This window comes from Kitasatospora phosalacinea (genome assembly GCF_000717185.1).
GTDB lineage: Bacteria > Actinomycetota > Actinomycetes > Streptomycetales > Streptomycetaceae > Kitasatospora > Kitasatospora phosalacinea_A.
The window spans coordinates 1-57,671 of sequence record NZ_JNYE01000045.1 but is presented as its reverse complement, the minus strand read 5'-3'; the positions used below and the strand labels follow the sequence as shown (position 1 = coordinate 57,671).

General features: G+C 73.7%; 44 protein-coding genes (1 of these 44 running past the window's edge). 10 read left to right on the top strand and 34 right to left on the bottom strand.

Features of this window, described 5'->3' with window-relative positions; all coding sequences use genetic code 11:
* Positions 1-42, top strand: the end of a protein-coding gene (locus OO57_RS19945; RefSeq protein WP_033253907.1) for a sucrase ferredoxin. The gene continues 864 nt to the left of window position 1, outside the view; the window shows 42 of its 906 coding nt (coding positions 865-906); its start codon lies off the left edge, out of view; it ends in the stop codon at positions 40-42.
* Between the two features lie 79 nt (positions 43-121).
* Here the strand turns inward: OO57_RS19945 and OO57_RS19940 are convergent, their stop codons facing one another.
* The 6 genes from OO57_RS19940 to OO57_RS19915 form a co-directional block, all read right to left on the bottom strand.
* Positions 122-1,726, bottom strand: a complete 1,605-nt coding sequence (locus OO57_RS19940) for a cation acetate symporter (RefSeq protein ID WP_033253906.1) — start codon at positions 1,724-1,726, stop codon at positions 122-124.
* Positions 1,723-2,139, bottom strand: a complete 417-nt coding sequence (locus OO57_RS19935) for a DUF485 domain-containing protein (protein WP_033253905.1) — start codon at positions 2,137-2,139, stop codon at positions 1,723-1,725. The genes OO57_RS19940 and OO57_RS19935 overlap by 4 nt, the downstream gene beginning before the upstream one ends.
* A 112-nt stretch (positions 2,140-2,251) precedes the next feature.
* A complete protein-coding gene (locus OO57_RS19930) occupies positions 2,252-2,890 on the bottom strand; it encodes a response regulator (protein WP_418909900.1) in 639 nt (212 codons plus the stop codon).
* 62 nt (positions 2,891-2,952) lie between these two features.
* Complete coding sequence (locus tag OO57_RS19925; RefSeq protein ID WP_106974047.1) at positions 2,953-4,113, bottom strand: sensor histidine kinase; 1,161 nt, start codon at positions 4,111-4,113, stop codon at positions 2,953-2,955.
* 104 nt (positions 4,114-4,217) lie between these two features.
* Complete coding sequence (locus OO57_RS19920; RefSeq protein WP_033253903.1) at positions 4,218-4,700, bottom strand: CcdC protein domain-containing protein; 483 nt, start codon at positions 4,698-4,700, stop codon at positions 4,218-4,220.
* A 147-nt stretch (positions 4,701-4,847) separates the two neighbouring features.
* On the bottom strand, positions 4,848-6,959 hold the full coding sequence (locus OO57_RS19915) for a DNA gyrase/topoisomerase IV subunit B (protein ID WP_033253902.1): 2,112 nt from the start codon (positions 6,957-6,959) through the stop codon (positions 4,848-4,850).
* 469 nt (positions 6,960-7,428) lie between these two features.
* On the opposite strand from OO57_RS19915, the gene OO57_RS19910 reads away from it, so the two are divergent.
* The gene (locus tag OO57_RS19910) at positions 7,429-7,659 is read left to right on the top strand and encodes a DUF7455 domain-containing protein (protein WP_033253901.1); all 231 of its coding nucleotides are present in this window, start codon (positions 7,429-7,431) and stop codon (positions 7,657-7,659) included.
* Between the two features lie 95 nt (positions 7,660-7,754).
* Here the strand turns inward: OO57_RS19910 and OO57_RS19905 are convergent, their stop codons facing one another.
* From OO57_RS19905 to OO57_RS38550, 7 genes are all read right to left on the bottom strand, one after another.
* On the bottom strand, positions 7,755-8,606 hold the full coding sequence (locus OO57_RS19905) for a S1 family peptidase (protein WP_081973815.1): 852 nt from the start codon (positions 8,604-8,606) through the stop codon (positions 7,755-7,757).
* A 251-nt stretch (positions 8,607-8,857) separates the two neighbouring features.
* A complete protein-coding gene (locus OO57_RS19900) occupies positions 8,858-10,480 on the bottom strand; it encodes an RNA polymerase sigma factor (RefSeq protein ID WP_033253900.1) in 1,623 nt (540 codons plus the stop codon).
* 505 nt (positions 10,481-10,985) lie between these two features.
* Positions 10,986-11,858 carry a FadR/GntR family transcriptional regulator gene (locus tag OO57_RS19895; protein WP_033253899.1) on the bottom strand — a complete coding sequence of 291 codons (873 nt, stop codon included), beginning with the start codon at positions 11,856-11,858 and terminating at the stop codon, positions 10,986-10,988.
* Positions 11,859-12,101: 243 nt separating this feature from the next.
* Positions 12,102-12,872, bottom strand: coding sequence for a hypothetical protein (locus OO57_RS19890; protein WP_033253898.1), 771 nt, complete (start codon positions 12,870-12,872; stop codon positions 12,102-12,104).
* A gap of 41 nt (positions 12,873-12,913) precedes the next feature.
* Positions 12,914-14,752: an ATP-binding cassette domain-containing protein gene (locus tag OO57_RS39605; protein WP_051777987.1), complete on the bottom strand. Its 1,839-nt coding sequence runs from the start codon at positions 14,750-14,752 to the stop codon at positions 12,914-12,916.
* Positions 14,753-15,100: 348 nt separating this feature from the next.
* Positions 15,101-15,859: an NUDIX hydrolase gene (locus OO57_RS19880; RefSeq protein WP_033253897.1), complete on the bottom strand. Its 759-nt coding sequence runs from the start codon at positions 15,857-15,859 to the stop codon at positions 15,101-15,103.
* A gap of 87 nt (positions 15,860-15,946) precedes the next feature.
* Positions 15,947-18,163, bottom strand: a complete 2,217-nt coding sequence (locus tag OO57_RS38550) for a glycogen debranching N-terminal domain-containing protein (protein WP_063737599.1) — start codon at positions 18,161-18,163, stop codon at positions 15,947-15,949.
* 1,124 nt (positions 18,164-19,287) lie between these two features.
* Here OO57_RS38550 and OO57_RS19870 point away from each other — a divergent pair.
* Complete coding sequence (locus OO57_RS19870) at positions 19,288-20,601, top strand: alpha/beta fold hydrolase (protein WP_033253896.1); 1,314 nt, start codon at positions 19,288-19,290, stop codon at positions 20,599-20,601.
* Here OO57_RS19870 and OO57_RS19865 read toward each other — a convergent pair.
* Entirely contained in the window at positions 20,598-22,205 is a 1,608-nt protein-coding gene (locus tag OO57_RS19865) for a DUF4192 domain-containing protein (protein ID WP_051777986.1), read from the bottom strand. The genes OO57_RS19870 and OO57_RS19865 overlap by 4 nt on opposite strands.
* 206 nt (positions 22,206-22,411) lie before the next feature.
* On the opposite strand from OO57_RS19865, the gene OO57_RS19860 reads away from it, so the two are divergent.
* Both OO57_RS19860 and OO57_RS19855 read left to right on the top strand, forming a co-directional pair.
* Entirely contained in the window at positions 22,412-24,607 is a 2,196-nt protein-coding gene (locus OO57_RS19860) for a RecQ family ATP-dependent DNA helicase (RefSeq protein ID WP_033253895.1), read from the top strand.
* A 417-nt stretch (positions 24,608-25,024) separates the two neighbouring features.
* Positions 25,025-25,714: a hypothetical protein gene (locus tag OO57_RS19855; protein ID WP_234337421.1), complete on the top strand. Its 690-nt coding sequence runs from the start codon at positions 25,025-25,027 to the stop codon at positions 25,712-25,714.
* 177 nt (positions 25,715-25,891) lie between these two features.
* Here OO57_RS19855 and OO57_RS19850 read toward each other — a convergent pair whose 3' ends face one another.
* From OO57_RS19850 to OO57_RS19840, 3 genes are all read right to left on the bottom strand, one after another.
* A complete protein-coding gene (locus OO57_RS19850) occupies positions 25,892-26,413 on the bottom strand; it encodes a hypothetical protein (protein ID WP_324606791.1) in 522 nt (173 codons plus the stop codon).
* A 283-nt stretch (positions 26,414-26,696) separates the two neighbouring features.
* On the bottom strand, positions 26,697-27,380 hold the full coding sequence (locus tag OO57_RS19845; protein WP_033253893.1) for a ribonuclease HII: 684 nt from the start codon (positions 27,378-27,380) through the stop codon (positions 26,697-26,699).
* A gap of 173 nt (positions 27,381-27,553) precedes the next feature.
* On the bottom strand, positions 27,554-28,186 hold the full coding sequence (locus OO57_RS19840) for a TetR/AcrR family transcriptional regulator (RefSeq protein ID WP_063737598.1): 633 nt from the start codon (positions 28,184-28,186) through the stop codon (positions 27,554-27,556).
* A gap of 135 nt (positions 28,187-28,321) precedes the next feature.
* Between OO57_RS19840 and OO57_RS19830 the strand changes: the two genes are divergently transcribed.
* Positions 28,322-29,875 (top strand): MFS transporter, encoded by a 1,554-nt coding sequence (locus OO57_RS19830; RefSeq protein ID WP_418909898.1) that lies wholly within the window; start codon positions 28,322-28,324, stop codon positions 29,873-29,875.
* 115 nt (positions 29,876-29,990) lie between these two features.
* Here OO57_RS19830 and OO57_RS39600 read toward each other — a convergent pair whose 3' ends face one another.
* The 10 genes from OO57_RS39600 to nrdR all read right to left on the bottom strand — a co-directional run bounded on the left by OO57_RS39600 (position 29,991) and on the right by nrdR (position 43,045).
* On the bottom strand, positions 29,991-33,104 hold the full coding sequence (locus tag OO57_RS39600) for an Ig-like domain-containing protein (protein ID WP_158715176.1): 3,114 nt from the start codon (positions 33,102-33,104) through the stop codon (positions 29,991-29,993).
* A gap of 186 nt (positions 33,105-33,290) precedes the next feature.
* Positions 33,291-34,319 (bottom strand): carbohydrate ABC transporter permease, encoded by a 1,029-nt coding sequence (locus tag OO57_RS19820; RefSeq protein ID WP_081973812.1) that lies wholly within the window; start codon positions 34,317-34,319, stop codon positions 33,291-33,293.
* On the bottom strand, positions 34,316-35,341 hold the full coding sequence (locus OO57_RS19815) for a carbohydrate ABC transporter permease (RefSeq protein ID WP_033253890.1): 1,026 nt from the start codon (positions 35,339-35,341) through the stop codon (positions 34,316-34,318). The genes OO57_RS19820 and OO57_RS19815 overlap by 4 nt, the downstream gene beginning before the upstream one ends.
* Positions 35,342-35,410: 69 nt before the next feature.
* Positions 35,411-36,787, bottom strand: coding sequence for an ABC transporter substrate-binding protein (locus OO57_RS19810; protein ID WP_033253889.1), 1,377 nt, complete (start codon positions 36,785-36,787; stop codon positions 35,411-35,413).
* 186 nt (positions 36,788-36,973) lie between these two features.
* Positions 36,974-37,537 carry a Clp protease N-terminal domain-containing protein gene (locus OO57_RS19805; RefSeq protein ID WP_033253888.1) on the bottom strand — a complete coding sequence of 188 codons (564 nt, stop codon included), beginning with the start codon at positions 37,535-37,537 and terminating at the stop codon, positions 36,974-36,976.
* 1 nt (position 37,538) lies between these two features.
* On the bottom strand, positions 37,539-37,769 hold the full coding sequence (locus tag OO57_RS19800) for a hypothetical protein (RefSeq protein WP_033253887.1): 231 nt from the start codon (positions 37,767-37,769) through the stop codon (positions 37,539-37,541).
* Positions 37,770-37,928: 159 nt separating this feature from the next.
* Positions 37,929-38,723, bottom strand: coding sequence for an SDR family oxidoreductase (locus tag OO57_RS19795; protein WP_033253886.1), 795 nt, complete (start codon positions 38,721-38,723; stop codon positions 37,929-37,931).
* An 89-nt stretch (positions 38,724-38,812) separates the two neighbouring features.
* A complete protein-coding gene (locus tag OO57_RS19790) occupies positions 38,813-39,238 on the bottom strand; it encodes a hypothetical protein (protein WP_033253885.1) in 426 nt (141 codons plus the stop codon).
* A 279-nt stretch (positions 39,239-39,517) separates the two neighbouring features.
* Positions 39,518-42,403 (bottom strand): vitamin B12-dependent ribonucleotide reductase, encoded by a 2,886-nt coding sequence (locus tag OO57_RS19785; protein ID WP_033253884.1) that lies wholly within the window; start codon positions 42,401-42,403, stop codon positions 39,518-39,520.
* A 165-nt stretch (positions 42,404-42,568) separates the two neighbouring features.
* Positions 42,569-43,045: a transcriptional regulator NrdR gene (gene nrdR, locus OO57_RS19780; protein ID WP_033253883.1), complete on the bottom strand. Its 477-nt coding sequence runs from the start codon at positions 43,043-43,045 to the stop codon at positions 42,569-42,571.
* A 439-nt stretch (positions 43,046-43,484) separates the two neighbouring features.
* Here nrdR and lexA point away from each other — a divergent pair, with 439 nt between their 5' ends.
* The gene (lexA, locus tag OO57_RS19775; RefSeq protein ID WP_081973819.1) at positions 43,485-44,210 is read left to right on the top strand and encodes a transcriptional repressor LexA; all 726 of its coding nucleotides are present in this window, start codon (positions 43,485-43,487) and stop codon (positions 44,208-44,210) included.
* 217 nt (positions 44,211-44,427) lie between these two features.
* On the top strand, positions 44,428-45,087 hold the full coding sequence (locus OO57_RS19770) for a hypothetical protein (RefSeq protein WP_158715175.1): 660 nt from the start codon (positions 44,428-44,430) through the stop codon (positions 45,085-45,087).
* Between the two features lie 125 nt (positions 45,088-45,212).
* On the opposite strand, the gene OO57_RS19765 is transcribed toward OO57_RS19770, so the two are convergent.
* The 5 genes from OO57_RS19765 to OO57_RS19745 are packed head-to-tail and all read right to left on the bottom strand — an operon-like array spanning position 45,213 to position 52,779.
* Positions 45,213-47,303 (bottom strand): ATP-dependent DNA helicase, encoded by a 2,091-nt coding sequence (locus OO57_RS19765; RefSeq protein WP_234337418.1) that lies wholly within the window; start codon positions 47,301-47,303, stop codon positions 45,213-45,215.
* 13 nt (positions 47,304-47,316) lie between these two features.
* Positions 47,317-49,095: an IucA/IucC family protein gene (locus tag OO57_RS19760; protein WP_033253882.1), complete on the bottom strand. Its 1,779-nt coding sequence runs from the start codon at positions 49,093-49,095 to the stop codon at positions 47,317-47,319.
* Positions 49,076-50,452, bottom strand: coding sequence for a lysine N(6)-hydroxylase/L-ornithine N(5)-oxygenase family protein (locus OO57_RS19755; RefSeq protein WP_051777982.1), 1,377 nt, complete (start codon positions 50,450-50,452; stop codon positions 49,076-49,078). Before OO57_RS19755 ends, OO57_RS19760 begins: the two co-directional genes overlap by 20 nt.
* Before the next feature lie 6 nt (positions 50,453-50,458).
* Entirely contained in the window at positions 50,459-51,121 is a 663-nt protein-coding gene (locus tag OO57_RS19750) for a GNAT family N-acetyltransferase (RefSeq protein WP_234337420.1), read from the bottom strand.
* Positions 51,013-52,779: an IucA/IucC family protein gene (locus tag OO57_RS19745; protein WP_033253880.1), complete on the bottom strand. Its 1,767-nt coding sequence runs from the start codon at positions 52,777-52,779 to the stop codon at positions 51,013-51,015. The genes OO57_RS19750 and OO57_RS19745 overlap by 109 nt, the downstream gene beginning before the upstream one ends.
* 276 nt (positions 52,780-53,055) lie before the next feature.
* Between OO57_RS19745 and OO57_RS19740 the strand changes: the two genes are divergently transcribed.
* Both OO57_RS19740 and OO57_RS19735 read left to right on the top strand, forming a co-directional pair.
* Positions 53,056-54,204: a trypsin-like serine peptidase gene (locus OO57_RS19740; protein WP_051777981.1), complete on the top strand. Its 1,149-nt coding sequence runs from the start codon at positions 53,056-53,058 to the stop codon at positions 54,202-54,204.
* An 87-nt stretch (positions 54,205-54,291) separates the two neighbouring features.
* Positions 54,292-55,437: a trypsin-like serine peptidase gene (locus tag OO57_RS19735; RefSeq protein WP_033253878.1), complete on the top strand. Its 1,146-nt coding sequence runs from the start codon at positions 54,292-54,294 to the stop codon at positions 55,435-55,437.
* A 104-nt stretch (positions 55,438-55,541) separates the two neighbouring features.
* Here OO57_RS19735 and hflX read toward each other — a convergent pair whose 3' ends face one another.
* A complete protein-coding gene (gene hflX / locus OO57_RS19730) occupies positions 55,542-57,041 on the bottom strand; it encodes a GTPase HflX (protein ID WP_033253877.1) in 1,500 nt (499 codons plus the stop codon).
* A gap of 1 nt (position 57,042) precedes the next feature.
* A partial coding sequence (locus tag OO57_RS19725; RefSeq protein WP_033253876.1) for an ACT domain-containing protein occupies positions 57,043-57,671 on the bottom strand: 629 nt, incomplete at its 5' end.

The window sequence follows — 57,671 nt, the reverse complement described above, 5'->3', positions numbered from 1 at the left end:
TCCCGGATGGACGTGGTGGAACTTTCACCGCTGACCCCCTGAGCCCCCGGACGCGCCGAGAGGCCGCGACGGTGGCGGTCCCCCGCCCGCCCGTCGCGGCCCCTCGGCGCGTCCGTCCCCGCTAGGCCGCGCCCGCGCCCGTCAGGGCCCGCACCTCCAGCTCGGCGAAGCCGTCCTCGTCCGCCTTCTCCCGGCTCAGGACGGTGCCCAGCCAGCCGGCCAGGAAGCCGAGCGGGATGGAGACCAGGCCCGGGTTCTCCAGCGGGAACCAGTGGAAGTCGACGCCGGGCAGCACCGAGGTCTTCGCGCCGGAGACGACCGGCGAGAACAGCACCAGCAGCACCGCCGGGACGAGGCCGCCGTACACCGACCAGACCGCGCCGCGGGTGGTGAACCGCTTCCAGAACAGCGAGTACAGCAGCGTCGGCAGGTTCGCCGAGGCGGCCACCGCGAAGGCCAGGCCGACCAGGAACGCGACGTTCAGCTTCTGCGCGAACAGGCTGAGCACGACCGCGAGTCCGCCGATCACGACGGCGGAGATCCGGGCCGCGATGACCTCCTCGCGCTCGGAGACCTGCCGTTCCCCGGTGCGCCGCCAGGCCCGCGCGTAGAGGTCGTGGGCGAAGGCCGCGGAGGAGGCCAGGGTCAGCCCGGCGACCACGGCGAGGATGGTGGCGAAGGCGATCGCCGAGATCACCGCGAACAGCAGCAGGCCCCAGGTGGAGTCCGCGCCGCCGCCGAGGTCCAGGGCGAGCAGCGGCACGGCGGTGTTCCCCGCCGGGTTGGCGGCCTTGACGGCCTTCGCGCCGACCACGGCGCCGGCCCCGAGGCCGAGCACGATCGCCATCAGGTAGAAGCAGCCGATCAGGCCGATCGCCCACATCGTGGAGCGCCGCGCGGCCCGCGCCGTGGGCACGGTGTAGAAGCGGCTGAGGATGTGCGGCAGGCCCGCGGTGCCGAGCACCAGCGCCAGGCCGAGGCTGACGAAGTCGAGCCGGCTGGTGGTGCTGGCCCCGTACTTCAGGCCGGGCTCCAGGTACTTGTCGCCGACGCCGCTGTGCTGCGCGGCGGCGTGCATCAGCGCGCCGAGGTCGCCGTGGAAGCGGGCCAGCACCAGCCCGGTGAGCAGCAACGAACCGGCCACCAGCAGGAAGGCCTTGACGATCTGGATCCAGGTGGTGGCGCGCATCCCGCCGACCGTCACGTAGACGATCATCAGGCCGCCGACGCCGACGATGGTCCAGCCCTTGGCGGTGCCGCTGTCGGTGCCGAGCAGCAGGGCGACCAGGCTGCCCGCGCCGACCATCTGCGCGATCAGGTACATCAGGGTGACGACCATGGACGCGAGACCGGCCGCGGCGCGCACCGGGCGCTGGCGCATCCGCAGCGCCAGCACGTCGGCCAGGGTGTAGCGGCCGGCGTTGCGGACGAGTTCGGAGACCAGCATCAGCACGACCAGCCAGGCGACCAGGAAGCCGATGCTGTAGAGCACGCCGTCGTAGCCGTAGAGCGCGATCAGGCCGGTGACGCCGAGGAAGGAGGCGGCCGACAGGTAGTCGCCGGAGAGGGCGAAGCCGTTCTGCAGCGGCGAGAAGTCGCGGCCGCCCGCGTAGAAGTCCTCCGCGGCGTGGCCGCGGCGGCCGACCCAGACGGTGATGGTCAGGGTGACGGCGACGACGACGGCGAACAGCGCGATCGCGAGGCCGTGGCTGGGGTGTGGAGTCATCGCAGTTGGTCCTGGGTGTCCCAGCGCAGCTCGAGGGCGGCTCGATCGCGCTTGGTGCGGGCGTTGCGGGCGTAGAGCCAGGTGAGCAGGAAGGTGGAGGCGAACTGGCCGAGGCCGAGCAGCCAGGCCAGGTTGAGCGGCCCGGCGACCTGCTGGCGCATCAGCTCCGGCGCGAACGCCTGGGCCGCGACGAACAGCAGGTACCAGGTCAGGAACCCGGCGCTGGCCGGGAACACGAACGAGCGGTAGCCGCTCCGGATCTCCTGGAAGGCGTCGCTCTCCTGGACGCTCCGGTAGACCTCCCGCCCGGCCCGTTCCTCCGGCGGCGCGGGCTCCGCGGTCCGCCGCTGCGCCACCACCCGGGGACGGGAGGCGGCCGCGGCCCACCAGTCGACTCTCTCCTGCTGTGCCACAGCCGACACCTCATCATTTCGGTCACTACGACCGAACCATGATGGAGCGTCACAAACCACTCACGAAACCGGTGCAGATACGTTCACCCGAACCAGCTACCAGGACGTGGGCCTACGAACCTTCGGAAATTCCATGCCTGAAGGCGTACGCCACGGCCTGCGCACGGTCCCGTACCGCCGTCTTGGCGAAAAGGTTGTTGATATGCGTTTTCACCGTTGCGGGGCTGACGAACAACCTTCCCGCGATCTCCGCGTTGGACAGTCCGGCAGCAATCAGCGCCAGCACCTCGGCCTCCCGCTGGGTCAACCCGTCCGGCAGCGGGGGGCGTTGGACCGGTGCGGGCGCCGGCGCGGGTGCGGGCGCGGGCTCCGGCGCGGCCTGCCCCGGCTCCGACAGCCGCTCCAGCAGCCGCAGTTGGACCTGCGGGGAGAGCCCCGCCGCGCCCGAGCGGACGTCGGCGACGGCGCGGGCGATCTCCTCCGCGCCCGCGTCCTTGGTGAGGAAGCCGCGCGCCCCGGCCTGCAGCGCGGAGAACAGCGAGTCGTCGTCGGCGTACGTGGTGAGCACCACCACCTCGGTGCCGGGGTGCCCGGCGCGGATCCGACGGGTGGCCTCCACGCCGTCGCAGCGCGGCATCCGCAGGTCCATCAGCACCACGTCGGGGGCGTGCTCGGCGACCAGCCGCAGCGCCTCCTCGCCGTCCGGCGCGGAGCCGACCACGGTGATGCCCGGCAGCAGGCCGAGCAGCATCACGATGCCCTCGCGCACCACGGTCTGGTCGTCGGCGACCACCACCCGGATCGGTCCGTCCGTCACGCCGGCACCCGCAGCAGCACGCGCCACCCTCCCTCGTCGGGGCCCGCCAGCAGTTCGCCGCCGAGCAGTTCCGCGCGTTCGCGCATCCCGAGCAGACCGTACCCGCTCCCGCTGTCGCCGAGCACGGGGTGTCCGCCGCGCGGGGCCGCGGAGTTGTCCACCCGCAGCTCCACCTCCCCCTCCAGGTAGGCGAGCCGGACGCCGACCCGGCCGCCGGGCGCGTGCTTGCGGGCGTTGGTCAGCGCCTCCTGGGCGACCCGGCGCACCGCCAGCCCCGCCTCGGCGGGCAGCGGGCGGGGCACCCCCTCGACCGCCAGCACGGCCCCCGACTGCGCCGCCAGCTCGGCCACGAACTCGGCGACGGGGGCGAACTCGCCGCGCAGCGCGGACAGCGCCTGCCGGGTCTCGGCCAGGCCGTCCTGGGCCATCCGCCGGGCGGCGACCACCCGTTCGCGGATCTCGGCCCGCTCGGCCCCGGCGTCCAGCATCAGCCGGGCCGCCTCCAGGTGCACCAGCTGCGCGGAGAGGCTGTGCGCGAGCACGTCGTGGATCTCCCGGGCGATCCTGGCCCGTTCGGCGAGCGCCGCGCTCTCGGCCTGCGCGGCCTGCGCGGCCCGCTCCTGGGCGAGCAGGGCGCGCTGCGCGGAGCGGGCCTGGCCGTCCAGCCGGAGCAGGTAGCCGAGCAGGCCCATGCCGCCCGCGACGGCCAGCAGCGCGAGCAGCGAGTCGCCCGAGCCGAGGCTGTAACTGACCAGCGCCGCCCCGGCGGTGAGCAGTCCGGCGGCCAGCGGCAGCCGGATCACGGCGAGCACCGCGAGGCCGCACCAGACCACCGAGGCCAGGGTGTCGGCCCCGCCCTCGTGGGCCAGTCCGGCGGTGGCCAGCAGTCCGGCGGCGCAGCCCAGCGCGGGCCACAGCCGCCGGGCCCGGCAGGCGAGGTGCCAGCCGGTGAACAGGGCGACCGCGGCGGCGATCCAGCCGATCGGGGACAGCGCGTGCCAGCCGGGGTACCGGTGCTCGGCGAAGGTGCCGAACACCACGGCGGCCAGCCCCGCGGTCCGGCCGAAGAGGGACAGCACGGTCCGGGCCCGCGAACTGCGCTCCCGGACCGGGACGTCCCCGGCGGGCCACCGGGTCCAGCGTTCCAGTGTGCTCACCGGATGATCCTCCCTCAACGGCGGTGCCGCCGGGCCCGGTGGGGCACGGCGGCGCTCGCACGACGGTCCGTCGGGCGCGACGGTCCGTCGGGCGCGACGGTCCGTCAGGCGGCCAGGGCGTGCTGCTCGCCGTCCAGCTGCCGGGCCCGCCACTGGACGGCCGCCGAGCGGACCAGCAGCAGCAGGCCGAGCGAGAGCAGCAGCACGCTGCCGGACTGGTGGACGTGCAGCGCGGCGCCCGCCCCGTACCAGCAGGCCCGGACCAGGAGCGCGCCGACCCAGGCGAACGCGGTGGCGCTGGTGCCCCTGCTCCACAGCGAGCCGTCGGCCTCGCGCCAGATCCGCACCGTCCAGCCCCAGACGCAGCCCATCCCGGCGGTGGTCAGCAGCGAGCCGACCACCAGCACCGCGGCGGCCGTCCGGTGCTCCGGGTCGATCAGCACCGGGTCGCGCAGCGCGACGACGGCGAGCACCAGCGGCAGCAGCCAGAACCGGCGCTCGGTGTCCAGCCGGTGGGCCCGCAGCTGCCGGCCCACCACCAGGACGATCACGGCGACGGCGATCAGGACATCGGACAGGGCGGTCATCTCAGTGCCTCCAGGCGGGGTGTTCTCGACTCCCTGAACGCTACGGAGCGCGGGCCCCCCGGTCCTCGGAGCGCGGGTTGATCCCGCCCGCGGAGCACGCGAAGGGCTCTCCACCCCAGGGTGGAGAGCCCTTCCGCGCCGGCTCGCTCAGGCGTCGATCCGGGAGCGGTCCAGGGTGGCCGCCGAGTCGACGATGAACTCCCGCCGCGGGGCAACGTCGTTGCCCATCAGCAGGTCGAAGGTCTTCTCCGCGGACTCCAGGTCGCCCAGGTTGATCCGGCGCAGGATCCGGAACCGCGGGTCCATGGTGGTCTCGGCCAGCTGGTCGGCGTCCATCTCGCCGAGGCCCTTGTAGCGCTGGATCGGGTCCTTCCAGCGCAGCCCCTTGCCCTGGAACTGCAGCAGGGTGCGCCGCAGTTCGGCGTCGGAGTAGGTGTAGTGGTACTTCTCCTGGCCGCGCTTGGGGTTGGTCAGCTCGATCCGGTGCAGCGGCGGGACCGCGGCGAACACCCGGCCCTGCTCGACCATCGGCCGCATGTAGCGGTGGAACAGCGTCAGCAGCAGGGTGCGGATGTGCGAGCCGTCGACGTCGGCGTCGGCCATGAAGATGACCTTGCCGTAGCGGGCCTGGTCGATGTCGAACGTCCGCCCCGAGCCCGCTCCTATCACCTGGATGATCGAGGCGCACTCGGCGTTCTTGAGCATGTCGCTCACGGACGCCTTCTGGACGTTCAGGATCTTGCCGCGGATCGGCAGCAGCGCCTGGAACTCGGAGTTGCGGGCCAGCTTCGCGGTGCCGAGCGCGGAGTCGCCCTCGACGATGAACAGTTCGCTGCGGTCCACGTCGTCGCTGCGGCAGTCGGCCAGCTTGGCGGGCAGCGAGGAGGTCTCCAGCGCGGTCTTGCGGCGCTGCGCCTCCTTGTGCTGCCGGGCCGCGACCCTGGTCCGGGCGGCCGCGACGACCTTCTCCAGCACCGCCCTGGCCTGGAGCTTCTCGTCCTTCTTGGCGGAGGTGAGGAAGGCCTTCAGCTCCTTGGCGACCACGGCGGCGACGATCCGGTTGGCCGCCGAGGTGCCGAGCACCTCCTTGGTCTGCCCCTCGAACTGCGGCTCGGCGAGCCGGACGGTGATGACCGCGGTCAGGCCCTCCTGCGCGTCGTCCTTGGTGACGTCGTCCTCGGCGACCCGCAGCAGCTTGGCGGCCCGCAGCGCCTCGTTGACGGTCTTGGCGAGCTGCCGCTCGAAGCCGGTGACGTGGGTGCCGCCCTTGGGGGTGGAGATGATGTTGACGAAGGAGCGCTGGGTGGTGTCGTAGCCGGCGCCCCAGCGCAGCGCGATGTCCACCCCGAGTTCGCGGGTGACCTCGGTGGGGGTCATGTGCCCGAGCTCGTCGAGCACCGGGACGGTCTCCTTGAAGGTGCCCTCGCCGCGCAGCCGCAGCACGTCGGAGATCGGGCGGTCGGGGGCCAGGAACTCGCAGAACTCGCTGATCCCGCCGTCGTAGCGGAAGGTCTCCTCGGCGACCTGCTCGCTCTCGGTGAGCCGCTCGTCGCGCACCACGATGGTCAGCCCGGGCACCAGGAAGGCGGTCTGCCGGGCCCGGTTGTGCAGCGACTCCAGCGAGAGCTTCGCGTCCTTGAGGAAGATCTGCCGGTCCGCCCAGTAGCGGATCCGGGTGCCGGTGCGGGTCTTGGCGAACCTGCCCCGCTTGGTCATGCCGCTGCCGGGCTCGAACTTCGCGTCCGGCCCCTCCCCCTCGTACGCGCCGGGGGTGCCGCGCCGGAAGCTGATCGCGTGGGTGGTGCCGGAGCGGTCCACCTCCACGTCCAGCCGGGCGGACAGCGCGTTGACCACCGAGGCGCCGACGCCGTGCAGGCCGCCGGAGGCCGCGTACGAGCCGCCGCCGAACTTGCCGCCCGCGTGCAGCTTGGTCATCACGACCTCGACGCCGGACAGCCCGGTCTTGGGCTCCACGTCCACCGGGATGCCGCGGCCGTTGTCGCGGACCTCGACCGAGCCGTCCTGGTGCAGCAGCACGTCGATCCGGTCGCAGAACCCGCCCAGGGCCTCGTCCACCGAGTTGTCGATGATCTCCCACAGGCAGTGCATCAGACCGCGGCTGTCGGTCGACCCGATGTACATGCCCGGCCGCTTGCGGACCGCCTCGAGCCCTTCCAGGACGAGCAGATGCCGCGCGGTGTAGTCGGACCCGCCCTCACCGGTCACCAGAGAGGACGGGCCGGTCTTTTCTCCACTCACGCTCTGCACTCCTCCATGACGTTGACGGACACCCCCGCATGCTCTCAGCAACTGAGATCCGGGCCGCTGGGGTCCGCGCGCCTTGTACGCGCTGCGCGAACACGGTTCCCGCCCCGGAGGCGGTTCCCAGCCTGCCATCTCCTGCCGACACCACGGCTCCTGGCGGATCGGGGCGGCCGGTGAGGGCTGCGGAGCTGCTGCGATGCGTTTCAACGGGTTCCGGGACGGGGCTTATGCTCCAACCCAGCAGAGGATTATGCTACGCGGACCTCGCACCCCGGCCCGATCGGGCGTTCGAGGCGATTGGCCGGCCGCGGGAATCGATACGCATGAACCATCGTTGCCCGGGGCACGTCCTCATCAAGACGACGGCAGAATCCTCCAAGAGAAAAGCCACGAGCGGGAACGAATTCGACCTGGTTGGATGTTGATCCTGGTACACAGCTCGTCGAGCTAGAGAAGAGGCGACGTGACTACTGTTCTGACCCCTGCGAGCCCGCTCACCGCGGCAGACCGCTGCGACCGTTGCGGCGCTCAGGCCTACCTGCGCGTCGTCCTCTCCAGCGGCGGAGAGCTGCTGTTCTGCGCCCACCACGGGCGCAAGTTCGAGCCCGAGCTCAAGAAGATCGCCGTGGAGATACACGACGAGAGCGACCGCCTCTCCGGCACCCCGACGGTCGCCGAGGAGGGGGAGCGCTGACGCTCCCGCTGCTCTCCCGAGCTGCCTAGCGGCCGGGTGGCCCACCCCCTCCTGGGGCGGGCCACCCGGCCGTGGCGTTCCCACCGCAGCCCGGCTCACAGCACGCCGTGCACGGCCTCCGAGACGGCCGCGATCCGGGTGTACACCCCGGGGTGGTCGGCCTCCGCGCAGCCCGCGCCCCAGGACACCAGCCCGGCCAGCCGCCCCGCCACCAGCAGCGGCCCGCCGCTGTCGCCCTGGCAGGCGTCCCGGCCGCCCTGCTGCTCGCCCGCGCACACCATGCTGCGGGCGTCGTACGCGCTGTCCGCACCGCCCGGGTAGGCGTGCCCGCACGCCTCGTCCGAGATGATCGGCACCGTGACCTGGCGCAGCGTGTTCGAGTAGCTCCCGTTGCCCCGGGTGTCGCCCCAGCCGAACACCGTGGCCGGGGTGCCCGCCGCGTACGGCTCGGTCTCGCCCGGGTTCACCATCTCCAGCACCGGCCGTCCGTCCTGCGGCTCGGCCAGCGTGATCACCGCCACGTCCCGGGTGTTCGCGGTGAAGCTGTAGCCCGGGTCGATCCACACCCCGCGCACCGCCACCTCCCGTCCCGCGGTGCCCCGCAGGTCGTCCCGCCCCACGATCACCCGCAGCCCGGGCCGCTCGGTCGGACGGGCCGTGGACTCGTCGTAGAAGCAGTGCGCGGCCGTGACCACCTTGGTCGGGCTGACCAGCGCCCCGCCGCAGAACTGCCCGGAGCGGGCCGACCCGAACTGCTGCCGGCTGGCCAGCGCCACCATCCACGGGTGGTCGCCGGTGCTGGCGCCGGTGCCGCCGATGATCCGCCGCTGCGCGACGGCCGGCCCGGCCGCACCCAGCGCGAGCAGCGGGGCGGGCAGGGCGGCCAGGGCGACGAGCGCGACCGCCCGGCGGCGGAGCCGAGGCGCGAACGTGTCCAGGATGGGCACCGGTTCTCCAGGGGGGTTCGGCGGGGATTCGGGGTGCAGCGGTTCGGCCCCGCGGTTCGGCCCCGGTTCGGGTCCCGCGGTCCGGTGCGCAGCACGGCAACCGGCCCAGCGTAGTCAGTCGGTCACCCCCCGTGCCCCCGCTGTGCCCGTCCGCCACCCCATCGGGGTACCCCCGGACGCGCGAACGGGCCCCTCCGCCGGTGGCGGAGGGGCCCGTCCAGGTGACGCCCGGGCCTGGCCCGGGTGCCGGATCAGTCCAGGTAGTCGCGCAGCACCTGGGAGCGCGAGGGGTGGCGCAGCTTCGACATGGTCTTCGACTCGATCTGGCGGATGCGCTCGCGCGTCACGCCGTAGACCTTGCCGATCTCGTCCAGCGTCTTCGGCTGGCCGTCGGTCAGGCCGAAGCGCATCGAGACCACGCCCGCCTCGCGCTCGGACAGGGTGTCCAGCACGGAGTGCAACTGCTCCTGGAGGAGGGTGAAGGAGACCGCGTCGGCCGGGACGACCGCCTCGGAGTCCTCGATCAGGTCGCCGAACTCGCTGTCGCCGTCCTCGCCGAGCGGGGTGTGCAGCGAGATCGGCTCGCGGCCGTACTTCTGGACCTCGATGACCTTCTCGGGGGTCATGTCGAGTTCCTTGGCCAGCTCCTCCGGGGTGGGCTCGCGGCCCAGGTCCTGGAGCATCTGGCGCTGCACGCGGGCGAGCTTGTTGATGACCTCGACCATGTGCACCGGGATGCGGATGGTGCGGGCCTGGTCGGCCATGGCACGGGTGATCGCCTGCCGGATCCACCAGGTCGCGTAGGTGGAGAACTTGTAGCCCTTGGTGTAGTCGAACTTCTCGACCGCACGGATCAGACCGAGGTTGCCCTCCTGGATCAGGTCCAGGAAGAGCATGCCGCGGCCGGTGTAGCGCTTGGCCAGCGAGACCACCAGGCGGAGGTTGGCCTCCAGCAGGTGGTTCTTGGCGCGGCGGCCGTCCTCGGCGATGATCTCCAGCTCGCGCTTGAGCTTCGGGGCGAGCTTGTCGGCCTGGCTCAGCTTGTCCTCGGCGAACAGGCCGGCCTCGATGCGCTTGGCGAGCTCGACCTCCTGCTCGGCGTTGAGCAGCGGGACCTTGCCGATCTGCTTCAGGTAGTCCTTGACCGGGTCGGCGGTGGCACCGGCCACGGCGACCTGCTGGGCCGGGGCGTCGTCCTCGTCGTCGTCCGAGAGCACGAAGCCCTGGTCGGTCTCCTCCTCGGCCTCGCCCTCCTTGCCGTCACCGGGCAGGGCCACGTCCTCGAGGAGCTCCTCCTCGCCGATCATGTCCTCGTCGCCGGCCTTGCCCCCGGGCTTGGCGGCCGCGGCAGTCTTCTTGGCGGCGGTCTTCTTGGCCGGGGCGGCCTTCTTGGCCACCGCCTTCTTCGCGGGGGCGGCGGCCTTCTTGACGGCGGCCTTCGCCTCGGCGACGTCGATGGACTCCACGACGGTGACCTCGGTGCTGGTCACCGCGGCGGCCACCGACACCGACGGGGCGATGTTCGCCGCGGGGGCGATCCGCACCGGGGGCTTGGTCTGGGCGACCGGCGTGCGGGTGGTGACCGCCTTGGTCGCGGTGCGCTTGGTGGTGCTCTTGGCCGCGACGCTCTTGCGCTTGGCGCCGGCCGGCTCGGCCGCGCTGACCATCAGCTCCACCCCCTCCTCAATCAGCACCTGGTTGAGGCTGCGCATGACGTTCTTCCACTTGGTAACCGGGATCTGGTCCGCCTCGAACGCGTGGCGCACGTCGTCACCGGCGATCTGCCCCTGGGCCTTGCCCCGCTCGATGAGCGCCAGCAGTGCCGCGGACTCGGCGATCTCGGGGGGAAGCGAACGGGATGTGCTGGCCGACACGAACAACCTCTCGGACGATGAGTGGACACGAACCCGCACCGACCGGCCCGACTGCTCGGGCGGGTGGACGGTGACCGGGATCTGCAGGACGGCAGCAGCGCCGCGGACCAACACAGCCAGCTGGCTTGTGGTGATATTCCGGAGCTGCTTCCGCTCCGTACACATCGCTGCCGCCCCTCAAGTGTTACGCATGCCCGTCGTGGCGCCCGTCACACCACCCGACCGCCGGTGCGGGCTGCCCCCGAGCGGCCTATCCGCGGGCCCGGCGGGGGTGCCGACGGACGCCGACGGGTGGCGGCGAGGGCGGCCGGTCCGGGCCCGGCGGGGGGCGGCGGTCCGGGCCCGGCGGGGGGCGGCGGTCCGGGCCCGGCGGGGGGCGGCGGTCCGGGCCCGGCAGAGCTGGCAGGGCTGTCGGGGCCGGGTGTGCCGATGGCCCCTCGGCTGCGCGGGTGGGGCAGCGGAAGGGCCATCCGGTCGGAGCGGCGGTCGGGTCGGGACGGGCCGCTCAGTGCTCGCGCGGCGCGGGGACGGCGTGCTCGATGTCCGGGTGGACGGTGAGCAGCGCGCGGACGGCGGCCTCGGCGGCGGTGCCGTCGCCCGTCCCGAGCGCGTCCACCAGCCGGGCGTGCAGGCTGACCGCCGACTCGGAGGGGCGCTCGCAGGTGGTGCCGGAACCGCCGGAGACCTGGAGCGCATTGGCCACGATCCCGGACAGGTGCTCCAGCATCCGGTTCCCGGCCATCTGCAGCACCAGGCCGTGCAGCTCGGCGTCGGCCCGGGAGTAGCTGACCAGGTCGCCCTGGTTGCCGGCCTGGCCCATGATCTCGGTCAGCTCGACCAGCCGGTGCTGGACGTCCTCCCGGCCGTGCCCGGCGGCCAGCCGCGCGGCCAGCGGCTCGATCGCCCAGCGCAGCTCGAACAGCTCGCGGCGCTGCTCGTCGCGCTGCGGGCCGAAGGCGCGCCACTCGATGATGTCCGGGTCCAGCAGGTTCCAGTCGCTGACCGGGCGGACCCGGGTGCCGACGTTCGGCCGGGCCGAGACCAGGCCCTTGGCCTCCAGCACCCGGAGCGACTCCCGCACCACGGTGCGGGAGACCTCGAAGCGCTGGCCGATCTCCTCCGGCACCAGCGGGCGGTCGGCGCCCAGGTCTCCGGAGACGATCATCTGGCCGAGCTGCTGGACCAGCTGGCCGTGCAGGCCGCGGCCGCGGCTGCTGGTGGTCTTGCGACCGACCCGGGCGAGGTCGTTCTCCGCCCCCTCCCAGCGGGGGGCGGGCGGGGTCGGGCGGTCGGCGTACGGGAAGCGGTCCAACTCGGAGGCGGAGATCGACTCGGCCTGGCGAGCGGCGGTCACGGTGGGGTGCGCAAGGGTACTCACGCCCTCCTTTGTCGGCGATCGGCGGGGCCGCCTTGAGCATTCTCCTGAAAAGCACACGAAAGGGTGATCGGCCGTGTCTGGATAATTGACTTCTTATCAGTCGTAAATGCGCATACCGGCCATCCCGGGCCGTTTTCCCCGCCGTTCCTCCCGCCCCTGCTGTCACACCGTCAGGGCCCTTCCCGGCAGCACCTCCCGCGGCTTTCCCCGGCCGGGCGCTCGGAGACCCGAAGCCCCGGAGCCTCAGAGGCTCCTGCGACGCAGTTGGGCCAGGACCGCCGCCAGCACCAGCAGGGCGGCCGGGGCCAGCAGTGCGGCGACCACCACGCCGTCCAGCGCGCCCGCGGTCCGGTCGGCGGCGTCGCGGACCAGGTCCAGGCCGTACTGGAAGGGCATCAACTCCCTTACCCATACCGGCCAGTTGCGGCCCGTACGGTGCAGCAGCAGACCGGCGGTGGGCTCCAGCAGGGCGGGCAGCGCGCCGGTCAGCAGGATGCCGACGACGGCGCTGCGCACCAGCGAGGTGATCAGCAGACCGGCCCAACCGCCCGCCGCCGCCAGCACCACGAACACCGCCAGCGGACGGCCCGGACCACCCGCCGCGAACGGGGCCGCGGGCAGGCCGGACGGGTCGAGCACCGTCGACGCGTCCACCCCGGCGGGCAGGGCCAGCCAGGCCGCGAGGGCGTCGACGCCGAGGGTGAGCACCGCCAGCAGGACGGCCGCCGCGCCCACCACCGAGGACTTCGCCAGCAGCGCGCCAAGCCGACGCCCCAGGGTCACCCGTGAGGCGGGCAGACCGGGCCAGCGGGCCTCGTTGCCGTAGGCCAGCGCGCCGAGCACGGCCGCCGCGAGCACGGTCGGCGGCAGCGGCAGGACGGGCACCACCGCGGCGACCGACCGCACCGCGTCCGGCACCGCCAACTCCCCGGCCGGCAACCGGGCCGCCGTGAACGCCGCCACCGCCGCGTTCACCAGGAGCGCGCCCGCCGCCACCAGCCACGTGGAGCGCACCCCGCACAACCGACGCACCTCACTCGCCACCACCCGCACGGTCACTCACTCCCGTTCTCGTCGCCGACGGCGCTCCGCCGCGCCGTCCCCCGCGGATCCACCGCGCCCGCACCGCCGGGCCGCTCCGCCCCCGGCTGCCCCGGCGGTCCCGGCTCCCCCGGTTCCTCCGACTCCCTTGGCCGCCCCGCGGGTTCGGCGGGCCCGGCCTGCTCGACCCGCTCGGTGCGACCGGCCGGGCGCAGTCCGGTGGACCCGACCGACCAGGGGCGTCCCGGGAGCGGGCGCACGGGGGCGGGGTGGTGGCCGACTCCCCTGATCCGGGCGGGAGTCAGCAGTTCGGCGTCGGTCGGGTTGGCGGCCAGGTGCTCGGCGTCGACCGCCCCGAGCCCGGGCACCGCCCCGCCGCCGTCCGGCCGCGCGGACCGTTCGCCGCCCCGCGCCCCGGGCCTCACCTCCGAAACCCCCGCACCGGACTCCGCCCCGGCCCCCGTCACGGTCTCCTCCTCCGCGGCCCGAGCCGTCGTCCGACCGAGCGCGGAGGACCCGCGGGGCGTCCGCCTGGTCAGGTCGACGGTGGGCACCGGGGCGACCGGGGACATCTGGACGGGAGGCACCTGGACGGGAGGCGTCGGCGCGGGCACGGACGCGGTCTGCGCCTGCTGGGCCTGGGCCTGTGTCTGGGCCTGGGCCTGGGCTGGCGGGTTCGGCGCGAGCGCGGCGGCGGCCCAGCGGCCGGCCTGCAGGCCTCGGTGGTCGAGCGGACGCTCCGGCTCCGGCCCGGCCGGGCGGCCGACGGTCACGGGCCGCTGCTCCCCGGGGGCGGCGGCCCTGCCGTCCGGCGCCTCCTGCCCCGCCGCCGGTGCCCGGTGGGCCGCGGCCTGGTCCTGGGTCTGGCCCTGGCCCTGTTCCTGGTCCTGGTCCTGGCGCTGGCCCTGGCCCTGGCCCTGGCGCACCGTCCGGATCGTCACCTGGCCCGAGCGGCCCGAACCGCTGGGCAGGGCGGACGGGTAGGAGACGGGGCGCTCCACCACCCGGTCGGACAGTTCGTGCAGCAGGATGCCGTTGCGGTAGGCGAGTTCGCCGATCTCGGTGCGGCCGACGCCGCTCACCGCGAGGCCCGCGCCGCCGTCCCGCCGGACCTGGCCGCCCTGGGCGACCAGCAGGTCTGCGAGGCGTGCCATCTGCGGGCCGCGGACCAGGACTTCGGGGTGCAGCCTGGTGCGGCGGAACTCCACCACCGGCTGGTCGGCGGCCAACCGGCCCGCGTCCAGGGTGACCACCCGGTCGGCGAGCGCGGCCGCCTCCTCGGGGGCGCGGGTGGTGGCCAGCACGGTGCCGCCCGAGAGGGCGAAGGAGCGCAGGAAGGCCCCGAACCACTCCTCGTTGCCCGGGGACAGGCCCTCCGTGGGGGCGTCCAGCAGCAAGGTCGAGGGGTTCCCGAGCAGTGCGGCGGCCAGCGCGAGGCGGCGGTGCATGCCGGGTGAGAAGGTGCCGATGCGGTGGTCGGCGACGCCCGCGAGCCGGGTCTGCTCCAGCAGGTCGTCGGCCCGGCGCACCGGGACGCCGACCGCACCGGCCAGCATCCGCAGGTGCACCCGGGCCCGCTGGCCCGGGTGCCCGGCCTCCGGGCGGCCGGTGGCCAGCAGGACGCCGATCTCCCGCTCCGGGCGCCGGATCCGCCGGTACGTCCGGCCGTCGAACAGGGTGAGGCCGTGGCCCCGTTCCAGCTCCACCATCAGCCGGAGCGCGGTCGACTTGCCCGCCCCCTCGTCCCCGAGCAGCACGGTGACCATCCCCGGACGGGCGTCGAAGGTCAGGTCCAGCAACGCGGGGGGACGCCCCCGCCGGTACGCCTTGGTCAGTCCGGTGATCTGGATCATCGCTGCCCGCTCCCTCGCCCGCCCTCGCCCGCCGACAGGCCGGGGGTGTCCACCTGGCCTGAGCCTGCACAGTAGGGCGCGGAAGCGGTGAAACCAGGCATTACGGATGGGTCGTGGACGTTGTTGGCACCGACCTCACCCGTACAGGCGACAGCCCCGCCGCCGCGCTGACGGGCTCCTCACGAACCGTCACCACCCGTCGGCAGCAACGGCATCGGCCGCGTCGCCGGAGCCCCGGTCCGCGATCCGTGTCCCACATCCCACGCCCCACGGCCGCCGCCCGGAGGGGGCGGGCGCGGGGGCGGACCCGGGCCAGGACTCGGGCCAGGACTCGGGCCAGGACTCGGGTCAGGCCTCGGGGCGCAGCATCGGGGGGTTGAGGACGGTGGCGCCGCCCGCCTTGAACAGCTGGGCAGGACGGCCGCCCTGACGGGTCGTGGTGCCGCCGGAGGGGAGCAGGAAGCCGGGGGTGCCGGTCACCTTGCGGTGGAAGTTGCGCGGGTCGAGCACCACGCCCCACACCGCCTCGTAGACCCGGCGCAGCTCTCCGACGGTGAACTCCGGGGGGCAGAAGGCGGTGGCCAGCGAGGAGTACTCGATCTTGGACCTGGCGCGCTCCACCCCGTCCGCCAGGATCTGCTCGTGGTCGAACGCCAGCAGCACGCCGTCGTTGCGCTCCTCGCCGAACAGTTCGCGCACCGGTGCCCAGCGGGCGCTGCTGGCGTCGCCGCCCGCGCGGGGCGACGGCAGGTCCGGGGCGAGGACCAGGTACGCGACGCTCACCACCCGCATCCGCGGGTCCCGTTGGGGGTGGCCGTAGGTGGCGAGCTGCTCCAGGTGCGCACCCGCGGGGGTCTGCCCGACCGGGAGGCTGCCCGGCAGCGACTGCGCCCGCAGCCCGGTCTCCTCGGCCAGCTCCCGGGACGCCGCCTCGGCCAGGCCCTCGTCCAGCCGCACGAAGCCGCCCGGCAGCGCCCAGTAGCCCTGGAACGGGGCCTCTCCGCGCTTCACCAGCAGGGCGCACAGCTCGTGGTCGCGCACCGTCAGCACCACCAGGTCAACCGTGACTGCGAACGGGGGGAAGGCCGACGGGTCATAACGCGACATGCGGCCGATCTTAGTCGTCTCTCTGACGATAATCACAGACCACAGCGCTTTTCCCCTTCCCGGTGGACGGCCCCGGCCGGGGCGCGCTCAGCTGGCGGCGAGCTGCAGGAACGACGGCGCCTCCTCCACGACCGCGACACCGATCCGGCTGACCCGGACCGAGAAGGGCTCACCGGCCACCCGCAGGCCGGTCAGTTCCAGTGCACCCAGGGGGGCGGTGCTCGCCGGGCGGGTGGCGACCCGCCCGGACGGGACGTCAGGACGGACGCCCGCCAGCGAGAGCACCAGGTGGACGGCCGCCGCCGCGGAGACCGCGGCCGGACGGCAGGCCGCCGGGTGCGGGACTGGCGGGCAGTCGGTGACCTTCTGCTCGCCCGCGTACATCTCCGGCAGGCGGCCCTCGAAGTGCACGGAGGCCTCCAGCAGGCCCTCCAGCAGTATTTCGGCCTCCCGCTCGAAGCCCGCGTCCACCAGACCGCTCACCGCGAGCGCGGTCTCCTGGACCCGGACCGCACCGCTGCGGTGGCCGAGCGGGTTGAAGCGGGGCGACTTCGCGCTCAGGGTGCGAAGGCCCCAACTGCAGTCGAGCTCCGGGGTGACCAGGCGCTGGGCCAGCAGCCTGGTCTGCTCGCGGTCGAGCAGACCCTCGTGCAGCTCACCCTCCGCGGCCAGCCCCAGGTCGAAGAGGTGGACCAGGGTGGAGGCGATGGCCGGCACCGGACGGTTCGGGGCCAGCAGGGCGGCGGCCGGACGGCCACCGGACAGGTCGTCGATCCAGAACTGCTCGCGGAACCGTTCCCTCAGTTCGGCCGCCCAGGCGCGCCACTGCTCCGCACCGGGCCGGTCGAAGGCGTCGAGCAGGTCGGCCCCCTGGAGGGCCGCCCGGTGGGCCTGGGCCTGGACTTCGCACCGGGCCGGGCCGGGGCGCGCGGCGCGCTCCTCCGCCGGGCGCCCGAAGTCGGCGACGAACCCGACCGGGCCGTCCGCCCCTTCCGCCACCACCGCCGCCCGCAGCGCGCCGAGCGCCCGCTCCGCCGCCGGGAGCAGTTCGGCGACCTCGGCCCGGGGCATGCCCCAGCGCCAGGCCTCGGCCAGCACCGTGACGAACAGCAGGGTCGCCTCCGTCGCGGTGCAGCTGGCCGGCAGCTCGGGGCCGCCGTGCCGCAGCGGGCCGGGGATCACCCCGTCCAGCGCCTGGGCCGCCGCACCGGCCTCGCCGCCGGGCGGGTTCGCCCCGCCGGTCGCTCCCGGAGCGGCCCCGGGCACCGGCCCGGTCGCACCGGCCCCTTCCGGGGTCGACGCGCCGTCGCCCGGGGCCGCGTCGGCCTGCCGGGGTGCGGGCGCGGCGCTCTGCGGGACCGCTTGGTGCTGGCGGCGGGCGACCGCCCGCAAGGTCCCGGCGGCGAGCCGGGTGCCGAGCGGCAGGGTCATCCTGGCGGCCCAGAGCGCGTCGGCGGCGGTGAGGCCGAAGCGCCAGGGGGCACCGGAGGCGGTGTAGAGGTCGGTCGGTCGGTCCGCGTCGGCGAGCAGCAGGCCGCCCAGCGAGTCCAGGGCGCGGGAGACCAGGCGGGCGGCCCGGCGGTCGTCGGCCCTGATCTCGGGCTCGGACCAGGGCAGCGGCACGCCGGGGCCCCGGCCCGTCGGGGGCCGCCCCGTCGACGGGGTCTCCAGCTCGGCCCGGAGGTCGACCGACCAGCGGGCGCCGGGCTGGACCTCCAAGTCCCACCGCAGCACGCCCGCACCGGCCAGCACCGCGTGCGGCGAGGGACGGGCGCTGACGGTGGCCGCCCGGCCCTGGCCGACCCAGCGCAGGCCGGAGGACTGGACCTGGCCCGGCAGGTCGGCCGATCGGCGGCCCGCGGCGATGTCGGTGAGCAGGCCGAGGTCGGTGCCGAGGGCGATCTCCAGCGGGAGCCGGGCCGGGCGGGCGCCCGTGTTGCGGACCGTCACCGTCTCCGCGCCGTCGGCGTGCCGGAGCCGTTCGACCGTCAGCGCCGGATCCGGGTCGAGGTCTCCCGGCACCCGGACGGAGCCGACGAACCGGGCCGCCGCCGCGGACGTCAGGGTGCCCTGGAGCGGGAGCGGCTCCATGCCGCCCAGCCGCAGCTCCATCCGGGCCAGGGTGCGCACGCCGTGCCGGAAGAAGCCGTGCAGGCCCTGACCCCGCAGCTGGCCGTCCGGGCCGGAGGCCGCCATGCCCGGGGCGTTGACGCACAGGACGTCGTGCGCGGCGGAGGGCTGCGGCCGCGGTGGCGGCGCCTGGCCGGTCGACCGGGCCGGGCCGGCGGTGGGCGCGCCCGCCACCTGCTCCGACCTGCTGCCGGGTGCACCACCCGGAGCCGCCTGGTGGTCAGCCCTCGGACCTGGGCCGCCGCGCCCGGCCGCCGGGTGCCCCGGAGCCGGCCGGGTCACGGTGCCGTACGGCGGGGTGCCACCGGGCCCGTACGGCGTGCCTCCGGCGGGGGTGCCGTACGGGGGCGTGCCCGCCGGGGGCCCGTACGGCTGGGCGGCTGGGTGGAGGGCCGGGCGGGCGGCGCCCGGCTGCGCGCCGTGGGGCGGAGTGCCGTGTATCGGGACGCCGTGTGCCGGGACGCCGTGTGCCGGGACGCCGTGTGCCGGAGTTCCGGACAGGGGTGTGCCGTACGGAGGGGTGCCGGGAACCGTCGGCCCCGGCCCGGCCGTTCCCTGGGCGGGACCGGTCGGCGTACCGTACGGCGGAGTCGCCTGACGGGGTGTCGGAGGGCCGGCCGGGCGGGTCGGCGGCACCGGGGCGGCACCGGGGACCGGCGGGCTGGTGGGTGGCAGCGGTTGGGGCGCTGCGTGGGGTGGCCTTGAGTCGGTCACCAGGCTCTCCTCCCCTCGACCGGCCGAGGGCTGCGGGCTCGGTCGGCCGCGAGCATGCTCGATCGCGGACTGTGCTGCTCTGCCGCCGGAACACGCGGCTCTGACTCGGGTCGGACCGGACCGCCGGCACCCCGCCCCGGGCGGGACGGTGTTCCGGCCCGGACGCCGGGCCGTCCGGGGAGCGGCCGCGCCGGGTCGAACGACGCGTGGCCGGTGCCCCAGACGGTCGGCCCTGCCGTGGTCGGTCCGGCGGTGCTGGTTCGGGCGGTGCCGGTTCGGGCGGTGCCGGTTCGGGTGGTGGCGTTCCGCAGATTGAACGCACCACACCTGCCCCAGGTCACGCCCGTCCGGCGGACGTCCGGTCGGAGGCGGCCGCGAGCCGATGGTCGTTCGGTGCTCCGCGACCGACACCCGGGGCGCCCGCTGTGTCGTGGCTCCGTCCGGGGTTGTCCGCACCTGGCGGCCGCCCCCCGGCGGCTCCTGTCCGACGTCAGGATACGGTGCGAGGGCGACGGCGGGCGCACCGGTGACCCCGGCGTTCGACGCCGCGACCAGCCCGTGACCAGCTCGCACCTAGGAGTTGCATGTCCTCCCTCAGCCGCATCCCCGGAATCGTCACCACCGACCACCTCTTCCGGGTGCCGCTGGACCACGGTGCCCCCGGCGGCGAGACGATCGAGGTCTACGCCCGCGAGGTGGTGGCCGCCGGACGCGAGCACGACGAACTGCCGTGGCTGGTGTACCTGCAGGGCGGACCCGGCGGGAAGGCCAACCGCCCGATGGGCCGGGACGGCTGGCTGGACCGGGCGCTCGACGACCACCGGGTGCTGCTGCTGGACCAGCGCGGCACCGGCCGTTCCACCCCCGCCAACCGCCAGACCCTGGCCCGGCGCGGCGACGCCCGGCAGCAGGCCGAGTACCTGGCGCACTTCCGGGCCGACTCGATCGTCCGGGACGCCGAACTGATCCGCCGCCAACTGCTCGGCGAGGACGGCGTGTGGAGCCTGCTCGGGCAGAGCTTCGGCGGCTTCTGCACCCTGACCTACCTCTCGCTGGCCCCGGAGCACCTGCGCGAGGCCTTCGTCACCGGCGGTCTGGCCGGGCTGCGCCGCTCGGCGGACGAGGTCTACCGCGCGGCCTACCCGCGCGTCGCCCGCAAGAACGCCGGACACTACGCGCGCTTCCCCCAGGACGTGGCGGCAGTACGGCGAATCGCTGCGCACCTGCTGGAACGGCCCGCGCCCCTTCCCGGCGGCGGGACGCTGACCGTCCAGGCGTTCCAGGCGCTGGGCATCCTGCTGGGCAGCGGCTCCGGCTCCTACGTCCTGCACTACCTGCTGGAGGAGGCCTGGGTGGAGGGGCCGGACGGACCGGAGCTCTCCGACACCTTCCTGGCCGGGGCGCAGTCGCACCTGTCCTTCGCGCAGAACCCCCTGTACGCCGTCCTGCACGAGTCGATCTACGGGCAGCGCTCGGTCGACGCCGGGGCCACCGACTGGTCGGCGGAGCGGGTGCGCAAGGAGTTCCCCGAGTTCGACGCCGAGGCGGCGCTGGCCGGGGACGGGCCGGTGCTGCTCACCGGCGAGATGATCCACCCCTGGATGTTCGAGACCGACCCGGCGCTGCAGCCGCTCCGCGAGACGGCGCAGCTGCTGGCGGAGCGCACCGACTGGCCCGACCTGTACGACCTGCCGCGCCTGGCGTCGAACCAGGTGCCGGTGTACGCGGCGGTGTACCACGACGACATGTACGTGGACACGGCGCACTCGCTGGAGACCGCGGACGCGGTGGCCGGCACCCGGGTCTGGGTCACCAACGAGTGGGAGCACGACGGCGTCCGGACCAGTGGTCGGGCGGTGCTGGACCGGCTGATCCGGATGGCGCGCGGCGAGGTCTAGCCGACCACCGCGCAGCCGCGGGTCGAGGGTTCGCATGTCAGTCTCCGATCGTGTGTCGGCTTCGGTGCGGCCGGACCTGCCGGACCCGTACGCCCGCCGGAACGACTCGCCGGGGGTGCGTACCGCGCCCCCGCTCGGCCCGGCAGGCCGGTCCGGCCGACGGCCCGTCCGCCGGACCGGTAGGGGGTCCCCGGCTCAGACTTCGTCTCCGTCCCCGTCCCCGGCTCAGACTTCGTCTCCGTCCCCGTCCCCGGCTCAGACTTCGTCTCCGTCCCCGGGCGGATCTCCCCGGTGCCGCCGGGGCGAGGTCCGGCGGGCGGCCCGCCCGGCCCGGGGACCGGCTCCCGTCGGCTGGAGGCCCTGTCCGACTGCCGCGGAGCGGTGTCGTCCGTGACGGTCGCTCCGTCTCCGGTTCCCGCCGGGGCGGCGGGGGCTTCCGGGGGCGCTCCCGGCGGGAGCTCCGCCAGGTGCGGGGGTTGCCCGTCCCGCAGGCGGGCCGTGCGCTCGCGGCGGACCACCCGGAGCAGGGCTTCCGGGGCGATGCCGCAGTTCAGTGATTCGTAGAGGAGCCGGGCCAGGGTGTAGTCCGGCTCCAGCTCCAGTGCCCTGGCCAGCACGATCCGGGCCGTGGCCGAGTCTCCCGCCAGCCAGGACGTCCAGGCCAGCAAGGTCATCGGTGGGGCGGCGAGGTGTCCGAACGGGTCGACGCAGCGTTGGATCAGGAACCGCCACAGCCGTTGGGCGGCGGCGAGTTCGTCGGGCTCGGCGTACTCGGCGGCGCGGTCCCGGCCGAGTTTGTCCTGCATGCCGATCAGCAGTCTGGCGGTGCGGGTGCTGTCCAACTCGCGGGCTCCGGCGCGGAATTCGGCCATCGCCTCGGCGAGCAGCCCGGCGGTGCGCTCGACGGCCGCGACCCGGCCGCCGGGCCCGGCCAGCTCGCGGATGAAGGGCGGCCCGGCGTCCTCCAGGGCCCGGCGCTGGACCTCGGAGCCCGGCGGGCCCACCGGGGCCAGCCCGGCCACGATCGCCTTGCGGCTGCCCCGCGGGGCGAGCCCCGCGAACGTGGCGGCCACGGCGAGCGGGCTCGGTTGGTGGGCCGCCCGGACCGGGGTGCCGCCCGGCGGGCAGCAGTCGGCCTCGGTGCACAGGAAGGACCACCAGCGGCCGGCGGAGACGCACAGCGACTCCTTGACGGCCACCTGCTCGTCCCGGAAGGCCCGGGCGAGCGCGGCGGCCAGCGGGCGGAGCCGCGCCAGCACGGCGGGCCCGTCCTCGGACGCGCGGGCGCCGTCGGCAGGGTCCCGGCACAGGTACAGCAGGACTTGGACGGGGCGGCGGTCGCGCTGTTCGGACAGCTCGACCAGGAGCCGGGCGGCCTCCTCCGCGGTGCGCTCCCAGCAGGCGGGATCCTCCGGGATGTCGATCCGGATCACGCCGCCCTGGTCGAGCGCGGAGCCCTGCAGGCCCACCGCGACGATGCTGTCGTCGGGGAAGAAGCCGAGCAGGTACGGCAGCATCTCCGCCATGTCGGCGGGGCCGCGCAGCCGGACGGGCAGGTGGCCGGGGTTGGGGACGGGGGTGGTGGTGCGGTCGTCTGCGGTCATGGCGGAAAGCTTGGACCGGATCGCGCCCGACTGCGGAAAATTCGCCCTAGCTTGTGGATAAGTCGGGGGGTTCAGCATCCACTCACCCGAATGGCCCATGGTTCATGGTCTTCCCGGCGATTTGACAGCAGATCAACCGATGAACGCCACCCTGTCCACAGCCGGTCATTCGCGGTCCGTCCGTGCCGCACGGTATCCATGACCCCATGCAGACGCGCGAACTCCACCCGACCACCCCCGCCGACCGCGACGCCGTCCGGGCCGCCGCGGAAGCCGTGCTGCGCGACCTCGCCGGCCCCGGCGCGGCCCTGCGCGAGGACCAGTGGAAGGCCATCGAGGCGCTGGTGGTGGACAGCCGCCGCGCCCTGGTCGTCCAGCGCACCGGCTGGGGCAAGTCCGCCGTCTACTTCATCGCCACGGCGCTGCTCCGCGAACGCGGCGCCGGACCGACGGTGATCGTCTCCCCGCTCCTGGCCCTGATGCGCAACCAGGTCGACTCGGCGGCCCGGGCGGGCATCCGCGCCCGGACGATCAACTCGGCCAACCCCGAGGAGTGGTCGGAGATCCAGCAGGAGGTCGCCGACGGCCGGGTCGACGTCCTCCTGGTCAGTCCGGAGCGGCTGAACAACCCCGACTTCCGCGACCACGTGCTGCCCAAGCTCGCCGCCTCCACCGGCCTGCTGGTGGTGGACGAGGCGCACTGCATCTCCGACTGGGGGCACGACTTCCGGCCCGACTACCGGCGGCTGCGCACCATGCTCGCCGAGCTCTCCCCCGGCGTCCCGGTGCTGGCGACCACGGCGACCGCGAACGCCCGGGTCACCGCGGACGTCGCGGAGCAGCTCGGCACCGGCGCGGGCGACGCGCAGGCCCTGGTGCTGCGCGGGCCGCTGGACCGGGAGAGCCTCAGCCTGGCGGTGCTGCCGCTGCCCGACCCGGCGCACCGGCTGGCCTGGCTCGCCGACCACCTGCCCGACCTCCCGGGCTCCGGCATCGTGTACACCCTCACGGTGGCCGCCGCCGAGGAGGTCACCGAGTTCCTGCGCGGGCGCGGCTACCAGGTCGCCTCCTACTCCGGGCGGACCGAGGACGCGGAGCGCCGCGAGGCCGAGGCGGCGCTGCTGGAGAACCGGGTCAAGGCGCTGGTCGCCACCTCCGCGCTCGGCATGGGCTTCGACAAGCCGGACCTCGGCTTCGTGGTGCACCTCGGTTCGCCGAGCTCCCCGATCGCCTACTACCAGCAGGTCGGCCGGGCCGGTCGCGGGGTGGACCGGGCCGAGGTCCTGCTGCTCCCCGGCCGGGAGGACGAGGCGATCTGGCGGTACTTCGCCTCGATCGGCTTCCCCGCCGAGGAGCAGGTCCGCCGCACGCTGGACGCGCTGTCCGGGGCGGGCCGCCCGCTCTCCACCGCCGCCCTGGAGACCTCGGTCGACCTCCGCCGCACCCGGCTGGAGACCATGCTCAAGGTGCTCGACGTGGACGGCGCGGTCCGCCGGGTGCGCGGCGGCTGGGAGTCCACCGGCGAATCCTGGCAGTACGACGCCGCGCGGTACGCCAAGGTCGCCCGGGCCCGCGAGGCCGAGCAGCAGGCGATGCGGGAGTACGTGGCCACCGGGGGCTGCCGGATGGAGTTCCTGCGCCGCCAGCTCGACGACCCCGAGGCCGTCCCGTGCGGCAGGTGCGACCGCTGCGCCCCGCCCCGGCACTCCGCGGAGGTCTCCGCCGGGGCGCTGGACGCGGCCCGGGCCGCGCTCGGCCGCCCCGGCGTCTCCTTCGAGACCAGGCGGATGTGGCCCACCGGCATGGAATCCCTGGGCGTCCCGCTCAAGGGCCGGATCCCCGTCACCCAGCAGGCCGAGCCGGGGCGCGCCCTGGGGCGGCTGTCCGACATCGGCTGGGGCGGCCGCCTGCGCTCGCTGCTGGACGAGCGCTCCCCGGACGGCCCGCTGCCGCGCGAGGTGCTGGACGCGATGGTCGGGGTGGTGGCGGACTGGGCCCGCGGCCCCGGCGGCTGGGCCGGGCCGGCCGGGGCGGACGGCCAGCGGCTCGACCGCCCGGTCGGGGTCGTCGCGCTCGACTCCTCCACCCGCCCCCGGCTGCTCTCCGACCTGGCGGGCGGCCTGGCCACGATCGGCCGGATGCCGCTGCTCGGCCGGGTCGAGTACGCCACCGGGGAGCCGCCGCACGGCCCGCGCAGTAACAGCGCCCAACGGCTGCGCTCGGTCGCCGGGGCGCTCACCCTCCCGCCGGGCCTGGCCGAGTCCCTGGCCGCCGCACCGGGCCCGGTCCTCCTGGTCGACGACCTGGTGGACTCGGGCTGGACGCTGACGGTGGCGGCCCGCATGCTCCGCCAGGCCGGGGCCACCGCCGTGCTCCCGCTCGTCCTCGCCGTCCGGGGGTGAGCCCCGACCCACCCCCTCCCCCGCCCCGACCGTGAGACCGCGCAACCACACGGCCACCCGACCGCCCGGTCGCCCGCCCGGTCGCGTGGTCGGCCGCCGCCGCCCGGTGGCCGGAAGCCCGCGCGCGCCGACGCCCCGGGCCGGACGGGCGCGCCGGGGCACGGGGAGGGCGTACACCGGAACGTTTCAAGCCGTACACCCGCCGCTCACCGGCGGGTCAGCCGAATGGCCCCGTCGAGAGCGCGGAACATATCCGGCAGAAGCACGGATTTCGGGCCGCGGTCGTCATTTCATCATTGCCGCTCGGACTGCTCTCCACCGAGAATTGGAAGGTATCCAGTGCCCGGTCCGTCGGACCCGGCCTTCGGCGTACGCTCGCGCGCCCCAGGGGGCGCGAGCACGGGAAGGAGGATCGTGATCAACGGCATCGACCGAGGTCCTTCCCGCTACGACGGCCACCGGACCGTCGCCCTGCCGGAGTGGAAGAGCTACGGCGTGCCCCTCCTCCGGGCGCCCCGGGAGTTCGTCACCGACCTGCACCAGCGGCACCTCCCGCAACCGGGCACCACGGTGGTCGCGGTGCTGGACGCCGGGAACCGGGTGGTGGCGTCCGCCTCCTTCGGCGTCCGGCCGCAGTTCGACGACGGGTGGGACCACCGCAACGCGCTGCTCGGCCATCTCCGCCGGGTCACCCCGCACGACCTGAAGCGGCGCAGCCCGAGCCGCACCGCGGTCCTGCTGCGCTGCCGCGAGGGCGTTCCGGACTGGACCGAGCAGGACGGCGCCTGGATGTGGGCGCTCCGCGCCGCCGCCGAACTGCACGGGCTGCGCTGCGGTTCGTACCTGACGCTCACGCCGGCCGGCTGGCAGTCGCTCGGTGACGGTCGGCGCGGGCGCAACCCGCACTCCGGGTCGTGGACGCTCGGTCCGGTCCACACCGTCACCGAACTGCCGCCGCGCCTCCCGCGCGGTGCGTCCGCCGCGGCGACCGGAGCGCCGCCGCCCCAGCAGCAGCCGATCGCCCCGGTCACCTCGCTGAGCGCGGTCCGCGCCCTGGAGGGTGCCCACGGGGACGAGCGGACCGCCCGCCGCACCGCCGCCCGCTGACCGGACGCCGGAGGCCCGCGCCCCCCGGCGGAGTCCCGCACCGGGGCCGCCCGCCGCGCCGGACGGCGTTGCGGACAGCCCGACGGGCCCGACCGGCCAGGGTGGCCGACCGGGGGACCGGACGAGCGGGCGGACGGCGGACGGGCTGCCCGGACGGGCCGCCGGGCGGGGCTCCGCTCAGGCGAACAGCGGGGCGACGGTCTCCGTCTCGCCGCAGACCACCAGGAGCTTCGCGGCCCGCTCCAGCGCCTTGCGCGCCGCAACGGCCACCCGCTCCGGGCGGCCCTCGTTGACGACCAGGACCACCACGTCCCGGCGGAGTTGGCGCGTCGCGGCGGCGTCGGCGTAGAACACGTCGCCGCCGTCGGCGAGCTGCGCCCAGTAGCGCTCCTCGCCGAAGCTGAGCTCGTGCTCCTGCCAGGGGTGCGCCCCGCCGACGGTCAGGACCAGCACGTCGCCGGGGCGGCGGCCGGATTCCAGCAGCGCGTCCACCGCCTCGTCGGCGCGGTCGATCGCCTCGGCCGCGGCGGCGGGCAGGAGTTGGACGTCCGGCCGACCGGGGCGCGGCGCGGGGCCGGGCTCGGGTCGGGCCGGGGGCCGCGGGCCGGGGACCGGACGGTCGGCACGGGGCGGGACGGGGCGCGGCGGACCGGGGCGCGGGCCCGGGACCGGTGCGGCGACGGTGGTGGAGGAAGGCATACGGGGGGCAGGTGCGTCCGACTTGTGGGGAAGGGGAACGCCGGGGCCCGGGATCGTCTCGTGAATCTCCGGCTCCTCGGGGAAGACAGGCATACCCGGATTCCTATCAAATGCCGGTCGGATGCGCACGGGCACCCCACCACTTGGAAGTGTGGCGCGCGGTGCGCACCGTGGCGACAACGCTCCGGTGACCGGCGGATGAATGCTGACCAACCGTCAGGAAACGGGGTCGGCGGGACGGCCCGGGGCCGCTCGCGGACCGGGCCCGACCGTCAGGAAAACCTCAGAAACCGAGGGAGAGTTGCTCGCCGGTGTCGGCCGGGGTGCGCTGCCGCTTGAGGTGGCTCCAGCGCGGCAGCGCGTCCAGGTAGGACCAGGACAGCCGGTGGTGCTCGGTCGGGCCGAGCTCCTCCAGGGCGGCGCGGTGCGTCGGCGACGGGTACCCGGCGTTCTCCCCGAAGGCGAACGCCGGGTGATCCGAGCCGAGTTCGGCCATCAGCGCGTCCCGCCGGACCTTCGCCAGCACCGAGGCCGCGGACACGCAGACGCAGGACTGGTCGCCCTTGATCACCGTGCGGACCTTCCAGGGACCGCCCAGGTAGTCGTGCTTGCCGTCCAGGATCACCGCGTCGGGCCGCACCGGCAGCCCCTCCAGGGCGCGGAGGGCGGCCAGCCGGAGCGCGGCGGTCATGCCCAGGTCGTCGCACTCCCGGGCCGAGGCGGCCCCGATCGCGTACGCCGTCACCCACTCCTCCAGGACCGGGGCCAGCGCGACCCGGCGCCGCTCGGTGAGCAGCTTGGAGTCGGTCAGCCCCTCCGGCGGGCGGCGCAGGCCCGTGACGGCGGCGCCGACCATGACCGGACCGGCCCAGGCGCCCCGGCCGACCTCGTCCAGGCCGACCACCACACGGGCGCCGGCCTGGTGCAGGGAGCGCTCGACCGCGTGGGTCGGGGGGTCGTACGGCATCGGGGTTCCGTTCGCTGGAGCTGGGCGCGGCGGCCGGGCCCGCAGGACGGGAACTCCCGGCTCCCCTCAGCGTACGCCGCCGCACCCACGCCCCCGCCGGGTCGACCGGCCCTGTCCCGAGCCGCGCCACCCGGGCCGCACCGGGCCGCACCGCCCCGCCCCGGGCCGCACCGCTACGGCCGGATCATCGGCAGCATGACCTGCTCCAACAGCTCGGCGGCGAAGGCCTCGTCGAGCACGCCGCCGCAGAGCTTGGCGCGGTACAGCAGCATGGCCGGCAGCACGTCGGCGACCGCGGGGACCGCCGCGCCGCGGCGGACGTCGCCGCGCTCCTCGCCCCGGCGGAGGATGCCGAGGATCACCTCGACGCCCGGCGTGACCACCCGCTCCTGGAGGAATTCCTTGAAGGACTCGGCGCGCTCGTGGTCGAGCTCTCCCATCAGGGTGTGGATGGCGGCGCCGATCGGGGAGGTCACCACCGCCACGTAGGCCTCGACGACCCGCCGCAGCTCGTCCCGGGCGGAGCCGAGGTCGGGGACGCCGGTCGGGGGCGGCAGGGCGGCCGTCAGCGCGTCCATCACCAGGTCGCCCTTGGAGTTCCAGCGGCGGTACAGCGCGGCCTTGCCGGTCTGGGCCGCCCCGGCCACGCCCTCCATGGTCATCCGGGCGAAGCCGCCGGAGGTGAGCTGCTCGATCGCGGCCTCGAAGATCGCGGCCTCCAGGGCCTTCCCGCGACGGCGCTGCGGGGCCCCCTCCGGGGCGCCGACGGTCGATCGGCGCCGATCGTGCTGGTCCGGCTGATCCATCGTCATCCACCCTAAAAGACGGTTGCGTTCACTAACGGTGCGGGTCTATCGTCCCCACAGTGAACGCGACCGTTCACTGTGGGCATCGTCGATGCACCTTACCGAACGGCAGCAGTGACCAGCAGGGGGCACACAGTGGCTGTTTCCGGCACGATCAGCAAGTCAGCTCCGCCCGGGTCCGAGGGGGGCCGGAGCAAGAACGTCACGCTCACGGTCATCGCGGCCACCCAGCTCATGGTCGTGCTGGACGCGACCATCGTGAACATCGCGCTCCCCCACATCCAGGACGCGCTGAAGTTCTCGACCACCAACCTGTCCTGGGTGATCAACGCCTACACGCTGACCTTCGGCGGCCTGCTGCTGCTCGGCGGGCGGGCGGGCGACATCCTCGGCCGCCGCCGGGTGTTCGTCGTCGGCGTGCTGCTGTTCGGGTTGGCCTCGCTGCTCGGCGGCTTCGCGCAGAACGGCGGCATGCTGCTCGCGGCCCGCGCGCTGCAGGGCATCGGCGGGGCGATCTGTTCACCGACGGCCTTCGCCCTGATCGCGACCAACTTCAAGGAGGGGCCGGAGCGGAACCGCGCGTTCGGCGTCTTCTCGGCGGTGGCCGGTTCCGGCGCGGCGATCGGCCTGCTGGCCGGCGGCGTGCTCACCGAGTACCTGAACTGGCGCTGGGTGTTCTTCGTGAACGTGCCGATCGCCGTGCTGATCGCCCTCGCCGCGCCGAAGTACATCAACGAGTCCGAGCGCCGGGCCGGCACCTTCGACCTGCCGGGCGCGCTCACCTCGACGCTCGGCCTGGTCAGCCTGGTCTACGGGTTCATCCACGCCGCCGACCCGGAGGCGGGCTGGGGCAACGGCGTGACCGTCGCGTCCTTCGCGGTCGGCGCCGCGCTGCTGCTCGCCTTCGTGCTGATCGAGCGGCGCACCGCCCAACCCATCACCCCGCTGGGCCTGTTGCGGGACCGCAACCGCACTGGCGGCCTGATCATGATGCTCTGCCTGGCCGCCGCCATGTTCGGCATCTTCTTCTACGTCACGCTCTTCGTGCAGCGGGTCCTCGGGTACAGCGCGCTGAAGGCGGGTGTGGCCTTCCTCCCGGTCAGCGTGGCGATCATCGTCGCGGCCCAGATCGCCTCCACCTTCCAGGCCCGGATCGGCCCCAAGCCCTTCCTGGTCACCGGTTCCGTCCTGGTCACCGCCGGCCTGGGCTGGCTGACCCAGACGGACGTGAACAGCAGCTACACGGCGGCCGTGCTCGGCCCCACGGTCACCTTCGGCTTCGGCATGGGGTTGATCTTCGTCCCGGTGATGCTGATGGCGGTGGCCGGGGTGTCGGCGCACGAGACCGGAGCCGCCTCGGGCCTGCTCAACTCGGTGCAGCAGATCGGTGGTTCGGTCGGCCTGTCGATCCTGACCACGATGTTCGCCAAGGCGGCCACCAGCGAGGGCAACCGCCAGCAGCCGGACTTCGCGGCCCACGCCTCCCCCGCCGAGCTGCAGTACGCGCAGGAGCACCAGTCCTTCCCGCCCGGCAGCTCCTGGGCCAACCAGGTGCTGGCGTACGCGGTGTCGCACGCCTTCGTGGTCGGCGTGGCCTTCGCCGCGGTGGCCCTGCTCTCCGCCCTGTTCGTGGTCAAGGCCAAGGCGGGCGACCTGCCGTCCGAGGCCCCGGCCGGCATGGCGGTCTGACGGTCCGGGGGCACCGCGGAACGGTGCCGCCGGAACGAGCCGCCGGGGCGGCCCGGACCACGATCGCGTGGCCCGAACCGCCCCGGCAGTCAACTCGGTGCGTCCGGTGCACTACTCAGTAGGCGCCGTACAGCGAGTACACGAGGTTGGTCTTCACGGCGGTGCCGAAGGCGGCCGGGAAGGTCCCGAACGGGACGGACGCGCTGCTGTAGGCGCCCGAGCCGGCCGGGCCGGAGCTGTAGTGCATGTTGTTGACGGTGGAGCTGGTGCCGTTGGAGTTGTAGACCACCCAGTACGTGGTGCCGGGTGCCAGCGTGTAGGTGATCGGCACGCTGTTCCAGGCGTTGGCGCTCAGCGTGCCGACCGAGCTGGTGGCCAGCAGGGCGTCCGGCGAGCCGGCGTTGTCGCTGTAGAGGGCGATCTGGAACTGGTTGTTGGGCGCCGCGCTGATCTGCCCGGTGTGCACGTTGAGCGAGGTCAGTGCGATGGCGGAGGCCCCGGTGGTGATCTTGGAGCCGTTGAGGTGGTTGGAGTCGGTGTCGTCGAGCTGGGCGCCGACCGCGTTGTTGCCGATGGTCTGCGGCGGCGCGCCCGCCGTGGTGAAGGCCGCGGTGTAGGCCGCGGTCTGGGTGTTGCCCGCCAGGTCCTTCACGTTGGCGACGCTCAGCGTGTAGCCGGTGCTGAGCGAGAGCGCGGCGCTCGGGGTGAAGGTGACGGTGTTGGTGGCCGCGTCCAGGGCGACGGTGCCGGGCACCGCGGTGGCGCCGCTGGTGGTCTTCAGGGTGACGTTGGTGCCGTTGACGGTGCTCGCCTGGACGGGCTCGCTGAACGAGGCCTTCACCGGGGCGGTGGCCGGGACGCCGGTGGCGCCGTTGGCCGGCACCGAGCCGGTGACGGTCGGCGCGGTGGTGTCGGTGCCGTACGTCGCGGTGTAGGAGCCGACGTTGCCGTCGAAGAAGGCGTAGGAGATGCCGTGGACGGTCTCGATGCGGTAGCTGACGCTGGTGGCGCCCCGCTTGACGCCGGTGAGCGTGCCGGCCGCCGAGTTGACCGGGACCATCGCGCGCAGGCCGTTGGCGCCGCCGGTGATGCTGAAGCTCAGCGTGTTGCTGCTCCAGGCCATGCCGGAGAACGCGGAGCCGTTGCGGGCGTCCAGCCAGTTCAGCAGCTGGCGGCCGGAGACGACCGGGGCGCCATGCGCCTTGGCCGAGGCGATGACCTGGTCGGAGGCGGTGGAGGCGGCGTAGTCGGTGTGGATGTTGGCGGTCAGGACGGTGTAGTAGCCCTTGGAGTTGTAGGCGTTGTCCAGCAGCGTGTTGACGGTGCCCGGCATGGACTGCCCGGACTCGTCGGTGAGCTGGGTGGTGGCCTGGTACTCGTTGACGGTGCTGCCGTCGCTGTCCGCGTACTTCATCGGCAGGCCGGTGCCGTTGAAGTAGCCGGGCCGGTCCTGCACGAAGCTGGCCGGGTAGTAGTAGTAGTCGGTGTCCAGCCGGATGCCGTTGGCGAGCTTGGTCTTGGCCTGGGTCGCCCAGTCGTCCCACTCGACGCAGTGGGTGCGGGTGCTGTCCGGGTTCGGCAGCGAGGCGTACTTGGCCTTCCAGGCGCCGATCTGGGTGGCGTAGACGTTCTGCAGGTCGGCGGGGGTGCCCCACGGGGTGCAGTTGGTGGTGACGTGCACGCCGATCTCGAAGCCCTGGTCGGAGTAGGCCTTGGCCTGGGCGTCGGTCAGCGGGTCGTCGGTGTAGATGTAGGACGAGGCGCGCACGCACTCCCAGTTGGCGACGTTGCAGCCGACCGGGCTCTGCGCGACGTAGCCGTCGAAGCGCCCGCCGGTGCCGCCGATGCCGTGGTCGTCACCGGTCATCACCACGACGGCCTTGACGTCCCGCGGGAAGTACCAGAACTTCGGCAGCGGCTTCTTGCCCGCGTCCATGGCGGTGATCAGGTTGGCGAGCAGGCGCTGCTGCTCGTCGGCGATCGGGATCTGCGCCTTGTCCAGGTTGTTCCAGTTGAGCTGTCCGCCGGTGCCGAAGAACATCTCGCTGGCCTCGATGCCGTCGACGTTGTCGCGCTGCTGGCCGCCCCAGGCGGCGTTGCCCTGACGGGTCTGCACGACGGACTTGGCCAGGTCGAAGGTGAACGCGGCGGCCTGGCCGGTGCCGACGGTGCGCAGCGTGACGGCCGGGTTGGTGGTGGCGACGGCGGTGTCGCTGTACAGGGTGGCGACGGCGGTGGCGCCGTTCAGCGCGTACTTGTCGGCGGTGCCGTGGAAGCCGATGGTGTCGGAGGTCAGTCCGGCACCGGGCGCCGCGGTGGTGTCGATCTTCAGGTAGCTGTCGGCCAGCGTGTCGGTGCTCGCGGTCAGGCCGAGCAGCCCGGCGAGCTGCTTGTCGGGCCGCATCGCGACGAGCCGTCCGCCGCCGTTCACCCAGGTGCTGAACATGGTGGTCTGGGCGGCCGTCAGCGGGTTCTCCGCCAGCAGCACCACGTCGTACGAGTTGAGCAAGGTCGCGGTGACGCTGCCCAGGTCGACGGTCTTGTAGTAGTTCAGGCCCTCGGCCTTGAGGATCTCCCCGTAGTACGTGGTGTACGGGTTGGCCGCGTTGGTGACCAGCAGGATCGGGCCCTCGTTGCCGGGGCCGCTGCCGGGGGTGCCGCCGCCGCTGCCGGAGGGCGTGTAGGTGGCGTAGACGGAGTAGTTCAGCGAGCCGGTGGAGACGGCGCCGAAGCTGCTGGGCCAGGTGCCGAAGGCGGTGCCGCCGGTGGAGTAGCCGCTCTGGCCGCCGGTGGAGTAGTTCAGGTTGTTGACCGCGGCGGAGACGCCGTTGGAGTTGTACGCCAGCCAGTACGGCGTGTTCGGCGCGAGGGCGGCGGCGACCGGCAGGGTGTTCCAGGCGTGCGCGGTGAGCGTGCCGGAGGCGGAGGAGCCGAGCAGCGGGCCGGGCTTGCCGGCCACGTCGCCGTACACCGCGACCTGGTACTGGTCGTTGGGCGCGGCGCCGACGGCGCCGACGTACACGCTGACGCTGTTGACGGTGCCGCCGCTGGCGCCCGTCACGAAGCGCGAGGTGTTGATGTAGTTCGAGTCACCGGAGTCGGTGGCGGTGCCGGTGGTGGTGTTGCCGAGGACGGCGGTGGTGTCCGCGTGTGCCGCGGGCGCCACCATCAGTCCGCTGGCCGCGAGCAGGCCCACGAGCAGTCCGGCGATTCGTTTTCTGATCCTCACGCCAACCCCCCAAGGTCGGATGACCGGATGAACGGCAGAAGTGCCGCCCTCCGTCCTACCGGCTCCGACCCCGGCGCGTCCGCAGAACCCTCACATCACAGCCACGACTTCCGGCCAACTAGGACGCCGACGCTCCGCATCCGACCCTTCTGTCTGCACGCGTTCAAGAGGGGCGGCCCGACCGGCTCACCCCTTCACCGACCCGGCCAGCAGCCCGCGGACGAAGTACCGCTGCAGGGCGAAGAACACCGCCAGCGGGACGATCATCGACAGGAAGGCGCCCGCGCTGAGCAGTTCCCAGTGGCTGCTGTCGGAACCGGAGAGCTGGGCCAGCCGGGAGGTTATCGGCGCGACGGTCGGGTTGCCGCCCGCGAAGGTGAGCGCCACCAGCAGGTCGTTCCACACCCACAGGAACTGGAAGATGGCGAACGAGGCCAGCGCCGGGGCGCTCAGCGGCAGCACGATCGAGCGGAAGATCTTGAAGTGCGAGGCCCCGTCCACCACCGCGGCCTCCATCAGGTCGCGGGGCAGCTGGGCGATGAAGTTGTGCAGCAGGAAGATCGCCAGCGGCAGCGCGAACATGGTGTGCGTCAGCCAGACCGGCAGGTAGGTGTCCTTCAGGTTGAGCGCCGGGATCACCGTCACCGACCCGAGGTGCGCCCCGCCGGAGAACAGCCGCAGCAGCGGCACCAGCGACATCTGCAGCGGCACCACCTGCAGCGCGAAGATCAGGAAGAAGACCGCGTCGCTGCCCTTGAACCGCACCCAGGCCAGCGCGTACGCCGCCATCGCGGCCAGCACCAGCGGGAAGACCGTGGCCGGGATGGCGATCGCGATCGAGTTGACCAGGTACGGCATCAGGCCGCCGGAGGTGCCGAACGAGTTGTCGAACAGCACCGAGCGGTAGTTCTCCAGCCCGAGGTCGGGGTGGACGAACGCCTCCCACCAGCCGCTGGAGACCACGTCCTCCTTCGGCCGCAGCGAGGTGACCAGCAGGCCGACGGTCGGGATGGTCCACAGCACGGTGACGGCGATCACCAGGGCGCTGGCCAGCGGGGAGCTGAACGCCCGGCGGATCGCCTTGGCCGGCGGCAGGTCGGGGCGGGCCGCCCCGCCGGAGCCGGACGCCCTGCCGGCACCGGAACCGGACGCGCCGCCGGAGCCGGTGCCGACCCCGGAGCCGGAGGCCTTGTCGAAGGTGGGCTCGGCGCTCATCGGGTCGCACGCTCCTTGCGCAGCAGGGCGATGTTGTAGACCACCAGGGGGGCCACCGCGAGGAAGAGGATCACCGCGAGGGCGCTGCCCCGGCCGGTGTTGTACTGCTCGAAGCTCTGCGAGTACATCTCGTTGGCCAGCACCTGGGTGCCGAAGTTGCCGCCGGTCATGGTGCGGACGATGTCGAAGGCCTTCAGCGTGATGATCATGATGGTGGTGAGCACCACCACCAGCGTGGTGCGGATCATCGGCACGGTGACGTGCAGGAACAGCCGCACCCCGGTGGCGCCGTCGAGCCGGGCGGCCTCGGTGATCTCGTCCGGGATGGCCTTGATCGCGGCGGACAGCACCACCATGGCGAAGCCGGTCTGCACCCAGACCATGACGCCCATCAGCAGGAAGTTGTTCAGCGGCTGGGAGAGGATCCAGTTCGGCGGGTCGTCCCAGCCGAGCGCGACCGCGAGCTGGCTGAGCAGGCCGACCTGGTTCTGACCGGCTCCGCGCGACTCGTACACCAGCTTGAAGATGATCGAGGCGGCCACCAGCGAGACCGCCATCGGCATGAAGACCAGCGACTTGTAGACCGCCTGGCCGCGCATCCGGTCGACCATCAGGGCCAGCAGCAGGCCGAGCCCGGTGGCCGCGATCGGGGCGATCACCAGCCAGAGCAGGGTGTTCAGCAGCACCTCGTGGATCGGCGAACTGGTCGCCGCCCAGCCGTAGTTCTTCCCGCCGACGAACTTCGCCGCGTCGGCGTCGTAGAAGCTGAGGTAGACGGTGCGCAGCAGCGGCACCACCAGGCCGGTGAGCAGCAGGACGGCCGCGGGGCCGAGCATCAGGACGACCGCCAGCGGCCGGGAGAAGCGTCCGGTGGCGCGGCCCGCCGCGAAGAACACCGCGAGCAGCACGCCGAGGAAGCCCAGGACGGCGCCCGCGGTGTTGCCGAACTTGAGCGCCGCGTCCTGCCACAGCGAGTCGGCGAGGTGGAGCGCCGGCCCGGCGAGCCGGGAGTCGGTGGGCATGCGGAGGATCCTTCCTCGGGGCACGGGAAGGGCAGCGCGGGCGGACCCGCGCTGCCCTTCGGCGTCCGGTTACTGCGGCCAGGCCGCGTCGATGTCGGCCGCGGTCTTCTGGATGGACTGGCCCTCGGCGAACCAGGCGGTCAGCGCCTTCCACTCGGCGCCGGAACCGACGGCGGCGGGCATCAGGTCGGAGGCGTCGAACCGGAAGGTGGCCGCGGGGTCGGTCAGCGACTCGGCGGAGAGCTTGTCGATCGGGTCGGTGTACAGGCTCTTGTCCACGCCTTGGTTGGCGGAGACCCAGCCCGGGGAGACCTTGACCCGGCTGCTGGCCCACTCGGAGGTGGACAGGTAGTTCTGCACGGCCTGCACCTCGGGCCGGTCGGAGAACGCGGCCAGGAACTCGCCGCCGCCCTCGACCGGGCTCTTGACGTCCGGGTTCACCGCGGGCATGTGGAAGGCGAAGACGTCGCCGTCCGGGCCGATGCTGGTGCCCTGGGGCCACTGCGCGCGGTAGAAGGACGCCTGCTGGAGCATCGCGCACTTGTTGCTGAGGATCGGGGTGCCCGCGTCCTGGAAGGTGGTGGTGGCGATCGTCTTGACGTCGCCGAAGCCGCCGTTGACCCAGGCCGGGTTCTGCATCCAGCCGGCGACGGTCTGCATCGCGGTGGTGATCTTCTCGTCGGAGAACTTCACCTGGTGGCTGATCCACTGGTCGTAGACCTCGCCGCCGTACGAGCCGAGGACGATCTCCTCCAGCCAGTCGGTGGCGGGCCAGCCGGTCGCGGTGCCGGAGCCGATGCCGCCGCACCAGGGCTTCGTCTCGCCGCCGGCGCGGGCGATCTTGTCGCTGAGCGCGACCAGCTCGGTCCAGGTCTTCGGGACCTCGTACCCGGCGGCCTTGAAGGCCTTGGGCGAGTACCAGACCAGCGACTTCATGTTGGCGCTCATCGGCGCCGCGTAGAAGGTGCCGTTGACCGATCCGTACTGCTTCCAGACCGGCGACCACTTGTTCTCGTTCTCGACGGTCTGCTGCGGCGGCTTGACCACCTTGCCGGACTTGACCATCTGGGCGAGCAGGCCGGGCTGCGGGATGATCGCCAGGTCGGGGGCGTTGCCGCCGGCCACCCGGACCGGGAGCTGCGACTCGAAGTCGTTGGAGCCCTCGTAGACGATCTTGATGCCCGTACAGTTGGTGAACTCGGCCCAGGACTTCTCCAGCGAGTCCGACTCCGGCGAGAGGATCGAGGCGTACATCGACACCTTGGTCCCGGAGTGACCTGCGTACGCCTGGTACTTGGCGCAGTCACCGGTCAGTGCGGCGGCGGATCCACCCCCGCCGCCGCCTCCGTCGGAGGAGCTGTTCGAACAGGCGGCTGTCAACGCCAGTGCCAGAACGGCCGGTACGGCGAGCAGCCGGCGGCGTCCAGTGGTCACGGGGGTGGTCAATGCGGTCCTCCTTGCCAGGGCATGGACATGCCAGCCGTGAGACAGAACAACACTGCGCTGTACCGGAGATGTGGATCTGTACCCAGCGATCGCTGGCTCAAAGACGTTAACTCACCGGTACCCCCAGGCCAAGGAGCGCGTTCGACCTTCATCGGCCAGCGCCCCAGTTGTGACCAGTCCGTGCCTTCAGGCCGCCCGCAGGCCGCTCACCAGCGAAGCTTCCGTCGCGCGCTCCAGTTCCGCCAGGTCGACGCCTTGATCGCGCAGCACCCGGACGGCCACCCCGGTGCCCTCGCGGAGCAGGCCGAGCAGCAGGTGGCCGGTCTCGATCCGGCGGGCCCGCTGCCCGGTGGCCGCCCGCAGGGTCAGCACCATCGCCCGGCGGCCGCGCTCGGTGAACCGGGGCCCGCTCCAGCGGGAGCGGCGGGCGGGCGGCGGGGCGTCCAGCGCGCCCGGCCCGAACTCGGACTCGACCGCCTCGCGGACCGCGGTCAGGTCGATGCCGATCGCGGCGAGCGCGGTGGCGTCCCCCTCCGGCCCGGGGCAGCCCAGGGCGCGGAGCACCGCGTGCCGCCCGCCGTCCAGATCGAGGCCGAACCCGCCGAGCACCCGGGCGGCCGGGTCCTGCGGCTGGGCGAGCAGGCCGAGCAGCAGGTGCTCGGTGCCCAGGTGGTCGTGGTGCATCCGGCGGGCCTCCTCGGCGGCCAGCGCGACCGCCCGGCGGGCCTCCGCCGCGAACCGTTCGAACATCTCAGTCCCCTCCCTGTCCGGCCGCCCGTCGGGCGTGCTTCTTGTGCACGGCCTGCCTGGTGACGCCCAGGCAGACCGCGATCTCGTGCCAGGACCAGCCCTTGCGGCGGGCGTTGCCGACCTGGAGGTCCTCCAGCCGGTCGGCCAGGTCGCGCAGGGCCCGGACGGCGCGCAGGCCGGTGGCCGGGTCGCCGCTGCTCGCGTCGGCCGCGAGCCGTGTCGTCTCGCTCATGGTGTCAACATAGGTTGACACGACGGGCGGCGTCAACCCCGGTTGACGCCTGGACGGCGGCGGACCAGGCGGACGGCGGCGGACCAGGCGGACGGCGGCGGACCAGGTGGACGGCGGTGGATCAGGCGGACGGCGGCGGACCAGGCGGACGGCGGCGGATCAGGCCGGGAACCGCTCCGCCAGGAACTCCGCGAAGGTGATCCGGCCCGCCGGGTGCGCGGGCACCAGGTCCCCCGGCGGCACCGCCCGCCCCGGCGCCACCAGGTTCCCGCCCGCCCGCAGCGCCCTCGCCGTCCCGCCCGGCACCGGCGCCCGCAGCACCGGCCGCCGCCGCCCCCGGGCCCGCAGGAACTCCGCCGCCAGCGCCTCCACCGGACGCACCTCGGGCCCGCCGAAGTCGCCCGCCCGCCCGGCCGGACCGGCCTCGGCCAGCTGCGCCACCCGCTCCGCGACGTCCCGCACGTCGACCGGCTGGAACGCCACCCCGCGCGGCACCACCAGCACCGGCGCCTTCGACAGCCCGTCCAGCACCCGCAGCACCAGGTCGTGGAACTGGGTGGCCCGCAGCACCGTCCAGCCCAGGCCGGACTCCACCACCAGCCGCTCGCACTCCGCCTTCGCCCGGTAGTAGCCGAGCGGCACCCGGTCCACCCCGACGATCGACACGTACAGCAGGTGCGCGACCCCGGCGCCGCCCGCCGCCTCCACCAGCCGCCGGGTCGCCGCGACGTCCCGCTTGCCGTTGGTGGTCGCGCAGTGCACCACCGTGCCGGCGCCCGCCAGCGCCGCCTCCACCCCGCGGCCGGTCACCAGGTCGCCCACCGCCCAGCCGTGCTCCCCCGGCGTGTGCGCCTGCCGGCTCAGCACCCGCACCGGGCAGCCCCGCGACAGCAGCCGGCGCACCACGGCGCGGCCCAGGGTCCCGGTACCGCCCGTCACGAGTATCGGCCGCATCGCGTCACCCCTCTGCTCCGCCACTCCCCCAGCCTGCCCGCCGCCGCCGCCACCGGCAGCCCGGCCCACGCACCCGGGGGAACGGCGGCTCAGTACTCGCAGTCCTGGGCCAGCTCCTCCCAGGGCAGCCCGGCCAGGCCCGGCACGCCCTCCGCCAGCCCGGACAGCTCCGGGCCCGGCTGGTACCAGGCCACCACCAGCTGCGAGAAGTCGGCCGCGCCCCGGCTGATCGGGTAGCTGCTGAACAGGCCGACGCAGCGCACCGGGGGCAGCCGCTCCTCCGGACCCATCCGCCCCTGGTGCCCGTCCTCCGGCTGCTCCCGCACCGGCTCCACCAGGTGCACCGGGATCGACGGGTACTGCCGGGCGGCGGCGCCCCGCAGGTGCTCGACGCTCCAGTCGTTGATCCGCCGGTTCGGGTAGCCCTCCAGCATGCCCCCGTACGTGGTGGACATCCTCACCTCGTCGAGGCGGATCGAACGGCCGGAGGTCAGCAGCACTTCGGTCAGCAGCATGCCCGGAGGCTACCGGGCCCGCGATCCGCCCCGGGGGCGTTTCACGTGCCCTCCGGCCACGGGTGGCCGAGCGCCTCCGCGTGCCCGCACCCGGCCGCCTGCAGCCGGACCTCCCGGGGGACGGGGCCGGGCAGCAGCAGGCCGTACGGGCCGAGCGGCGTGCGCAGTTCCGGCAGGTTGTTCCCGGTCCCGTCCCCCGGGCATCGTGCCGCGGACGGCGCGGGGCGCCCACCGCATCGCGGTGGGCGCCCCGGCCGTCGGACGGTGCCGGCGGGTGCGTCAGCTGCAGCCGCTGGTGGAGCCGCAGCCCTCGCAGAGGTAGCAGCTGCCCGCGCGGCGCATCTTGGTGCCGCAGGAGAAGCAGAGCGGGGCGTCGGCGTTCAGGCCGAGGCGGATCTCGGCGAGCTCGGTCGAGTTGTGCGCGGCCGGGGCGGCCTTGGGCTGCTCGACGAGCGGGAGGGCGACGTGCGGCTTCTCCGGGGCGAGCGGGGCGGACTGGGCCAGCGACTCGATGTCGACGTCGTCCTCGGTCGGCTCGTAGGAGCCGGTCTCCAGGTGCCGGGTGCGCTCCTCGACGGAGTGGATGCCCAGCGCGGAGCGGGTCTCGAAGGGCAGGAAGTCGAGGGCCAGGCGGCGGAAGATGTAGTCCACGATCGACTGCGCCATCCGCACGTCCGGGTCGTCGGTCAGGCCGGCCGGCTCGAAGCGCATGTTGGTGAACTTGGCGACGTACGTCTCCAGCGGGACGCCGTACTGCAGGCCGACCGAGACGGCGATGGAGAAGGCGTCCATCATGCCCGCGAGGGTCGAGCCCTGCTTGGACATCTTGAGGAAGACCTCGCCGAGGCCGTCGTCCGGGTAGGAGTTGGCGGTCATGTAGCCCTCGGCGCCGCCGACCGTGAAGGAGGTGGTGATGCCGGGGCGGCCCTTGGGCAGGCGCTTGCGGGTCGGCCGGTACTCGACGACCTTCTCGACGGCGGGGGCCGCGGCGACGACCGGCGCGGGGGCCGAGGCGGCCGCCGGGGCCTTGGTCTTGGCGGAGAGCGGCTGGCCGACCTTGCAGTTGTCGCGGTAGATCGCCAGCGCCTTGACGCCGAGCTTCCACGCCTCGAAGTAGATCTCCTCGACGTCCTCGACGGTGGCGTTCTCCGGCATGTTGACGGTCTTGGAGATCGCGCCGGAGATCCACGGCTGGATCGCGGCCATCATCCGGACGTGGCCCATCGGGGAGATCGACCGCTCGCCCATCGCGCAGTCGAACACCTCGTAGTGGGCGGCCTTGAGGCCGGGCGCGTCGACGACGTTCCCGTGCTCGGCGATGTGCGCGACGACCGCCTCGACCTGCTCGTCCTGGTAGCCGAGGCGCTTCAGGGCGCGCGGGACGGTGCCGTTGACGATCTGCATCGAGCCGCCGCCGACCAGCTTCTTGAACTTGACCAGGGCGAGGTCGGGTTCGACGCCGGTGGTGTCGCAGTCCATCATCAGGCCGATGGTGCCGGTCGGGGCCAGCACCGAGGCCTGCGCGTTGCGGAAGCCGTTCTGCCCGCCGAGGCGGAGCACGTCGGCCCAGGTGTCGTTGGCGACCGCCCAGACCGGGGCGTCCAGGTCGTCCAGCGGGGCGACGGCGGCCGAGGCGTCCGCGTGCTGCTGCATGACCCGGCGGTGCGGGGCGGCGTTGCGGGCGTAGCCGTCGTACGGGCCGACCACGGCGGCGAGTTCGGCGGAGCGGCGGTAGGCGGTGCCGGTCATCAGCGAGGTGATCGCGCCGGCCAGGGCGCGGCCGCCCGCGGAGTCGTAGGCGTGGCCGGTGGCCATCAGCAGGGCGCCGAGGTTGGCGTAGCCGATGCCGAGCTGGCGGTAGGCGCGGGTGGTCTCGCCGATCTTCTCGGTCGGGAAGTCGGCGAAGCAGATGGAGATGTCCATCGCGGTGATGACCAGCTCGACGACCTTGGCGAAGCTCTCCGCGTCGAACGAGTCGTCGTCGCGGAGGAACTTCATCAGGTTCAGCGAGGCCAGGTTGCAGCTGGAGTTGTCCAGGTGCATGTACTCGGAGCACGGGTTGGAGGCGTTGATCCGGCCGGACTCGGGGCAGGTGTGCCAGTGGTTGATCACCGAGTCGTACTGGATGCCCGGGTCGGCGCAGGCCCAGGCGGCCTCGGCCATCTTGCGGAACAGGCCCTTGGCGTCGACGGTCTCGATGACCTCGCCGGTCATCCGGCCGCGCAGGCCGAAGGTGGTGCCGTTCTCCACCGCGGTCATGAACTCGTCGTTCACCCGGACCGAGTTGTTGGCGTTCTGGTACTGGACGGAGGTGATGTCGTCGCCGCCCAGGTCCATGTCGAACCCGGCGTCGCGCAGGGCGCGGATCTTCTCCTCCTCCTTCACCTTGGTCTCGATGAAGGCCTCGACGTCCGGGTGGTCGACGTCCAGCACGACCATCTTGGCGGCCCGGCGGGTCGCGCCGCCGGACTTGATGGTGCCGGCCGAGGCGTCGGCGCCGCGCATGAAGGAGACCGGGCCGGAGGCGTTGCCACCGGAGGAGAGCAGCTCCTTGGAGGAGCGGATCCGGGACAGGTTCAGGCCCGCGCCGGAACCGCCCTTGAAGATCATGCCCTCTTCCTTGTACCAGTCGAGGATCGACTCCATGGAGTCGTCGACGGCCAGGATGAAGCAGGCCGAGACCTGCTGCGGCTGCTGGGTGCCGACGTTGAACCAGACCGGCGAGTTGAAGCTGAACACCTGGTGGAGGAGGGCGTGGGTCAGCTCGTGCTCGAAGACCTCGGCGTCGTCCGGGGAGGCGAAGTAGCCGTGCTTCTCGCCCGCGGCGCGGTAGGTGAGCACCACCCGGTCGATGATCTGCTTCAGGCTCCACTCGCGCTGCGGGGTGCCGACCGCGCCGCGGAAGTACTTGCTGGTGACGATGTTGACCGCGTTGACCGACCAGAAGTCGGGGAACTCGACGCCGCGCTGCTCGAAGTTGATCGACCCGTCGCGCCAGTTGGTCATGACCACGTCGCGGCGCTCCCAGGTGACCGCGTCGTACGGGTGGACCCCAGGGGTGGTGTAGATGCGCTCCAGCCGCAGCCCGGCCTTGGGGCCCTTGGCTCCCTTGGCGGCCTTGTCCGACTTCGACCCTCGTGCGGACCCGCTCGTGGTGTCTGTCACTGCTCCTGCTCCTCCTCCTGGGCAAACGCCCGAAGTGCCCGAAAAAGTCCGGGCACGACTGGTTCGTTCCGTCCGCACGCGGGCAGGGGGGAACCCCACCACTGCGCACGGGTGCTGCTTGGGCAAAAACGCAAAAGGGCACGCGAAGGCCCTGGACGCCCGCTCCTAGGAGACGGGCACCGGTTCGGGGGCGGCAGTCCGCCCGGCGCGCAACTCCGCGATCGCCGCCTCGAAGTCCTCGAGGTTGTCGAAAGCGCGGTAGACCGAGGCGAAGCGCAGGTACGCCACCACGTCCAAGTCCCTCAGCGGGCCGAGTATGGCCAACCCCACGTCGTGGGTGGAGAGTTCGGCACTGCCACTGGCTCGCACGCACTCCTCGACCCGCTGGCCGAGCTGGGCCAGCGCGTCCTCGGTGACCGGGCGGCCCTGGCAGGCCTTGCGCACGCCGGAGATCACCTTCTCGCGGGAGAAGGGTTCGGTCACGCCGCTTCGCTTGATCACCATCAGGGTGGCGGTCTCGACCGTGGTGAACCGCCGACCGCAGTCGGGGCACTGCCGACGGCGGCGGATCGAGCTCCCGTCGTCGCTGGCTCGACTGTCCACGACTCTGCTGTCCTGATGCCGGCAGAAGGGGCAGTGCACCTGGAACTCCCTCCCTGTCCGGCTGACGGCATACAACAGACAACATGCTACCCGAACACAAGACCTGTGCCCGATGGCGAGACTAGACCACTAGATGTTGTGTAGGAAACTTCGCCACGCCGAGTGAACACGCGGTTTCGGGGACAGGCCGCGGGGCGGCGCCATAGACTGTTCGAGTCGAACAAGCAATCGACTTACACCCGGAGCCTTGATCAAGTCAGCCGACCTCGAATAAATTCACTCGAACGTGTGTTTGGCGCAACCTTTCGATAGAGGGGCCAGTTGAGCTGGGCAGATGGAGCACCAGCCCGACGAGAGGGTCGCAGCGATGTCCACCCCCAGCGCCACCGGCGTCATGCACACCGCCGATGCCAAGACCGCCATCCCGGTGCAGGAGCGTTCCGCGCGCACCACTGACCAGGAGAGCATGGACCAGACCATGAGCCGTAGTCAGCCGATCGAGGAAGCCCCGCTCGGCGCGCCCGCCCCCGTCGTCCGCTCCCTCCCCGGCCGCCCCCCCGGCATCCGCACCGACGAGGCCGGCCTGACCGAGCGTCAGCGCCGGGTCATCGAGGTCATCCGGGACTCCGTCCAGCGCCGCGGCTACCCGCCGTCCATGCGCGAGATCGGCCAGGCCGTCGGCCTCTCCTCCACCTCCTCGGTGGCGCACCAGTTGATGGCGCTGGAGCGCAAGGGCTTCCTGCGCCGCGACCCGCACCGGCCGCGCGCCTACGAGGTCCGCGGCGTCGAGGTGGCCCGTCCGGCGGCGGCGGAGACCTCGGGGCGGCCGTCCACCTCGTACGTGCCGCTGGTCGGCCGGATCGCGGCCGGCGGCCCGATCCTGGCCGAGCAGACCGTGGAGGACGTCTTCCCGCTGCCGCGCCAGCTGGTCGGCGAGGGCGAGCTGTTCGCGCTGACCGTCAAGGGCGACTCGATGATCGAGGCCGCGATCTGCGACGGCGACTGGGTGACCGTCCGCAAGCAGCCGGTCGCCGAGAACGGGGACATCGTCGCCGCGATGATCGACGGCGAGGCGACGGTGAAGCGGCTCAAGCGCGAGGACGGCAAGATCTGGCTGCTGCCGCACAACGCGGCGTACGAGCCGATCCCGGGTGACAACGCGACGATCCTCGGCAAGGTCGTGGCGGTGCTGCGGCGCCTCTGACGGGTGCGCCGACGGAGTCCGGTCGGGGACGGGTGCCCGTCCCCGGCCGGACTTCGCCGTTGCTGCCCGACGGGCCCGATGGGGCGGAAAGCCGCGCGGGGGGCCGGAGTTGCGTGGTGTGATCGGTGTACGGCCGACTCCGAGGAGCCGCGCCGCCCCCTCCCACCGGCCCGTGCCCGGCGTCCCGCCGCGGCCGCACACCCCCGAGGAACCGCGCATGAGCGACCTGACCACCCGCCTCGCCCCGGAGCAGCTGCGCAGCGTGTACCTGCGGCTGGTGGCCGACGAGTCGGTCCCCGAGCAGGCGCGGCAGCAGTTCGGCTACCTGCGGCGGCTGGCCACCGACCTGATGGTGGGCCTGGTCCTGGACGGCCCGGAGAGCGTCCGGGTGCTCGACGACCGGGACGTGGCGGGCCTCGGCTGGGGGGAGCTCTCGGCCCCGGGGCGGGCCAACCTGCTCGCCGAGCCGGTGGACTACCACGCCGTGGACCGGCCCGGCGGCGCGGTCCTGCACCTGCTCGGCCACCCGGAGTCGGTGTTCGCGGCCAGCAAGCTGCTGGTGTTCGAGGAGGCGGTCCGGGCCGCGGGCGGGCCCGCGATCCCGGAGGAGGGCGTGCTGCTGGTCGTCCCGAACCGGCACAACCTGCTGTTCTACCCGCTCGCCGACGGGCACGTGGCGGAGGCGGTCAACGCCCTGGCGCAGTTCGGGCAGGGCGCGTACGAGGACGGCCCCGGGCGGCTCTCCCCGCGGGTGTTCTGGTGGCGCGCGGGCGACCTGACCTCGATCACGCACTTCGACCCGAAGACCCGGACGGCGAGCATCGTCCCGCCCGAGGAGCTGATGGTGATCATGCGCCGCCTGGTCGGCGCCGCCTGAGCCTGCCCGCTCCACCACGGACCGGCTCCGCCACGAACCGGTTCCGCCACGGCTCGTTCCGCCACCGCCCGGGCCCGCGCGTGCGGGCCCGGGCCGCTGCCGTCAGCGGGGCCCGGCCGACACCGTCAGCGGGGCTTGACCGGCGGGGCCGCGGCGTCGATCGCGGCGAGCGAGCGGCGGACCTGGTTGCGGTCGGTGGTGTACCAGAAGTCCGGCATGGAGGAGCGGAAGAAGCCGCCGTAGCGGGCGGTGGCCAGCCGCGGGTCGAGGACCGCGACGACGCCCTTGTCGTCGGCGGCGCGGACCAGGCGGCCCGCGCCCTGCGCCATCAGCAGCGCGGCGTGCGTCGCGGCGACCGCCATGAAGCCGTTGCCGCCGTGCGCCTCGACGTCCTTCTGCCGGGCGCTCATCAGCGGGTCGTCGGGGCGCGGGAAGGGGATCCGGTCCATCACGACGAGCTGGCAGGCGGAGCCGGGCACGTCGACGCCCTGCCAGAGCGAGAGGGTGCCGAACAGGCAGGTCTCGGCGTCGGCGGCGAAGGCCTTGATCAGCTCGCCCAGGGTGTCCTCGCCCTGGAGCAGGATCGGCACGTCCAGGCGTTCGCGGAGCTTCTCGGCGGCGGTCTGGGCGGCCCGCATCGAGGAGAACAGGCCCAGCGTGCGCCCGCCCGCCGCGCCGATCAGCTCGGCGAGCTCGTCCAGCATCTCGGGCCGGTCGGGCTCCCGGCCGGGCGGCGGCAGGTGCTTGGCGACGTAGAGGATGCCCTGCTTGGGGTAGGTGAACGGGGAGCCGACGTCGAGGCCGCGCCAGTACGGCGGGGCGTCCTCGCCGGTCTCGGCGGCGGGACCGTCGGGGGTGCGGTGGTCGGGGAGCCTGGTCTCGCCGGGCAGGCCGAGCGAGCCGGCGACGCCGTTGAAGTCGCCGCCGAGCTTGAGGGTGGCGGAGGTCAGCACGACCGAGCGGTCCCGGTACAGGTTCTCCCGGAGCAGGCCGGAGACGGACAGCGGGGCGACCCGCAGCGAGGCGGTGCCCGGGCCGAAGCGGTCGGAGCGCTCGATCCAGATCACGTCGTACTCGGAGCCGGTGAGCAGCCGGTCCGCGGTCTCGTGCAGCGTCTCGGCGGAGGCCATCGCCTGCTTGCGGACGGCGTCCTCGTCGGTGAGGCCCTTGTCGCGGGTCTCGCCGAGCGAGGTGATGACCTGGCGGCAGGCGTCCCGGACGGCGGCCACCGCGTAGCCGAGGTACTCGGGGAGCTCGTCGACCTGGCCGGGCTGGGCGGTCTCCATCAGGCCGTGGAAGTTCTCGGCGGCGGCCTGGAGCGCGTCCACCGCCTTCTCGTTGGCGAGCTTGGCGGCGCGCTTGACGGCCCGGTTGACGGCGCCGACGGTGAGTTCGGCGGTGGCGGCGCCGGTGACGCGGTTCACCAGCTCGTGCGCCTCGTCGATGATCAGCAGGCCGTGCTCGGGCAGGACGGGGGCGCCCTCGATCGCGTCGATCGCGAGCATGGCGTGGTTGGTGACCACGACGTCGGCGAGCTTGGCGCGCTCGCGGGCCTGCTCGGCGAAGCACTCCTCGCCGTAGGCGCAGCGGGAGGCGCCCAGGCACTCCTTGGAGGTGACGGCGAGCTGGGCCCAGGCCTTGTCGGAGACGCCGGGGGTGAGGTCGTCGCGGTCGCCGGTCTCGGTCTCCTCGGCCCAGTCGCGCAGCCGCAGCACGTCCTGTCCGAGCTTGCCGGTGGGGCCGCCGAGCGCGTCGACCGGGTCGAACAGGCCCTCGCCCTCGTCGCTCGGGGTGCCCTCGTTGGCGCGGTGCAGGCACAGGTAGTTGGAGCGGCCCTTGAGCATGGCGAACAGCGGACGGCGGCGCAGCACCGGGTGCAGGGCCTCGACGGTGCGCGGCAGGTCGCGCTCGACGAGCTGGCGCTGCAGGGCGAGCGTCGCGGTGGCGACGACCACCCGGTCGCCGTGGGCGAGGGCGGGCACCAGGTAGGCGAGGGACTTGCCGGTGCCGGTGCCGGCCTGGACGAGGAGGTGCTCGCCCTCGTCGACGGCGGCGGAGACGGCTTCGGCCATCCGGACCTGCCCGGGCCGCTCCGTGCCGCCGACGGCGGCGACGGCGGCGTGCAGCAGTTCGGGGAGGCGGGAGGCGGGGACCGGCGCGGGGGGCTCGGCCGTCTCCGGGCCGCCGGGCGGGGGTGCGGTGGTGTCGTTCGTCATGACGCCCCCCAGCCTACGGGGCGGGGCTGACAACCCGGGACGCCTGGGCGGGCAGCGGCACCGCGGCGTGCAGCGGGTTGTCGACCTGCCCGTGGACGGCGGCGTGCGGGCGGTCGGGCCGGTCCCGGTAGCCGTCCAGCAGCAGCCGGTTGCGGTTCAGGCAGAGCCGGTCGATCCGGGGCGCGAACAGGTCGAACAGCTCGTGGCGGTCGGCGAGTTCGGGGAAGCGCCGCTGGCAGGCGCGGATCTCGGCGCGCAGCAGTTCCCAGAACTCGTCCTCGGGCAGGGCGAGTTGGTCCTCCAGCAGCGGGGCGAGGTAGCGGTAGACGCCGATGAACAGGCCGGAGTGCAGGAACTGGCAGAGGTAGTCCGGGTCCTCCCGGTTGAGCACCCCGGCGATGTCGGCGGGCAGGTCGGCGAGTTCGGCCAGCGGCTGGTCGCTGAGGTTGACGTCGTCGACGAAGTCCTTGACGGCGAGCCGGACGGGGACGTCGTCCCGGTCGAAGACCACGATGGCGTTCTCGCCGTGCGGGGAGAACACCAGGCCGTAGCGGTACAGGAAGTGCAGCAGCGGCGGCAGCATCGCGGCGAACAGCCGGCGCACCCACGCGGCCGGGGCCAGACCGGAGCGGGCGACGAGCTCGGCGGTCAGCGCCCGCCCGTCCGAGCCGGTCTGCAGCAGCGCGGCCAGGGTGCGGGCCCGCTCGCCGGGTTCCAGGTGGCGGCCGAGGGGTTCGCGCCAGATCGCGCCGAGCAGTTCCTTGTACTGGTAGGGCACGTCGGGCAGGTCCCGGTAGAGCGGGTGCTCGACGGTGACGGAGGCGATCTCGCCGAGCAGGACCACCCGGCACTCGTCGCGCAGGTACGGGTCGGTGTCGCGCAGCCGGTGGATCCAGGCGGTGACGGCGGGCGCGGCGAGGGCGCGTTCGGTGGGCAGGCCGCGCCAGACCAGGGTGTTGAGGATGGCGAGCGGCAGTTTGACGGTGCAGCGGTCGGGGCGGCTGAGGTTGAAGAAGGAGCGGATGGACTGCTGGGGCAGCCGCAGGTCGCCGTCGCTGGGCAGCGGGACGATCCGGCCGTCGGCGATCCACGGTGCGAACAGGCCGACCACGGTCTCGTCCCACTGCCAGGGGTGCACCGGGAGCAGGTGGAACTCGTGGGCACGCTCGCCGAGTTGGTCGCGGAACGCGGGGTCGAGCTCGGTGTCGTAGATCGTCGGGTCGCCGCGGAACTCGGCCAGGCTGCGGTGCACGGCGAGCCAGGGCAGGGTGCGGGGCAGCCGGGCCTCCGGGGTCCAGCCGGCCGCGTCGGTGGCGGAGAAGCCGAGCCGCCCCTTGTTGGCGACGATCCACGGGTGGCCGGTCTGCCGGCCCTCCAGGGCGACGTGGTCGAGGTCGGCGAGTTCGGCGGCGGTCAGCGCGGTGGCCCGCAGGTGGGCGTCGGCGATCAGGGTCGCGGTGAGTTCGCGGACGAGGTGGCCGGTGGTGTCGCCGCTCAGCCCGAGGACGTGCCGGGCCTGCTGGAGGAAGCGCAGCGGGTCGTCGCCGCCCTCGACCGACTCCGCCGCGACCCGCCAGCTGCCGTACGCGCCGCGGCGGGCGGTGAACCGGTAGTCGGCGTCCGGGAGCCGCAGCAGGTAGCGGCCGTCGCCCTCGGCCCGCGGGTGCAGCAGTTCCTCGTAGGAGAACTCGGCGAGCAGTTTGGCGAGCAGGTCGCGCCCGGCGGCCCGCCAGTGCTCGGCGGTGAGCTGGGGCGGCAGGTGGAGGGCCGGGTCAGCGGCTGGCTGCGGCACGCTCGGTTCCTTCCTGGGGTCGCGGGAGCGCCCCGGCGGTGGGCGGCTCGAAGGTGGTCCAGGCGGTGCGGCGGGGCAGCGGGTGGAGGGTCTTGCCCGCGACGGCGTTGAGGATCACGGCGGCGCGGTGGGCGCCGAGCCCGAGGTCCGGGGTGCCGACACCGTGAGTGTGCAGCTCCGCGTTCTGGACGTACAGACCGCCGGTGAGTTCCGGCCGGGTGGCGACCCGGTGGTCGAGGTCGACCCGGTAGCGGCCCTGCCCGTCCCAGTCGATCAGCTCGGCGATCGGGTCGAGGGCGGCGGGGCGGACGGCCCGGTAGCCGGTGGCGAGCACCACGGCGTCGGTGCGGACCAGGTGGCGGCGGCCGGAGTCGGCGTGCCGGCAGTGCAGTTCGAGGCCGCCGCAGGGGCCCTGGGCGGTCTCGGTGACGGCGGTGCCGGGGAGGATCTCGACGGGTTCGGCGTCGATCGGGCGGCCGACGGTGCGCTCGTACAGGTGGTCGTGGATCTCGGCGAGGGTCTCGGCGCTGGCGGCCTTGTGCAGCTGCCACTGGGCGGGGACGAGGGCGTCCCGGACGTCGGCGGGCAGGCCGTGGAAGTAGCGGGTGTAGTCGGGGGTGAACTGCTCCAGGCCGAGCTTGGAGTACTCCATCGGGGCGAGCGCCCGGGTGCGGGTGAGCCAGCGCAGCCGGGTGCCGTCCCCGGCCCGGTGGCGCAGCAGGTCGAGGAAGACCTCGGCGCCGGACTGTCCGGATCCGACCACGGTGACGTCCCGGGCCGCGTCGAGCGTGCCGCGCCGGGTCAGGTAGTCGGCGGAGTGCAGGACGGCGGGGTGGTGGCGCAGCGGGGCGAAGGCCTCGGGGCGGGCGGGTTCGGTGCCGGTGCCCAGGACGAGGTTGCGGGCGCGGTGCGCGGCGCCCGCGGCGTGCACCAGGTAGAGCTGCTCCGCGGCGTCCCAGTGGACGGCGGTGACGGGGCTGCCGAAGCGGCAGTTGGGGAGCCGGTCGGCGGCCCACCGGCAGTAGTGCTCGTACTCGCGGCGGGGCAGCTGGAAGCGCTCGCTGAAGTAGAACGGGAACAGCCGCTGCTGCTCGCGCAGGTAGTTGAGGAACGACCAGGGGTTGGTGGGGTCGACCAGGGTGACCAGGTCGGCCAGGAACGGGACCTGCATCCGGGCGCCGTCCACGAGCATGCCGGGGTGCCAGCGGAACTCGGGCCTGGCGTCGAGGAACAGCGCGCTGACGGTCTCGGCCCGGTCGGCGAGCGCGGCCAGCGAGAGGTTGAACGGGCCGATGCCGACGCCGATCAGGTCGTACGGCTCGGGCTGCCGGCCCGCCGTGTCGTCGTGGGAGGTCATGTCGTCCTAGGTAGCGGCGGGGGTGTCGGCGCGCCGCCGGATCATCAGGGCGGCGCGCTTGTCGGGCAGGTCGAGGTCGGCGGCGCGGGTGAACCCGGCGCGGGCGAACGCCCGGACGGAGGGCGTGTTGCGGACGTCGGGTTCGGCGAGCACCCGGGTGCAGCGGGGTTCGCGCCGCAGCAGCCGGGCGGCGACCGCGTCGAGCAGCACGGCGGCCAGGCCCCGGCCGCGGGCGGCGGGGGCGAGCAGCAGGTGCACGCCGAGGTCGTGCGGGCGGGCGGGGTAGTGCGCGGCCAGCGGGTCGAGGTCGGCCCGGTACAGCTCGAAGTAGCCGGTGGGCGCACCGTCGAGCAGGGCCAGGACGGGGCGGCTGCGGCCGTCGCCGTCGAGCTGGGCGGCGAGGTGGGCGGCGGTGGTGCCGGGCGGGCCCGCGAGGGCCCACCAGCGGTCGGTGTCCGGGTCGTTCATCCAGCCGGTGAGCAGGTCCAGGTCCGTGGCGGGCCGCACGGTGCGCAGGACGAGTTCACCGGCCGCGGTGGGTATCGTCCCGGTCTCCGGGATCACGCCCGGGCCACCGGGTTGTCGATCTCGACGTACACCGACTGGGTCTCGACCGGGCCGACGAGTTCGTCCAGGCCGTGCAGCCGGGTGAGCAGGTTGGCCTTGCAGCGCAGGGTCGGCGCGTCCAGCAGGTGGGCGGGCAGCGCGGAGCCGGTGGCGGTCGCGGCGGGGCCGGACAGGAAGCGGCGCAGCGCGGCCAGCAGCAGCTGCTCGTCGGCGAGGCCCTGGGAGCCGAAGGCGCCGATCAGGCCGAGCACGTGGTTGATGCCGAGGTAGTAGGCGAAGCGCTCGTCGGCGACCGGGTCGGGCACGAAGGTGTCGCTGTGCGCGCCGAGGCCGGGCAGCAGGGCGTGCAGCCGGTCGGCGTGCGAGGCGCGGAAGTAGTAGCCCTGGTTGTCGCGGTAGCGGCCGCCCGCGGGCCAGCCGAGGGCGTCCAGCAGGACCAGGCTGTTCTGCTGGTGGGCCTCCAGGGCGATCCCGGCCTGCCCGTCCAGCCAGAGCACCGGCAGGACGACGGCGTCCAGGTAGCGCAGGAACCACTCGGCGGCGACGGTCGGCCCGGGGCGGCCGGTGCGGGCGGCCAGTTCGCCGATGACGTCCGCGAGTTGCGAGCCGGGCCGGCCGACGCCGATCGGCTGCTCGGCGACCAGCCCGGCCGTGCACAGCGCCCGGTCGGCGGGCCCGAACGGCATCTGCCGCAGCACGGTGTCCAGGCCGTTGGGGTCGGCGAGGGCGGGGTGGTCGACGCCGATCCAGGCCGGGTCGCGGACGATGTCGAAGCCGGGGTGGGCGGCCTTCCAGCAGGCGGCCAGGCCGGCTTCCAGCAGCCGGTGCACCTCGGCGCCGCGGTGCAGCTCCTTGCGGAGGTTCTCCCGGCGGGAGTTGGTGATCCGCAGGCCGAGCGACAGCTTGAGCATCCACGGGGTGCCGAGGCGGCAGACGGTGCGCACCGAGCTGGTGGGGTGCCAGGGCTCGCCGTGCTGGCCGAGGTCGGTGAGCAGGCCCTGCTCCAGCAGGTCGGCGACGGCCGGGCGGAGCGCCAGCTCGCGGGCCTGCCAGGGGTGCAGCGGCAGGGCGGCCGCGTCGGCGGGCAGCGGGCGGCCGTACAGCCCGGCGGTGAGCTGCTCGACGGGAGTGCCGGTCGCGGAGTCCCCGGCCAGCAGCGAGCGGTGCACGGCCCACCAGTGCAGCCGGAAGCTGCCGTGCAGTTCCGGGGAGTACGCGGCGGACTGGGCGGGGCCGAGGCCGTCGCGGCTCTTGGGGGTGGGGTGCAGCGGGTGGCCGAGCAGCAGCGACTGCTCGGCGCGCAGGAAGGCGTCCGCGGGCGCGGCGGAGATCGCCCGGCGGTGGGTGAGGATCTCCGCGGTGCGGCCCACCGAGTCGGCCACCCGGGCGGTCAGGTCGGCGAGTTGGCCGGGTTCGGGGCGGCCGGTGGCGCCGGCCACCAGGGCGGCGACGGTGACCGCGTCGACCGGGTGCGCGGCGTCGCCGGTGGAGACGGCGGCGGGGCCGAAGCGGTGCCAGCCGCAGGCGGACCAGTGCCGGACCGGCGCGGACAGCTGGGCGGCGCCGCCGAGCACCGGGATGCGCAGCAGGTCGCCGTCCGGGCGCTCGGCCGCGGTCTCCCGGGCCCAGCAGCGCAACAGGCTCTCGGTGGCGGCGTGTTCGGCGGCCGCGGCCGGGTCGGGGTCCAGCAGCGGGTCCGGGACGGGGTGCCCGGCCGTCGGCCGGGCTGCCGGGGGAACGCCGGTGAGGGTGCTGGCCAAATCCGCTCCTTGAGCCGCGTGACTGCCTTCAGGTAAGGCTTACCTATCCCTCGCGGTCGGGCACAAGATCGGCTCACTCGTTCCGGTGAGTTTCGACCGATCACTCACCCTCAGGTGTGAGCGGAGTGGATCCTGACGGACCGCCACGATCACGGTTCGGTGACCGGACGTCAACAGCAGGGGCACCTCCCCACCGGTACGACGTACCCGGATGGAAGACTGTCCCCGGGGAGACGGTCCGTTACTGGGGGGTCGATGGTGAGGGCACGGAGGGTGGTGGCCCTGCTGTCCGCGCTCGCCGTCCTGGTCGGCGGCGCGAGCGCCTGCACGGCGGGCGGCGACGGGGGCGACGGGGGCAACGGGAACCCGCGCGACTTCGCCGAGTTGAAGCGCTGGGGCGCCGCCGAGTGGGACCGCTGGGCGCAGCACCACGGCTTCCGCAACCCGGTGGTGCCGGGCCTGTGGAGCGCCGAGGAGATGGACCAGGCCCCGCCGCAGCAGCCCGCCCCGGCACCGGAGCCGTCCGCGACGGGCGCGCCCGCACCGTCGACCGCGTCCGCCGCGCCGTCCGGGCCCGCCTCGCCGTCCGCCTCGCCACCCGCACCGCCGTCCGCACCGCCGTCCGCGTCCGCGACGGCGCCCGCTGCGCCGCCGCCGGTGGCCGCGCAGCCGGTGCCGCGCCCGTACACCAGCTACCCGGCCTCCGGGAAGGTGTTCATGACCGCGCCGAACGGCGGCACCGGCCAGTGCTCGGCCACCGTGGTCGCCGACCCGGCGCACCCGGGGCGGAGCAACCTGGTCTGGACGGCCGCGCACTGCGTGCACGAGGGCAAGGGCGGCGACTGGTACCGGAACCTGGTGTTCGTGCCCGCGTACAACAGCTCCGGCGCGGCCAGTGACCACCGGCGGGCGACGCTGGCCGAGGTCGCCCCGCTCGGGCAGTGGTGGGCCGACAAGGTGATCACCTCGCCGCTGTGGACCACCGAGGGCACCCGGGGCGGGGACGCCGCCAACCAGTACGACTTCGCGGTGGTCAAGGTGCACGGCCCGGAGGGCGAGACCCGCTCGCTGGAGGAGGTCGTCGGCACCGCCGTCCCGGTGTGGTTCGACGCCCCGCGCGAGCAGCTGGCGATCCAGGCCTGGGGGTACCCGGCCGTCGCGCCGTTCGACGGGCAGGAGCTGGAGCGCTGCGACTCCGGCCGTCCGGGCTCGCGCAGCTTCGACCCGGCCCGGCCGCCGATGCTGGTGATCGGCTGCACCATGACGGCCGGGGCCTCGGGCGGCGGCTGGTTCGCCGACGGGCCGGACGGCCGCCAGCGGCTGGTCAGCAACACCTCGATCGGCAGCCAGGCGCACACCGCCCTCAACGGTCCCTACCTGGAGGAGACGGCCCGCCAGGCGCTCGCCTACATCTCCCGGAGCTGAGAGACCGCATCCGGTCCGTCTCCGACCGGCTCTCCGACCGGCTTCCCGCACATCGAACACCGAACACCGAACACGGGGGAACAACCCATGACCGATCAGCACCGCGCCGCGCGCCGGATCCGGAGCGCGGCCGCCGCCGCCCTGGTGGCGGTGCTCGCCGTCGGCACCGCCGCCTGCAGCAAGGACGCCGACCCGACCCCGGTCGCCCAGCCCGCCTCCGGCTCGACGGGTGACTCCGTCGACATCGCCGACGTGCAGAACTTCCTCTCCCAGGTGCCGAACTGGAGCGCCGACGACTGGCAGAAGTGGGCCGCGAAGAACGGCTTCAAGCCGGAGGACATCAAGGCGATCAAGGGCTTCTGGGACACCAAGAAGCCGTCCGACCCGCGCGGCGGCGACTCCGTCAAGCCGGACAAGCAGGCCCCGTCCTTCCGCGAGTTCACCCTGCCGGCCCGGATAGCGGCCAGGCCCCAGGCGCACCCGTACAGCGCGGACACCGCCGTGATCGGCCGGCTGCTGTTCGTGAACGCCGAGGGCGAGGAGCACTCCTGCTCGGGCACCGTGGTCTCCGACCCGAAGAACCCGGGCAAGAGCAACCTGGTGTGGACGGCCGGGCACTGCGTGCACGGCGGCAAGGGCAGCGACTACGTCCAGAAGATGATGTTCATCCCGGCGTACAACCGCTCCGGCGCCACCAGCCACGGCAAGTCGATCGACTCCTGGGAGGAGGTCGCCCCGCTGGGCCGCTGGGCCGCCGACGCGATGCTGACGATGCCGCAGTGGATGCAGGAGGGCACCCACGTGGGCAACCAGGCCAGCCAGTTCGACTTCGCGGTGGTGCAGGTGTCCCCGCTCGACGGCTCCCGCTCGCTGGAGGAGACGGTCGGCAGCTCCGTGCCGATCCTGTTCAACGCCAAGCCGACGGACATCACCGCGCCGAAGGCGTACGGCTACCCGGCCGACCCGCCGTTCGACGGCGAGGAGCTGGAGCACTGCGACTCCAACGTCAAGCTCGCCCCGTTCGCCTTCCTGGCCTCGCGCCCGCCGATGCTCGCCATCGGCTGCACCATGACCGGCGGTTCCTCCGGCGGCGGCTGGCTGACCAAGCAGAACGGCCGGACGGTGCTGTTCTCGAACGTCTCGATCGGTGACGACGAGGCGGGCTGGCAGGCCGGCCCGACCCTCGGCGCCGAGGCCAAGAAGATGTTCGACGCCTTCGTCGCCCAGGCCTGAGCCCCGGGCCCGTTCCAGGGCCGGCCGGGAGGCCGGGAACGGCGGACGGGCGGTGCACCCCCGAGGGTGCACCGCCCGTCCCGTTCCGTACCGGTGCTGCCGCGTCAGGCCGTGACGACGGCGTACCGCTCCAGCTCCCCGGCCAGCACGGCCGCCACCTTGGCGTGCAGCAGGGTGCCGTCCGCCGTGTGCTCGGTGGAGAGCAGCTCGCCCTCCGCGTGGACCTTGGAGACCAGGTCGCCGCGGGTGTAGGGGACCAGGACCTTGACCTCCACCGCGGGGCGGGGCAGTTCCCGGTCGATCAGTTCGAGCAGGTCCGCGATGCCCTGGCCGCTGCGGGCCGACACCACGAGGGCGTGCGGCTCGCGGCGCAGCAGGCGCTGGAGGACCAGCGGGTCCGCCGCGTCGGCCTTGTTGATCACCACGATCTCCGGCACGTTCTGTGCCTCGACCGAGACGATCACCTCGCGGACGGCGGCGAGCTGGGTCTCCGGCTCCGGGTGCGAGCCGTCCACCACGTGCAGGATGAGGTCGGCGTCGGCGACCTCCTCCATGGTGGAGCGGAAGGCCTCGACCAGGTGGTGCGGCAGGTGCCGGACGAAGCCGACGGTGTCGGCCAGGGTGTAGAGCCGGCCGCTCGGGGTCTGGGCCCGGCGGACCGTCGGGTCCAGGGTGGCGAACAGGGCGTTCTCCACCAGGACGCCGGCCCCGGTGAGCCGGTTGAGCAGCGAGGACTTGCCCGCGTTGGTGTACCCGGCGATGGCCACCGACGGGACGTGGTTGCGCCGCCGCTCCTGCCGCTTGGTGTCGCGGCCCTTCTTCATGTCGGCGATCTCCTTGCGGAGCTTCGCCATCTTCTCGCGGATCCGCCGCCGGTCGGTCTCGATCTTGGTCTCACCGGGACCGCGGGTGGCCATGCCGCCGCCCGAGCTGCCGGAGCCGCCGCCGCCCATCTGCCGGGACAGCGACTGGCCCCAGCCTCGCAGGCGCGGCAGCATGTACTGCATCTGCGCGAGCGAGACCTGCGCCTTGCCCTCCCGGGACTTGGCGTGCTGGGCGAAGATGTCCAGGATCAGGGCGGTGCGGTCGACGACCTTGACCTTGACCACGTCTTCGAGGTGGATCAGCTGGCCCGGGGTCAGCTCACCGTCGCAGACCACGGTGTCGGCGCCGGTGGAGGCGACGATGTCGCGCAGCTCCTTGGCCTTGCCGGAGCCGATGTAGGTGGCGGCGTCGGGCTTGTCGCGGCGCTGGATCACGCCGTCCAGGACTTCGGAGCCGGCCGTCTCGGCGAGGGCGGCGAGCTCGGCCATCGAGTTCTCCGCCTCCTCCAGCGTGCCGTCCGTCCACACGCCGACGAGCACCACGCGCTCCAGGCGGAGCTGGCGGTACTCGACTTCGGTGACGTCCTGCAGTTCGGTGGAGAGGCCGGCGACGCGGCGCAGCGCGGCGCGCTCGGTCCGGTCGTACTGCTCTCCGTCGTAGTTGCCGAGGCCCTCGTCGATCGCCGCGAGGTCCTCGTCCATCAGGGCTTCCGCCTTGAGGTCGGCGAGTCGGCTGGCGGACTCGCTCGATCGGGTGCGGCTGTCGAACGTGGAGGTCATTTCATCCTTGGGTTGATCGGATCGTGCTCTCGGACAACACGGCGGAGCCGCCGTGAATTCCCCACGATGGTTGCACGCCCGCCGTGCCCGAGTCATCCCTTTTACCAGCCGCCCCCTCGGCCCCGGCGGCCGCCCCCGCCGTCTCCTCGGGCCCGCCGGGCCGGTAGACGTCGTACACGCCGGAGACCCGGAGCATCGCCCGCATCACCGCCGGGAGCGCCGCGGCGTCGGGCAGCTCCAGGGTGTAGCTGTGCCGCACCCGCAGCTGGCGGGGCGGTTCGACCTCGGCGGAGAAGATCGACACGTCCTCGCCGGAGATCGCCGCGGTCAGGTCGGCGAGCAGCCGGGGGCGGTTGAGCGCCTCGGCGTGCAGGGTGACCCGGTAGCCCCACTGCGGGGCGCCGCCGGGCAGCCAGCGGACGGCGGCGGCGCGGCGGCCGCCGCGCAGCATCCGGGTGCCGGTGGGGCAGCCCGCCCGGTGCACCGCGACGGCCCCGCCGCGCAGCACGATGCCGGTCACCTCGTCGGGCGGGACGGGCGTGCAGCAGCGGGCCAGCCGGACGGCGGCGCCGGGCAGCTCCGGCACCTCGGCGGGGGCGGCGGCGGGCGGCGCGGGGGGCGCGGCGGGGG

What these genes read in the sequence shown, in the direction of transcription:
- OO57_RS19940 (WP_033253906.1), bottom strand. Translation starts at nt 1,726, where the DNA reads ATGACTCCACACCCCAGCCACGGCCTCGCGATCGCGCTGTTCGCCGTC.
- OO57_RS19930 (WP_418909900.1), bottom strand. Translation starts at nt 2,890, where the DNA reads ATGCTGCTCGGCCTGCTGCCGGGCATCACCGTGGTCGGCTCCGCGCCG.
- OO57_RS19920 (WP_033253903.1), bottom strand. Translation starts at nt 4,700, where the DNA reads ATGACCGCCCTGTCCGATGTCCTGATCGCCGTCGCCGTGATCGTCCTG.
- OO57_RS39605 (WP_051777987.1), bottom strand. Translation starts at nt 14,752, where the DNA reads ATGATCCAGATCACCGGACTGACCAAGGCGTACCGGCGGGGGCGTCCC.
- OO57_RS19880 (WP_033253897.1), bottom strand. Translation starts at nt 15,859, where the DNA reads ATGTCGCGTTATGACCCGTCGGCCTTCCCCCCGTTCGCAGTCACGGTT.
- OO57_RS19870 (WP_033253896.1), top strand. Translation starts at nt 19,288, where the DNA reads ATGTCCTCCCTCAGCCGCATCCCCGGAATCGTCACCACCGACCACCTC.
- OO57_RS19865 (WP_051777986.1), bottom strand. Translation starts at nt 22,205, where the DNA reads ATGACCGCAGACGACCGCACCACCACCCCCGTCCCCAACCCCGGCCAC.
- OO57_RS19860 (WP_033253895.1), top strand. Translation starts at nt 22,412, where the DNA reads ATGCAGACGCGCGAACTCCACCCGACCACCCCCGCCGACCGCGACGCC.
- OO57_RS19850 (WP_324606791.1), bottom strand. Translation starts at nt 26,413, where the DNA reads ATGCCTTCCTCCACCACCGTCGCCGCACCGGTCCCGGGCCCGCGCCCC.
- OO57_RS19845 (WP_033253893.1), bottom strand. Translation starts at nt 27,380, where the DNA reads ATGCCGTACGACCCCCCGACCCACGCGGTCGAGCGCTCCCTGCACCAG.
- OO57_RS19840 (WP_063737598.1), bottom strand. Translation starts at nt 28,186, where the DNA reads ATGGATCAGCCGGACCAGCACGATCGGCGCCGATCGACCGTCGGCGCC.
- OO57_RS19820 (WP_081973812.1), bottom strand. Translation starts at nt 34,319, where the DNA reads ATGAGCGCCGAGCCCACCTTCGACAAGGCCTCCGGCTCCGGGGTCGGC.
- OO57_RS19815 (WP_033253890.1), bottom strand. Translation starts at nt 35,341, where the DNA reads ATGCCCACCGACTCCCGGCTCGCCGGGCCGGCGCTCCACCTCGCCGAC.
- OO57_RS19805 (WP_033253888.1), bottom strand. Translation starts at nt 37,537, where the DNA reads ATGTTCGAACGGTTCGCGGCGGAGGCCCGCCGGGCGGTCGCGCTGGCC.
- OO57_RS19800 (WP_033253887.1), bottom strand. Translation starts at nt 37,769, where the DNA reads ATGAGCGAGACGACACGGCTCGCGGCCGACGCGAGCAGCGGCGACCCG.
- OO57_RS19795 (WP_033253886.1), bottom strand. Translation starts at nt 38,723, where the DNA reads ATGCGGCCGATACTCGTGACGGGCGGTACCGGGACCCTGGGCCGCGCC.
- OO57_RS19790 (WP_033253885.1), bottom strand. Translation starts at nt 39,238, where the DNA reads ATGCTGCTGACCGAAGTGCTGCTGACCTCCGGCCGTTCGATCCGCCTC.
- lexA (WP_081973819.1), top strand. Translation starts at nt 43,485, where the DNA reads ATGAGCCGTAGTCAGCCGATCGAGGAAGCCCCGCTCGGCGCGCCCGCC.
- OO57_RS19770 (WP_158715175.1), top strand. Translation starts at nt 44,428, where the DNA reads ATGAGCGACCTGACCACCCGCCTCGCCCCGGAGCAGCTGCGCAGCGTG.
- OO57_RS19765 (WP_234337418.1), bottom strand. Translation starts at nt 47,303, where the DNA reads ATGACGAACGACACCACCGCACCCCCGCCCGGCGGCCCGGAGACGGCC.
- OO57_RS19755 (WP_051777982.1), bottom strand. Translation starts at nt 50,452, where the DNA reads ATGACCTCCCACGACGACACGGCGGGCCGGCAGCCCGAGCCGTACGAC.
- OO57_RS19735 (WP_033253878.1), top strand. Translation starts at nt 54,292, where the DNA reads ATGACCGATCAGCACCGCGCCGCGCGCCGGATCCGGAGCGCGGCCGCC.
- hflX (WP_033253877.1), bottom strand. Translation starts at nt 57,041, where the DNA reads ATGACCTCCACGTTCGACAGCCGCACCCGATCGAGCGAGTCCGCCAGC.